Below are 55,311 nucleotides of genomic sequence, written 5' to 3' on the forward strand. Positions count from 1 at the left end.
GCCTTCGTATCCTGTTGCATTCTGTGCATGATCATTGATGTTGGTAAGCCTGTTGCTGACATTGCCGGAAGCATAGATGTATTGCAGGTTATCAATCATGGTCGGCGTTGTATTCCCATATTCCAGAACCGAGGTTCTGTAAAGACTGGTAATATTCCCGTTCAGATCATACGCTAAAGACTCCGTATTCTCTTTACTGTTCGGGTTTTGGGGATTCTGGTAAAACCCTGCCGTTAACCTGTTAATTTTATCATAGGCATAGCCGTATCTTTTTGGTGTTGTTGATGGATTTGCCCCAATAGATTCTACCGCTCGCCAGTCTACCTCTGTAATATTCCCGTTGTATTTCGGGACAACATTCTTTCCTGAAAACTGTGCTGTATCCGGATTTTCGATCCCGTCGCGACTGGTATATTTTATTTTGTAGGAAAACAGTTTTCCGCCAAGATCCGTTGCCGCCATCTGGTTTTTGTTGATCTCCGTCATCCATCCGCGGATGTTGTAATCGTAATCGATGCTTTGCAGGGGAGCAGAACCCGATGTAGAGCCTACTTTCTTGTTCACAAGCTGGGACAGATCGTTGTAGGTGTTTTCGGCAAGCAGTTCTTCAGGATTATTGTCTACCTGATGGTAATGTTTTACCAACCTGTTCTGAGAATCGTACTCAAATCTTTCCTGTACCGTTACCCCGACTTCGCCCTGCTTTCTGAGGTGATAGGTATTGGTTTTTAAAGGAACCCCCGCAAAATCCAGCTCGGTTTCGGTGTTGGTGTACCCTCCGAGATGGTTGGTGCTTTTGGTGGCAATTGCTCTTCCCATCGAATCATAATAGCTGTAGGTTTTCGTCCAGTTGTTGTCTTCGATGTTTTTAACGTAGGCAGCGGTTAAAATTCCCATCGTGGAAGCATCTTCACTGCTTCCCAGGGTTTGTTTCATCGTATGCTGCCCGAGAACCGTTGCCGGAACCGCCGGAGCTTCGGGAGGATAGGTATCGTAATAATTAACCGAAAGCAGGGTCATGCTTCCCGTAGGAAATGCCTGTTTGTCGTAGTACACCTCCAGCCCCTGCAGATTAAAGGAAGTGGAGGATCTTCTTTCCGTATTGTAGGCATTGGCAGTCATGCTGTTCAGGGCATTCTGCATTACCTGTCTCGATGCGGTGTTGGAGAAGAAACCGGTATACGCCACCCTTCCGAACTCATCATATTTGGTAAAAAGCCAGCCTTTGCTTCCGAAGCTGTTGTTTACTGTTCTCAGGATGGCATCCTGCGTGAGCACCACACGGTCCTGTTTGTCGTAGACCATCAGTTCCCATTCTTTTCCGGGCAGTCTTTTTTCAACCAGACGGTCTCTGCCGTCGTACCGGTACTGGTAGCAGAGCTCGTTTAGAATGGCATCCGTAATCAGGTTACTGTTATCTGAAATCTGTTTTACCGCTTTCGGGGAAAGGACGAAAGCCAGCTGGTTGTACTCGTTGTACACATAATATGTGTCCACATTCTGTGCCCCGTCGTTTCTGCGCACCAGAATCGTCTGTCCCTGTCCGTTTTTAAATTCCGTTACAGGATTTCCGTCTTCATCGGTAACGGTATTTTTGTACAGTGTTGCGGCAGAATAATATCCTGAATTATCCGTAGAAACCGAAAGCGTGGAAACCGTGGTGGAAACATTGTTCACGGTACTGGTGGTTGTACTGGTGATAAATTTCTTCACCTCTGTTCCCAGGTTGGTTTCGTACTTCAGCTTCTGGGTGTGTCCCGAGCTCATCTTCCATGGCTCTCCCGGGCTTGCCTGCTGCAATACCCTGTCCAGCGGGGAGTTTTCTATTTCCTTTTCAGAATATGCGTTGGAAACCCCGTAATAGGAGTTGGCAGCGGTTTCATCGGTAATTCCGGTGTGGATGGAGGAGTTCTGGGTGGCGGCAGGAACGGGAAGGATATTTTTCACCTGTCTTCCGAAGCCGTCATAGGTAACGGGGGTTACCAGGTCTTTTCCGCCGGGTGCCGATTTTACACTGATGATCTGCTTAGGTCTTCCCAGACCGTCAAAGTAAGTGATGGTCTCGGATTTCCGGCTGCAGTCGTCATTCAGACAGCTCCGGGACTGTACGTAGTTCTCGTTCTGGGACTGTGCGAAGGACATCGCAGCAATGCTAAGCCCCAACAGGGAGAATGTTTTGGTGGTACTGTATTTTCTCATGTTTGTGTTATGGTTTGTAGTTGTACTTGTTTTCAGACATTTTTTTGTTGATATAGCTTCCTGCGCTGTTTTTCCCTCTTACTCCTGTTTCTTTCAGCCTGTTTGCCGGATCGTAAGTGTAGGTCTGTCTTACCCCGGACGGAGGGGTGATGCTGGTTACCCCGATCAGCGGATCGTAGGTGTAGGTGGAGATCAGCTTTCCTGAAAGCGCCGACTGTTTTCTGAAGCTGTTCAGGGCATCCAGAAGAAGGCTTTCCTGTGCAGGATCTGCAGCATCATTATCGGAAGCCGTTACAATCCCTGAAACCGGAACTGTGGATGTCAGCTGGTCGTAAGTGATTCCCTCCACCTTGGCAATGGGCTGGGTTTTGTTATATCCCCAGACAATGGCTACCGGAATTCCGTCCTTGGTGGTGTACTGTAAAAGGTTTCCTTTTTCATCGTATCTGTCGTAGGTCACTTCCGTAGAAGCAACTGTAGGGTTTTGGAGATCATACGATAATACAGATGTCGGAAATAAATTGGCAGGATCATCATATTTTGTTTCGCTTTTGGAAATGGTTTTATTGTCTTTTTTTACTTCTGTTTCCAAAGGAATTCCAATTATATTAGCATTAATTAATTTTTGGTTACCTTTTTCGTGGGCGTATTGATAGATTGTTTTTTGAGATGAATCAGGTGTATTAATGATTAGAGACGTTGGATTAAGATGCTTATAAGTAGTATCATAAAAATAGTTTGAAGTCGTTGCTATACTTTGATTGTTAAGATAACGAGTATTCTTTTGCGTTTTCAACTTTACCCAACTTGAATTTATCGAGTATCTGTAATATTGAAAACTTGCTTTATAATAAGGAAAAGTAGTTGGAGTATCTAATGTAACGGCAATTATGTTTAGCACATAAGGCTGGATAGTAAGCTCAGGTGAATATAAATAGTCGGCTGATTGTTCATTAAGTTTATAATCAAACTCATAATCAAACTCCTGTTTTTCAACAAGATTATTTGCAGAATTATAAAACTCTTTTTTATTAAGAATTCCTCTTGCATACTGATTATTAGCATATAAAAAGAAAGGCTGACCAGCAAATGTAAAATTAGAAGAAGGATAATTGGTAAAATAATCTATTGTCTTATAATTTTCTGTACCTGAAGTATTTTCTACCTCCGTAATTACTCTTTTATAAGCAACAGGTTTACCATTAATGCTTGTAAGATTAGCATTTCCTGAATTTGTAATTACTAATCTGGAACATGAATTTCCAAATGTACCATAAGGACTTGTTGAAATATAATAGTAATTTATTTTATCTCCTAAATATTCTCCTGATGTTCTGTTATTTTCTAATACATATTTATAGTTTTGAATCAATGCATTAGTATTATCAGAATCTTTTTTTACTATTTTTTTTATCCTAATACCTCCTACATTTTTATCATAATCTTTAAGTGGATTTTGAACATCAAACCACTCTAATTCTAAAGAAGCATATTCTGAAGAAGGAACACTGCCTGATTTTCTGACCCTTACCTTATAAGATTGTGCCGGTAACAGAAAATCATAATCTTTCACTACAAGAAATGTTTTTACAACGGTGTTATTAGCATCTAAAATTTCTCCTACAAAATGAGGGCCTACAGGTAAACTTCCAGAACCATCATCTTGAGGATTTATTGTCGATAAAAACTTTACTTTGAAATTAATCTGAGTTTGTGTAGTTTGACTGCTAATCGTCTGCATTGGATCAGTATTCGATACAATAAGTTTATTTTTGCTTATTTTTTTTTCGTAATCATTAAAATAAAAGCTGTCATTTTCATATTCAATATCCATAGAGCCTCCTGTAGGATATTTTATTCTATTTAAGCTTCCCTGCTTAGCAAAATTAATGTTAGGTTCTTTATTATCACCTAATCCATAGATTTGATTATTATATTCTACATATTCAATTCCTGTATTTGAACTTTGTCCGTTATAATACCCTAAATAATCTGTTGCATTAGAGAAACGATTCGGAAGAGGCATATCTTCGTTATACTGAAACTGATATTTTTTATTTTCGATAGTCTCCACCAATTCATTTAATTTTAATTTTTTCATTAATGAAGATGTCTGATTGGAATAATTAAGCACATCAATCTGTTCTGTAGAAATAAAATAGCTTTGATTAAACTGGTAATTCTGAATAAGTCTTTGATTCTTATCTTTAATTTCTATACTGCTGATTTTTTTTCCATCAACAATATCTTCTCTGGTACTATAATTTATATTAATTTCGCCTTCAGGAAAGGTTATTTTCCTAAGAATAAATTCTTTAAGAACTTCCGAATAAGTTGGATATTCGTCATATTCATCTTGTGCCGATGCATCACTGTTTCCTAGAGTGGTTTGGCAATCTTGTATTGGGTATGAATATTTTTTAGTATAGTTGCTTAGATAACCATATGAAATAGGATCGTACTCAAACATTATTTTTTTACCTGAAGGATAAACAATACTTTCTATTACGTAATCTGTAACCTGTATATCCTGAGGTGTAGGAGTACTGCCACCTAAATTTCTTACAGAGTTCCCACCAATAAAATTATATATAACTCCTTTGTCATCTGTAATCTTGAAAACGTTTTCAATTTTCACTTTTTGATAAGGAATCTGTATTATTTTTCCGGTGTGGTCATAATGAAACTCACCTGAAACACCGTTTACAGAATATGAGAATATATCAGGTTGAGTATCTCTTTTGGTAGCATATAAATCCTGATTTCCAGTATCTTGGTTAAATCCTGTAATAGATGCTGCTAATGCATAGCTAGTTGACTGTAAATCATTCGGAGTAAAATAATTTTCATCCATAGGAATATTAGGCACCCAGCCACGGTCTTCCTCTCCAAATATCTGTTTTGATAAAGAGGTGTTTCCTATGGATAAAGACCATCCTAAACCGACCTTCGAAGCAACTTCTTTAACTTTTACCCCTGATGCATGATAATTAATAGTAATTGGAAAACTCTCATTATCAATTTTAATATTATAAATAGGAATATTGCTGCTTATAACTCCTGTATAAGTTGAAGAAGGCATATCTGTGCTTTTCGAAATTTGTGAAGCATCCGGTGATTTTAAACTGATATCAAACTTTTTATCCTGAGCATATAAGCTGTAGGAAAAAGTAATTGCTATCATTAATAATATTTTATTTTTCATTTTTATTTTTTAATTAATTTAGCATTCGCGGTTTTATTTGTATCTGTTTTAATGGTAATCAAATAAGCCCCCTGAATCAGAGGCTGCGTATTGATTTTGGTGATCTTGTTTTTCGTTTTTACCGTTTCAAGCTTTCTTCCGCCCATGTCATACACCGCGATTTCAGCTTCAAACGCTCCTTCTCTCAAGCCCTCAAACCCAAGCTCCACATACACATAATCCGTTACTGGGTTCGGGTAGATCTTAATATCCTGCTTTTCGATCAGTTGGTCAACCTGTTTATCCCCCAGCTTCACGATCTTCCAGTTTTCTTTTCCCAGTTCCTCTGCGCTGGTTCCTGCGAGTACAATCGATCCGTCACGGTTCAGCTTAATATCAGATAACCGTTCCTCTTTTTTTCTGGATTCTCCTTTTACGTGCTTTCTCCACTGCTCATTTCCGTTCTGGTCCAGATACAGCATCCAGAAAGTCTCATCATCATTCTCAATTCTTCCTTCTGCCTGAGTGTAACCACCTAATAAAATGCCTTTCGTTGAAGGTTGATTGTTGCTCGTTGATGGATTGTGAATCACACTCATTCCCATTAAAACATCTCTGTTTTTAAAATTGTAAGACTTCTGCCAGATCTCTTCACCTTTTTCATTGAGTGAGAGTAACCAAAGATCAGTTCCTTCTTCTATTCCGACAGATTTGTTCCCGGATCTTTCAGATCTCGATTCTCCTCCGATTAAATAGCCTGTTGATGTCAATGCTAAAGTTCTCAGATGATCATCTCCTTTGCCACCATAGTTCTTTTCCCATTCTACCTTTCCGTCTTTTGAAAGTTTAATGATCCAATAATCGCCTTCACCATAGTTCTCTGTCTGCTTGGCTTTACTTCCAGCCTCCGTCTTCCCGCTTCCAACCAAAGCCCCGCTTCTGGAATAGATCCCTAACAAAGCTCCTCCATCTTTGGTCGGAATCATTTTTTCCACTTCTTCCAGACCTTTTCCGCCTAAAATCAATTGGGATAGTTCTTTCCCGTTTTTATCCAGTCGTACCACCAGAACATCTTTGGAGCCGTAGCCTCTCGGTGAGTTCTGTACATTACCGGCTACAAAGAATCCAAAATCCATCGTCTGGATCACGGCTCTTGCTTCTTCATCAGATGTTTCGCCAATGGTTTTCTGCCATAATTTATCGCCGAATTCGTTGATTCTGATAAGCCAGAAATCGCTGCCTCCTTTGGAATCATCTTTCTTATCAAGTCCTTTTCCGCTGTAGGAAGTTCCGGCAAGAAGAAATCCTCCTTCCTGAGTGTTAACCGTTGCCGAAAGAAAATCATGGTTTTTTCCTGAGAAATATTTTTCCCAGACTTCTTCGCCCTGCTGGTTGAGTTTAACCAAATGGAAATCGTAACCGTTGTTCTGCTTTTTGTTGTCAGATGCTGATTGATTGTTGTCAGGACGGATGCTGCTTCCGGTAATTAAATACTGTTGATCGATGGTTGTGGTGACCTGTGAGAGAAAGTCCTGCGTAGAAGACCGGATGTCTTTCTGCCACATCACTTCCTGAGCAGACAGACAAAGGACAGCGCATAATGTAGATGCGCCTGCATAAAGTTTTCTCATGCCTTAGTGTTGTTTATAGGTTATTTTTATATATTTATTAAGATGCAAAGGTATATTTTATACATCACTTTTAAAAGAGTTATTTACGATTAAAACCTTAATTATATCATGTTTCAAAGGTATTTATACATAGCGACAAAACTTGACGTATTAAAATAAAATATATATTTTTTGGAACATCCGATTTTTTCCAGATAAAAAACAGATATTTCGTATCCTGTTTTTTCACATTGGCTGATATTTATTATTTTAGCCAAAAAATAAGGACTTAGCTCACATTTTTTAGTTTGAGCCTTTCAAAAGATTTTCGAATGATTCAGCGCAACAAAACACAGCTTTCAACAAAGGAGTGAATCATCCTGCGCTAAAGTACGGAGCTTTGAACAAAATATTGAATGCTCCAATGCAGTAGTAAGAAACTTTCAACAAAGCATTGAATACCCCGGCGCAAAGGAACGGAACTTTCTTCCATCTATTAAATAATGCAGTCTAATAGTATGAAGTTTTACAATTGCTGTAAACTTTAAAAGTTTACTATAAAATAAATCTCAAGCTGTTGCGTTTATATTAAATTGCATAGCTTATTAAAAGCATGTTCAAGCTAATCCGGAATTAACAGCAAAAGGGACAAAAGACAATGATAATGCGATAATTATATTTAAATAGCTCAAAAGAATAAAAAACCGAAGATTTTTATAGTCACCAACTTTAAATAAGTTTAGCTCATCTTTTGTGACTTTTGATTATGTCGAACCTTCGGTTTATGGTTAAATAAAAGTTTAAACAGGCTTTAATTAAAAAAATAACAATAACTATATTTATAAAAAACATGGAAAAAGTAAAAAAAATTAGCATCGAAAAACTGAACAATAAGGATTTTTATCAGCTCATTGAGAACGTCATCTCAATTTCTGATACGGAGCCTCAGCTCACTACAATTTCAGCTGCCCTAAAAGCAGACATTCCTGAAATGAAACTGTCCTTTAAAAAAGAAAGTCTTACAGAGGAAACGCAGCAGGTAGTGGCTTTAGACAAAAAAAGAGACAGAGCCTTTATGAGACTGAAATCTTTTTTGGAAAGTGAAACGTACAACGACGAAGAGCCTTTAAAAGCGGAAGCCGCCAATTCTTTACTGGCGATTATAGAAAGTTTTGGAGGAAGTAAAATTCCAAAATTTAATCTTAATGGTGAGACTGCGGTTCTCACGAATCTTATTTCTTCGCTGAATGCCAAAACAGACGAAATTAACCTTCTGGATTTGTCTTCAAGAATTTTACATATAAAAAACTGTAACGAAAGTTTTCAGGCTTTCTACAAAGACAGGGGAGATTCCGCCAAAGAACTGGCAGACATAAGCCCTTTCTACAGACTGCGTAAACCTGTAACAGCAAGATACCGAAAATTTATTTCCGCAATAGAAAATATGCCGGAAATTGTACCTTCTTCGTCTTCCGTCATTGCGGGTATCATCACAAGATTAAATATAGAACTGGAAAAGTTTGATGCTTTGATTTCCAAACCGAAAACCGATAACGGAAAGCCGGGTACGGGAATTTAAAATTCAATTATCAAGCAAGTTTTAAATGATGAGTGAGCTGGTTAAATTCAAATTTTACGAAACGGCGCTTCAGGCGAACCGGGATAAACAGATTCTGGCTGAAAGCGGCATCAACAGTTTTATTGCGAACGAACAACTGATTCAGTCGGACTGGCTGCTTTCTCAGGCAGTTGGCGGAATTCAGCTTCAGGTTTTTGAAGAGGATCTTGAAAAAGCAAATCAGGCATTGAAAGATTACAAGGAAAACGAAGAATTTTCTCTGGAAGTGGAACACACCATTGCAGATCCTGAATTTGATTTTGTTTGTCCGAAATGTGGTTCTAATCATATTTACAGGGACGACAGTGCAACCAGTTTTTTCGGAATTTCGATTTTAACGAGCCATAAATTTGTCTGTTATTATTGCGGGAATGAGTTTACGCATTAATGGTTTTAGAAAGTGACGTAATATTTTTTTAACGGAATGGTCGCAATGTCTTTTTGAAAGTATTGTGGATATTTTTCGTTCGCAAGGGCGTTTCACTCAGCTAATGAGCAGTATATTTGTATTCTTTATTTATATAACAAAGAGGATATTGAAAGAAAACAGTACAATTCCCCTCCTCTGGAGGGGTGGCGAAAATTCAAATGAATTTTTGACGGGGTGGTCTTTTAATATGATTGATGAGTGATGAATGATAAAATACGGTTTACGCATTAAATTTAGAAAGTGAAATTGATATTCTTTTTAACGCAATGGTCGCAATGTCTTTTTTGAAGGTATTGTGAATATTTCCGTTCGCAAGGGCGCTTCACTCAGCAAATGAGCTGTATATTTGTATTCCTTATTTATATAACAAAGAGGATATTGAAAGAAAACAGTACAATTCCCCTCCTTCGGAGGGGTGGCGAAAATTCGAATGAATTTTTGACGGGGTGGTCTTTTAAAGTGATGATTGATAAATGATGATTTATAATCGATGAGGAATGAATTTTCTTTTACAAATAAATATTATACATTGGAAAATTCATGATTAACTCGTAGAAATTAACCGTTTTATTCTCATAGCCTCGATTGCAGCGGCATCCTTTTGTGAAGCAAAGCGGAACAAAAGATACAGTGGAAAGCGGGAAAAAGCTCCTAAAAAAGAAAGGAAGTTGGCAGATAGAGGATGGAAGTTGACGATCGTTGAAAATAAAAATTTATTAAATAATGTGAGACTGAGATTGCTTCGCCGCATTCGATTCTCGCAAAGACAAAATAGAAGAGTATGAAAATAATCTGTATAGGAAGAAATTACAGCGAACACGCAAAAGAACTGGGCAACGAAATCCCGGAAAGACCAGTCATTTTTATGAAACCGGATACAGCGGTTTTGAAGGGAAATGATTTTTACATTCCCGAATTTTCAGATGATGTGCATTACGAACTGGAAGTTGTTGTAAAAATATCAAAAGGCGGAAAATACATCCAGAAAGAAACAGCACACAAGCATTATGAGGAAATCGGGCTGGGAATAGATTTTACCGCGAGAGATCTTCAGAGTGAATTAAAATCCAAAGGATTGCCCTGGGAACTGGCGAAAGGTTTTGACGGTTCTGCAGTAGTGGGAAATTTCTTTAAAAAGGAAAATTTTAATCTGGATTCCCTGAATTTTTCTTTACTGAAGAACAAGGAAAAGGTACAGGACGGAAATACGAAGGACATGATGTTCACCATTGATGACATTATTGCTTTTGTGTCGCAGTATTTTACGTTGAGAGTGGGAGATCTTATTTTTACAGGAACTCCGAAAGGCGTAGGAAAAGTGGAAGAGAATGATATTCTGGAAGCTTATCTGGAAGATGAAAAAGTTTTAGACATCCGAATATTATAAGTAATTTAACATAACTTTTGGCATAATTTTCCTATCTTTAGTAGACAAAATTAAAGGTTATGGTAAATATTGTATTACCCGTAGATTTTGGGGACAAGATAGAACAGCTTTTGGAAGGAGCTGTAAAATTCGCTAAGCAGGTAAACGGCAGAATTTATTTAATTCATGTTGCACCTTCGGATATCGGCTTTGCGATCGGAGATATGGGATTTCAGTATTTTCCGGAAGTAGAGGAAAACGAGATTCGGGAAGAACTTGTTCAGCTGAACAAAATTCAGCAGAGAATTCTGGCGCATGAGGTAGAATGCGAACATATTCTGAAACAGGGAATCGCAAAAGATATTATTCTGGAACATGCGGAAGATAAAAAAGCAGATTTCATCGTCATGGGATCCCATGGAAGAAGCGGGATTTATGATGTTTTTGTAGGAAGTCTAACAAAAGGCATCACAAAGGATTCTAAAGTTCCTGTTCTGGTTCTTCCGATACATGACTAAAAAGTAATTTTAATCGTTAATAAAAAAGCCGACCAAATACATTATTTGATCGGCTTTTTACTATATAACCAATTAATTAACCTTCATTTTTGTAGATTTTCGGATCGTAGTAAGGGTTCTTACCTTCCGTTGGAGAATAGTAGTCTTTATCTTTATCACCTCCAAGAGTAACTACTAAAACATAGCACCAGTAAGTGAACAGTACGCAACAAACGATAAACAGAATCCAGTTCAAAACATTACCGAAAGCATCAAAGAAACCGAAAGACCATTTGAAAACTTTGCTTAAGAATAGAAAGAAAGACGTCATTATTTTCCTTTTTTAAATTAACTTTGTACAAATTTATAAAAAATGTTTAAATTACTTTCAAAAGAAAGCAATATTTTTTCAATTCCTGTTTATATTGGTTTTCTTCTTTTAATAGTAATAACTTTTAATTTATTGAATTTCAACACTTATGAGGGGATTATTGCCGGAATTACGTTTCTGGGAATTGCTCTGGGATATTTCTGTTTTCACAGTATTGCGCTCAATTATCAGACGCATCTCCCATTATTCTTATATACTTTTTTTGTTTTCGGGCTGTATCCCGGAAATGTAGACATCGGAATTGCGGTTGCACTGCTTACCAATTCTTTTCTTTTGCTGCTTTTGACAAGTACCAATGAGGACATCCGAAAAAAATCTTATGTTCTGGTAGGCTCCATTGTTGCCCTGAATTTTATTTTTCTTCCGACAACATGGCCAATGGCTGTTTTTGTGATTATTCACGTCATTGCTACTTCTGAGAGAATAAGTCTGAACATTTTCAGGTTTTTGCTGGGAATTATTTTAATTGTTTTCAGTTATTTTTCGGTAATGTTTTTTATTGATTTTAAAAGTTGGAATATCGATTATTTTCCTTTCGGTAAGATGAAACCGGTGACAGATTATACAGAACTTCTGCCTTTGATCCCTGTAATTGGCATGCTGATCTACGCTGTGTACGATCATTTCAGAAATTATAACAAAAAAAGCCCGATAAGCCGCTATAAATATACTTTTCTGCTTGTTTTTTCGATGGCTCAGCTGATTACGATTATTCTTTACATGAATAAAAACTACGAATATTTACTTCTTCTTGCCTTTCCTTCCACTATTATTATCAGCAGAATGCTTCGGTTTCTGCCGAAATACTGGATGCAGGAGGTCGGTTTGTGGCTGCTTATTTTCAGTTTAATCGGTTTTAAAGCCGGAACTTATTTTAATTTATTTTAAAGATTATGATTCAGATAGACGATAAATTGATCTCCGAGGATATTTTTTCTGAAGAGTTTGTGTGTAACCTTTCTAAATGTAAAGGTGCGTGTTGTGTAGAAGGAGATGTAGGTGCTCCTTTGGATAAGGACGAACTGGAAATTTTAGATTCTATTTTTGAGAAAGTGAAGCCTTATCTTACCGAAGAAGGTATTAAATCCATCGAAAAGATCGGAACATGGACGACAGATCCGATGGACGGAATGTACGTTACACCAATGGTGGAAAACCGCGAATGTGCATACGTAACTTTTGATGAAAAAGGAATTACAAAATGCGGTATTGAAAAGGCATATGAAGACGGCGCAGTAGACTGGCAAAAACCGATCTCGTGTCATCTTTATCCGATCCGTATTAAAGAATATTCTACCTTCAAAGCATTGAACTATGATGTCTGGAAGATTTGCAGCGATGCCTGTACTTTAGGCAAAGAATTGCAGGTTCCCGTGTATAAATTCCTGAAAACGCCTTTGATCCGAAAATACGGTGAAGAATTTTACGAAGTTCTGAGCGAAGTAGCGGATGAATGGAAGAAGGAATATGGATCTTAATTTTGGGTTATAGAGTGAGCGGGTTTTTAGGGTTTGAGAGTTTGAGGGTGTTGAGTTGTAAGGTTTTTAGGTTTTAAGATTTTTTTCAACTTTAACTGAATTGCATTCAGCCTTAACAGTAATAAAGCAAAACCGTTCTGTAAAATCTACAGAACGGTTTTTAATTGAACTTTATTATATCGAAAATTATTTTGCTGCTCCGGCTTTTATGACTGCTGTTTCAGCTTTAGCTTCTTCTTTTTTGGCTTTTTCCCAACCGTCTTCCGGCATCAGGGTAGCCACGATTCTGCCTTTTGTAAGATACTTCTTCGCTACATCGTGAAGGTCTTTTACCGTTAAAGCTTTTACTTTTTCCTGATAGTTAAGGATTTCATATTTATCGCTTCCATCAACCTGATTTTTGGTAAGCGCATTCATCCAATACATATTGTCTTTCATATTGGTTTTATCATCATTGTACTCTCCTTCCTTATATTTATCAAGATCTTTTTGCTCAGGCCCTTTATCTATTAACTTCTGAAGTTCTGCAATCGCACTTTTCGTTAATTTATCAGCATTTTCCGGTCCGCAAGGGAAATTGATGCTGAAACTGTAATTACTGAACGGAACTTTGTACATTCCTCCTCTTGCTCCGCCTCCGTAAATTCCGCTTTCCTCTTCTCTCAGTTTTTCAATTACTTTAATGGTTGCCACTTCTCCCAAAGCTTCTAAAGCTAATGCTTCTTTTTCATTGTAAGGTGTTTCTCCGATGTAGGAAATGGTTACCATACTTTTAGGATCTTTACCTTTTTTGTAGACCTTTGAATAATCTCCGGTGATCTGTCTGTAACCCGTATCTTTAAAAGTAGACGTTTTTCCGCTTGAAGGAAGACTTGCAATGTACTGTAACACTTCATTTTTAAAGGTTGCCTCATCAATATTTCCTACAAAATAGAACTGGAAGTTTCCGGCATTGGAGAATTTCTCTTTATAAATATCGTACGCTTTTTTATAATCTGTATTTGCCCAGTCTTTCTCCATCGGGATAATTCCTACGAATCTTGGGTTTTTCTGATTCATGAATTTCGCATGCTCACTGGAGAAATAAAACTGAGGATTAGACAACAGGTTATCCATCATCGCAGACTGTTTTGTTTTGTACGCATTAAATGCATCAGGATTATAATTCAGACCTGTAAAATAAGCATACATTAATTCCATTGCTGTTCCAAGATCTTTTCTGGTTGTTCTTCCGGAAACTCCTTCCGTTACATTTCCGATTGACGGATTTACGTTTACCTGCTTTCCTGCAAGATAATTGGTAAGATCAGCTTTAGAAAAACCATTTACACCTGCTTCAGAAAGCGCAGGAAAAGCAAACTGGGTTTTAATAAAATCGGCATCGTTAATTACAGAACTTCCTCCTAAACTTCTCGCTGCAAAAACAATTTCATCGTCTTTAAAGTCTGTTTTCTTGAAAGTAACTTTTGCGCCATTGCTCAGCGTCCATGTTGTGGTTCCTAATTTGGCATCGGTTTCTGTTTTAGCAATCGTACCTTCAGATTTGAAAGGTTTTACTAAATTTTTAATCGTAGCTTTTTCTTCATAAGGCTTAAGATCTGCCATTTTCACTCCTTCAAAAGTATTCAGCACCATCGCTTCCGTCGGCATCTGAATGTTGTCTTTTTTAGGACCGGTGATTACCACTACCCTACTGTCGTCTTTTACCAGTTTTTTAATCACATCATTGGTCTGAGCCAGCGTTACAGAAGGTAAGAATTTCTTAGTATCTTCATATTCCCATGCAATTCCCGGCATTGGTTCCTGCTCAAGGAAATTTCTTACATATTCGTCTACAAGAACATCACTTTCCGTTTTATCTCTGTTGTTGTAGGTTCTTTCAATATTAGACATTATCTGAGATTTTGCCCTGTCTAATTCTGTTTGTGTAAACCCAAATCTTTTAGCTCTTTCCGTTTCTTCCAGAAGAACTTTTAAAGCATTAAGCTGGTTTCCGTCTTTCACCATTGCCATTCCCTGAAAAGCTTCTTTGCTTCTCGCGTATGTTCCACCGTGATAAACGTAACCGTATGTGAAAGGAGGATTGTTGGAATTTACCAATTCTCCAAGTCTGTTATTCAACATAGTGGAAGCAAGCTGTTCTACAAGACTTTGGTTGTACTGCTCTACCGTAACATCCGGCTGATAAGCCTCAGAATCTTTCATGATGAACTGAACCATAGATCTTGTAGCATCCGGATCTGTTTCGATAGCCACCAAAGTTTCCTTATGGTTCGGAAGATCGAAATTCTTTCTATCTCTAGGTTTTGAAGGATTTTTATATTTGCTGAAATTATCTTTAATTTTCTTTTCAACTTCGTCCACATTAATGTCTCCTACTACTACAATTGCCATCAGATCAGGTCTGTACCAGTCTTTATGAAACTGTCTGATGACATCCGGTTTGAAGTTTTCCAGAACATCTTTTTTTCCGATCGGAAGTCTGTTGGCGTACTGAGAGTTATACAGTAATTTCGGAAGATATTTATCCGACATTCTTTTATCTGCTCCCAAACCTAGTCTTAATTCTTCCAAAACAACTCCTCTTTCTTTATTGATCTGCTCATCAGAAAGGGTAGCGTTGAATGCCCAGTCTTCCATTACTTTAAGACCTGCATCCAGATTTCCCGGCTTATCTAAAGGAACAGGAAGCATATAAACCGTTTCGTCAAAGCTGGTGTAAGCGTTTAAGTGCTGTCCGAATTTTACTCCGATTGACTGTAGAAAATCGACAAGTTTATTATCCGGAAAGTTTTTAGTTCCGTTGAAGTTCATGTGCTCCATGAAGTGAGCCAGACCTCTCTGGTTTTCATCCTCAAGGATAGATCCTGCATTAATTGCCAGTCTGAAATCTACTTTCTTTTCTGGTAATGTATTTTTTCTGATGTAGTACTTCATCCCGTTTGGAAGTGTACCGGTCTTTACAGAAGGATCCATAGGAATATTCTGTGCAAATGCATTGGCAGACATCAGAAAGACAACTGCAAGCGACGAAAACATTTTTTTCATAGTTGTTTCGATTATTAATTTTTATGGTTCAAAAATATGATTTATTCACTTAACGAGGAAATGTTCAAATTATTATTTAAAGTTAAATTCGAGTTAATTATCGTTAAAATTTTAAGCTAAAAAAATTGAATTTCAGAAGATAGAAAACTGCTTTAAAAGGGAAAATCCCAAGCCAAAGTAATGTAATCTTTTCTCATCAGTATGTTTTTGTGTTATAATGTGGCAAAATTAAAAATTCAACTGTTAAAGAATATTCTTTTTTAGTTAAACTTTAGTTAAAAATGTGGTATCATCAAAAAAGCCGAGCATTGCCCGGCTTTATTATGTTAAATAGCGAATTTTTTATTTAAAATCCGCATCCGTAACTCCTGAATTGATCGTTACTTTTGTCGTTTTAATAGTCATGGTCTGTCCGCCACCCTGCGCTTCAATTAAGGAAGGGAATTTAATTCCGTCTACCGTTAAATAATCTTTTGTAAACGCTGTTCCTTCTTTTGCATCTGCTTTATACAAAAGACCTGTAGAAGCATCAAAATAGAATTTTCCTTTATCGGAAGTTAACACATTATAATCTTTTCCGTCGATTTTTTCTGTGGTAACATCTTTGAATTTGGTGTAATCATATCCTAAAGCATCAATAATTTTCCCATTCTTTAAATCTCCCAGTTTATCTGCCGGAATTTCGCTTTTGTTGCCCATCTGCTCCATATATCCTTTTTCGCCGTCAAAATACTGAGAAGCGGCTTTCTGACCCATAAAAAACTGTTCAGATTTGAATTTATTGCCCATTTTTTTGGTCGTCATCGTGATTTCTCCCGGAAGCGCAGCCCCCGAAATTGTATTTTCCATCACAATGGATTTCACCGATTCAAGTTTATCTTTTCCTCCAAGTGCCGTAAGATATTTATCGATAACTTCTTTTGGAGTAAGTTTAGATTTTACCGCTTCCGTTTTAGCGGGAGCAGCAGTAGTTTTTTGTGCAGCTACCGAAGTGGAAAAAAGCACAACGCAAAAAAACGGAATGATGATCTTTTTCATAAATAAAGTTTAGTGTCGTAAATATAGGAATATTAAACAAATAAATGCAGATGTTTACTCAATAAAAAAACCACTGCAAAAACAGTGGTTTTCAAATATTTATAGTAAAATAAATTACTTTTTAAGCTCTTCCAAAAACTCGTCGTGAGAAATTACAGTTTCTTTTTTGGTTGCTTTTTCAAGGATTACATCCTTAAGCTTCGTCATCGCAACTTCAGAAGAAATCTGTCTTACCTGCTCCTGGTCTTTCAACATTTCAACCGCATATTTCTGGATCTCCTCATCTCCTAAGTGGTGGATTCCGTAGATAGCTAATTGATTTCTTACCAACTGTTCAGCCTGTCCCAAAACATCAGCATAGTCTAATTTAATGTCGTTATCCGTCATTAATTTACCTTCGATGATCTGATATTTCAACTGGTTTTTCTCAGATTCAAGGATTTCTTTTGCCTGCTCTTCAGACTGGATGTTCTGGTTAGAGAACATTAACCATTTTACAAGGAACGTTTCAGGAAGTTTTACTTCTTCTTTTTCAGAAACCTGCTCCAATACTTTATTCACAAAGTGAACATCAGCATTTTGCTGGAAGTATTCGTCTAATTCAGATTTTACTTTTTCCTTAAGCTCTTCTTCAGACTTAATGTTCCCTTCTCCGTATACTTTATCGAATAATTCCTGATTAAGTTCAGCCAAGTTAAGACCGTAGAAATCTTTTACTTTTACTTCCACTTCGTTATGGTGTAAATGCTCAACTTCTTCTTTAGAGAATCCTAATTCTTTAGCTAATTCTTCGTTTTCAGCAAGAGTTTCTTTAGAAACTTTTACAGAACCGTCCATTTTCAAAGATTTTACCAGTTTGAAAGCTTCTTTGTTTTCAGCAGTAATGGTAACGTTCTTTGGATGGTGGTGGTGCTCTCCTTCTGCATCTTCTTCCACAACCTGAGAAATTTCTAAAGCAATGTAAGAATCTTTATTGATTTTTTCTTGAGGAGCCTGCTCTGCGAAACGCTTCTGCATGTTCTCAATACTCTTGTTGATTTCTTTTTCAGAAGCCTCTACTTTGTAGTGAGGAGCTTCATATTTAGCCAGGTCAATAGTGAATTCAGGCTCAAATCCTACTTCAAAAGCAACTTCAAGCTGATCCGCATTGTAATCGAATTCGTTTACTGGCTGTGGAACCGGCTGACCAACTAATCTTAGTTTGTTTTCGTTTACGTAGTTGTTTAAAGCATCAGAAACCTGCTTGTTGATTTCTTCAAAAGCAATACCTGCTTCATATTGTTTTCTAACCATACTCAAAGGCACTTTCCCTTTTCTGAAACCAGGAACTTGCGCATTTTTAGCATAATTAATCAATTGCTTATCAACTTTTTCTTTATAGTCAGATTTTTCCAATGTCACTGTAAGCAATGCACTTACATCATCATGGTTTTTTGCAGTAACCTTCATTATTGATTAAAATTTTAGGTTGCAAAAATATAAAATTTTTATGAAAAAATATCAATTAAAATGAACTTAAAACGCCAAATCTTATTAAATAGAAAAACCACCGGAAAAATTACGGTGGTTTTTGCTAACAAGATTAAAGATATTAAAAGGTTATTTTAATTCGTGATGGTATAGTTTGCCTGCGCATCTGTTTCTCCTCCTACCTGCGTTCCGTAGATCACTCCGTTTGTGGTTGTCTGGGAATCCTCCGTTACACTTGCCGGTTCATGGTATAAAGTAAAGATAAGCTGGCTTGTAGCAGAAGGGTTTTTAACGGCTTTGTTTACTACCCATTCTGTTTTTAATCCTACACGTTTTCCGTCTGCTCTTGTAGAAGAAGCATCGTCTGTACGCGTTAAGGTAATATCAGAATTCGGGAAATTGAAGATTAAAAAGTGTTCGTCTTTTGCATCCTTAATTTCCTGAGTGGCATCTTCGTTTCCGTTTTTAAACTGTGCAGTTACCTGATAGGTTTTTCCGTCGGTTAATTTAATCGCCTGAGCTCCTCCCGCTCCCATACTGTAATTGTACGTTTGGGTAGTTCCCGCCGCAACATCTTTCACATTCAAAATAATGTTGGTAAGGTCTTCCTGCGGAAGATCGTCTTCTGCCGCAGATCCGTCTCTCTGACAAGATACTACGGTGATGGCGATGAATAAAACTGCTAATAATTTGATGATATTTTTAGTATTGAATAATTTCATTTTTTTTAAATTTTAAAGTTGATATTTTGTCTGATGGTTTTAAAAATCTTTAGAATCTGTATCTAAAGTTGAGAATAAAGTTTCTTCCTGCCTCATCCGAGAAAAATCGCATTCTGTTCAGATAATCTCTGTACGTAACATTGAAAAGATTGTTCACGATAAGTCCCGCAGAAAGATTTTTGCTGATGTTGATTCCTGTCTGGATGTTCCAGAGAGAATAACCGTTTGGCGGAGTACTGAGATCCACCGTTTTTTCCACTTCATCTCCGTCTATATATATTGGTATGGTTGCATTGTACACCGGAAATCTGTTCTGCTTAAGAAAAGTCTGGTTTTCTACGGTAAGATAGAACTGATTCCAGTTTTCCTTTTTAAACTGTAATGCATTGGAAAAATTCGGAGGCATCATTAAAATCAACGGAACATTGTTTGTGTCGTCCTGTCCGTAAACATAACTTCCCTTTCCTACATAAGTAAGATGATCCGTAAGTTTAAGATTAACATCCAGATCTACCCCATACATTTTGGCATCAATCTGCTGATAAGACCACACCGGAAATACTCCTCTGATCGTATTCTGAACTCCTGTAGGAACTTCGTTGATGAAATTCTTGGTGATAAAAAAGTAAGGATTTACAGAAACATTCAATCCTTTTAAAACGTTGAATCTCGAATCCACCGTAAGATTAAACTGATGTCCCTGTTCATTTTTCAGTCCCATATCTCCGATTTCGATCACAGAAGCAGAATGATGCAGTCCGTCTGAAAACAGTTCCGCAATATTCGGTGTTCTGCCCACTTTAGCATAATTGAATTTCAGATCAAAAGATGAATTCGGACGATATTCAAGACCAGCATTCAACGAGACATTGTTATAATTCAGTTGAGGACGCGTAAGAATCCTGTTCTGGTCTGTTTTTACATAAAACTGAGGATAAGAATCTGCATATCTCCTCTCCCAATCGCTTTTATCATACCATTTCGTAACATCGTAACGCGTAAAATCGTATCGCGCTCCTGCCTCCACATTGAAATTGCCGGAGATTTTATATTTAAAAATGGAATAAAAACCTGCTGCATATTTATCATAGTTCGGAATCAGACGTCTTGCTTTTGTCGCCGGATCCGAATAATTGTTCTGAAAACTTGCATCAATCCCAGTTTCCAGAGAAAACTTTCCTCTTTCCAGCAAATCATTAAGATTAAACTGATGCGTCATCAGTTCCAGATCCAGAGAAGGCGTATCTTTCAAATCCCCTCTTCTGATGTCATATTCCTGTCTGTGGTTGTACTGATAACTGTACGTTGCAGAAACTTTTCCGATGTTTTCAAATCTTTTGAAAGCAGAAACTTTCGCAATATGATGCTCGATCACCTGTCTCGGATTATCGATATCATAACTGAAAGTTCCTGTATAAATCGGAATTTTTGTGGTGGTTGCGTTGTAAAAATCTTCATTGTTTCCCACATGAGAACCTCTGTAAATTCCTATATTCTGGTTGGTTAAATAATAATCGAAAGAAATTCCCCTTTCATACGTATTATTCTGAACAGTAAAATTAAACGAAGAAAAATCCATTCCTGTATTCATAAGGTTATAATCCGGAGCATTCTGATCTCCGAGTTTTTTGATGCTTCCTCCGGTTTTTACCGCCCATCCGTTTTTCCAGATTTTCGCCACATCCGCATCCAGAGCCATTCCTCTTCCGTTGGAAATTCCGGTAAGACCTACTGATCCTTTTAAAGTATCTTTTTTAGGGAAAACTTCCGGCTCCATAATGACCACTCCGCCAATCGCATCACTTCCGTACTTCAATGCAGAAGCACCTTTGATAACGTCGATATGCTGGAAATTATTAATATCCACATTCGGAGCGTGTTCCACTCCCCACTCCTGTTCAGCAAGTCTCACTCCATTGTTTAAGATAGAGATTCTGCTTCCGTAAAGCCCGTGAATAATGGGTTTTGAGATATTGTTTCCTGTTTTCAAAGCACTGACTCCCGAAATCTTCGTCAATAAATTTCCCAGATTTTCAGAAGAATATTTTTCGATTTCGGCTTTATCAAGTGTTTTAATAACAAGAGATCCGTTGTTTTTATGGTTTCCGTGTATGGTAACCGTTTCGATGTCCTGAATATGATGTTCAAGCGTAATTGTTAAATGCAAATCCTGTGTAACTCCTACATTTTCAGTATAATCATTACAATCAGGATGTTTAGCAATGAGCATATATTTTCCCGCAGGAATTTTATTGATTGAAAACTTACCGTTTTTGTCGGTTTTTGCAGAAAAATCTCCAATTTTCACGGATGCATTTTCCAGCATCGTTTTATCATGAAAATCCTGAACTGTTCCTTCTACCGTGTAAGTCTGCTGTGCGTTTGTCAATGCAAATCCGCAAAGGATCAGCATAAAACTATAGATCAATTTCATTGTTAAATAGATTGATTGTGTACTTTTCAGGGTACTTTTTCGTTAAAATTTGAATTGGATTTTTTAGCTTCAGACGACGAATCTCAATGTTCTATTTTGAACCGTTAAGATTTGTTTTAAAAATTTTATAGCAATTAAGTTTAACCTTTCTTTTAAGGGATACAAAAAATCTATATGATTTTTTTAATAAAACTTACTTCCTAAATTCATCTTAATGGTTAAAAAAAAATTAGATTAGTTTAATTAAATACATTACGTATCTAAAAATTATTTAGATAAAATCCGAAAAGAATCTATGAATTATGAAATTGCGGGCGGACCGCGAAGCTGAAAGGTAAATTTGGTCTGAGACCATATTTTTTCCTGAACGGTAATGATCTGCTTTACTTCGTGCGTATAATGCGCAAAAGAAAAACTGAATTCTTCAGGAACTAAAGTATTTCCGGTAGCTAAGAAATGACAGGCAAGACAGTCTGCTGCTTTTTCCTTCGCTATATTTTTAGTAACTGTATTCTCCGATTTTTTGAAGCTGAAGTTTTTAAAAACATCTTCGGAACTGTGACTGTGGAAATTCTGGGAAAACAGCGCAAGAAAATAGATCCCAAACAATAATTTGGAAATAAAATTCTTTAGATTTCTGTTTTCTTTAAAGATCATTCGTCAAAATTATAAAAATAATTTAAAAATTGAGATTAAAGTTTTCTTAAAATATTTTGATAGATGAGTAAGTAGAAATGAGATTTTGTTACAAACTGTAATCAAACCTTATAGGTTTTAAAAACCTATAAGGTTTATTTTATGTATTTCTTAGAAATTAATTCAACTGAGTTCCCAAATATTCCCACTCCTGCAAAGCAAGATCCAGTTCTTCTTTGGTATTGTTGTATTTTTCCAGTGTTTCTTCAGAAGGGTTTTCTTTGGTGAAAGAAGCTTCAAATTCCTCAACTTTTGTTTCCAGTTCAGTAATTTTTTCTTCTACTTTTTTCAGTTTATTCTGAATATTTTTCTGCTCTTTGCTTACAATGGTTGATTGTTGAGTTTCTGTTGCAGGCTTTTCCTCTTTTTTTGCCTTTATCTCAACCTTGGTATCTTCTCCATGAAGTTTTGCTTTTTCTGCAGAGATTTCGCGAATTGATTCTTTTTGTCTGAATTCAAGATATTCGTTGATGTCTCCTAAGAATTCTTTCATTTTACCATCACGGAATTCGTAGATCTTGTCACAAAGTCCCTGTAAGAATTCCCTGTCGTGCGAAATCACAATTAATGTTCCTTCAAATTTCTGAAGAGCCAGTTTGATGATTTCCTTAGACTGGATATCCAGGTGATTGGTAGGTTCGTCCATGATCAGCGTATTGAAAGGACGAAGCAACAATTTACAAAGCGCCAAACGGTTTCTTTCCCCTCCGGAAAGTACTTTCGTTTTTTTATTCACCGCTTCACCCTGAAAAAGGAAAGATCCTAACAAATCGCGGACTCTTGGTCTCGTTTCTTCGGTTGCAGCGTCTTCCGCTTCTTCCTGAACGGTTTTATTCGGGGTTAAAACTTCCTCCTGATTCTGAGCAAAATACCCGATGTTTACGTTATGTCCAAGATTCCAAGTTCCTGAATAATCTTTGATGTCTCCTGCAAGAATTTTCGCCAACGTTGTTTTTCCCTGTCCGTTTTGTCCAAGAAGCGCAATTCTGTCTCCTCGCTGAACGATGAAATCCACATCATCAAAAATCTGTTTTTCGCCGTAAGCTTTTCCAAGATTTTCAGCTTCGAAGATAATTTTTCCTGGAACCTGCGACTGTACGAAACGGATATTGAATTTAGAAACGTCTTCATTATCTACTTCAATACGTTCGATTTTGTCTAATTTTTTAATCAAAGATTGTGCGAATGATGCTTTTGTAGCACTTGCACGGAACTTATTGATGTTATCTTCCATCTGCTTGATCTCCGCATCCTGATTCTTTTTAGCCTGAATCAGTTTTTCGCGGCGGTCTTCGCGCATCACAAGATATTTGGAATAATTCGCTTTATAATCGTCAACTTTTTTGTTGTTGATATCGAAAGTACGGTTACAAACCGCAGTCATGAACTGCTTATCGTGACTTACCAGAACAATTGCTCCGGGATAATCTTTCAAAAAGTTTTCCAGCCACATGATGGATTCCATATCCAGGTGGTTCGTAGGCTCATCGAGAAGCATGATGTCGTTCTTTTGCAGCAACAGTTTTGCCAGTTCGATTCTCATTCTCCAGCCTCCGGAAAATTCATCGGTAATTTTCTGGAAATCATCCGCTTTGAAACCAAGTCCGAACAATACTTTTTCCATATCGCCTTCCAGATTGTAAGCGTCGTGGTTCATCAAAAGGTCGTTCAGTTCCGTCATTTTATTAATCAGATCCGTGTAAGAATCGCTTTCATAGTCGGTTCTTGTCGCCATCTGATGATTCACTTCTTCAAGCTCATTTTTCCATGCGTTGATCTGTTCGAAAGCCTGCATGGTTTCTGCCCAGACTGTTCTTCCTTTTACGAAATCGAGATCCTGTTTTAAGAAACCAATGGTGATGTTTCCTTCCGGAACCACGTTTCCTTCGTAGAAATTAATTTCTCCGGAAAGCATTTTCAATAAAGTGGATTTCCCCGCTCCATTTTTACCGACCAAACCAATTTTATCATCCTTTTTAATCGTGAAATTCACGTTTTGAAACAGATATGTTCCTGAATGATGTAATCCTAAACCTTGAACCGAAAGCATGTGTTAAATAATGATTAATAGTGAATAATGAATTTTCGGGTGCAAAAATACGGAAAAGAAATGAATGCTGCATTATATGCAGAAAACCACCCTTAAAAGAGTGGTTTTCTGATGTAAAATTTAATATTAAGTTGTTTTTTAAAATGTTTTCGGAGTAACTTTGATATGGTCTGCTGCATTTCCTCCTCTCAGGAAAGATGCCAACTCTACAATATTATTGCTTATCGCTCCATAGATCGCGGTATCGCTTCCATTGTACATTCCCTGTTTGCCTCCAAACCACCAGTTATTGCTTAGTCCGCTATGTCCCTGTGCCAAAGCAACATTGTAGAAGGTACAGGTTTTTCCGCCTTTGAATTCGAGAACCAGGGTTCCGATCATAGCAAAATTAAGTTCTCCCGGATCGTGGTTAAAAGTTGTTCTGTTTGCGGGAACTCTTGCAGAAAACCATTTGGCTACTGCTGAAGATCCTTTTCTTCCGATAGAAAAAATAAACTTTCCATCGCTTCCGCAGCTTGCTGTAAATCCTACATAAATATGTCCTTTAGGATCCTGTCCTTCAGTAATTGAAAACTCGTTTACGGTAAAAGATCCTTTTACCAAATTGTTGGAAGCCGTATCGAAATAGATTTCGTTATCTCTGTATTCCATGATTATGTTCTGTTTTTTAGTCTTTGTAAATGACTTTAGGTTTAACTATAAGTGAATTTCATTCCTATTGAAGCTTCCTGTAAGAACAACCCAAAGTAACAAAGAATAAGAAGCAAAAACTACAGTATAAATAACCAAATTAAAAATAGGTAGTTTCACGTAAAAAAACTGAGCTGCCTAACCAAGACAGCTCAACACCTAAATTTAAAACTGAAAATGTACTAACATTTATTATAAAAATTTTCTTTGATTAAAATGGTACGGCTCCAATTATCGTTATTGGGAATATTGGTTCCGTAGGCGTAATCCACGACAGAATCTTCAATATGATGAATCTCCGACTGTAATCTGGATTGGTTTTTATTGAACTGATCATCCGAATGGCTCGGAACATTCAGACCGTTATTGATGATTTCTGTAGGAATTCCCGATTTGGATTCCATCATTAAAGCAGGATGATATAACCCGAAATTTGCCGAAATATGGGTATAATCTGCCAGTTTTTCATAACTGTAATCCGGCTTAATGTCAGGTGAAAGGTTTTTAATATAATTTTCAAGAGCCTCCGATAATTCTACAAGGTAAGGATGTGTTTCGGGATGAATTTCAAAAGTAAATTCATCAAAATCCTCCTCAAAAACAGACTGCTCAGAATTGGTTTCCATCAGCATAAGTTTTCCGTAGACTTTTGAAAGATCACTGTACACCAAATCTCTTGTAACGTAAGCCTGAGAAAAAATATCGCCTTTATCTATTTTATAATCTTGTAAAACGGAATTCCAAATTTTCTTTTTTTCTGAATCTAAAGCCGTTCCTCTAATGTTTTCCACATAGTAATAGAGTTCTCTATTTTTAATGAAATTCGGAGAAATATAAACCGATTGGGAACCTTCTAAATATCCTCCTCCTACATCTGCATGGGCTCCCGGAACGAAAATTTCTTTCCATACCGAGTTTCCGCTTTCCCATTTTGCGTCTGTTCTGTCTTTTGATTCTTCGAAAATACCTGTAAGAGGAAAAAAATAACGGCATTCGTTTACGCCACAAATGTGAAGAACTCTTTCTGTTTCGGGTAAAACCGCCACATCGTAATCGTTGAAAGCAGCAGATTCTACCGTATCAAAAATTCCCAAAAATTTAATTTTAACTTTTTTTCCTGAAAATTCTGAGGTATGCTGTATTATTTTATTACAAAAAGTTCTTGCCAACATGGCTCCACGACTGAAGCCATAGATGTATAACTGGTATTCTCTTGTATCTTCCTCAATTGTATTTTTAATGAAGGAAAAAGCTTCTTCCAGTTTATCATCTGAAGAATATCCGTGATACCCCGCAGGATTTTTGCACGTAGCCATTGCAAAATCGCTGTCTTCATTTCCTGCAACCGTTCCGATTCCTCCTACATATTTTTTCTCATCACTTTTAAACAGCTTAAATAATTTATAGATATTGGTAATATTACCGTAATAGCTTTCGTTATTCCTAAGTGGTTTATTATGAGAAGTGGCATTCATCCCGTTGTTTCCTGTTCCATCGAAGAAAATTCCGACAGAGATGATGTTGTTTTCCATTACACTTTGTGGTTTTTATCTTTTCTTCATTCCTAAAAATGAAGCACTTATTATATGAACACTCCAAAGTAACGATGAAAAAAACCGGGATAATAGAGTAGAAAGTACCAAATAAAAAATTCCGTATTTCTACGGAATCAGATTCTTTCTAAGGGATGAATATTGTTGATAATGGCATAAATTACAATTCCCACTGTATTTTTAGCGCCTATTTTTTCGACGATTCGCTGTCTGTGGCTTTCTACGGTTCTGGGACTGATGAATAATTTTTCTGCGATTTCGTTGTTGGTGCATTCCTGACAGATGAGTCTTACAACATCTTTTTCGCGGTCGGAGAGTTCATCGTCCATTTCAAAGAGTGTTCTTTTTTTGGTAGGGCTGTTCATGTAGGAAAAAATCATCTGATGATCTTCCGGAGTAAAGAAAATTCCGTTTTTGTAGACCATGGTAATGGCTTCGATAAAAGCATTTCGGTTAGAGTTCTTTGGCAGAAATGCTGAAACACCCAGCTTCACCATATATCCCAGAATGGTTGTTTTGTAATGGGAAGAAAGGATAATAATTTTAAGATTGGGATATTTTTCCTTTAAGATTTCTACCAGCTCAAAGCCGTTCATGGGCTGCATCTGTACGTCTACCAAGGCAATATCGGGAAAATCTTCTTCAGAGGTTTCTTCTAAAGTTTCTAAAAAATCCGGTCCGTTGGTAGAGGTAGATCCTACCGTGATATTGGGTTCCGAAGACAATAACATTTTTACGCCTTCGAGAATGAGTTGTTCGTCATCAATTAATGCTATTTTGATCTGGGAGTTCATTGTATGGAATTTTTATAATTAGTCGGCTGCCTTTACCTAGGGTATTTTTCCATTTGTGCGCCGCGTTCATAGATTTTATTCTGGATTCTATATTTTTAATACCCATTCCCTTTTTTACCTCATCATACTCAAAGCTTTGCCCGTTATCGGAAATGATAACTGCAAGATTTGTTTTATTATCTTTAATATAGATCCAGACTCTGGATGCTTCCGAATGTTTAAGGACATTGGTTGTAAATTCCTGAATAATTCTGTACAACTGAACTTCCACGAAGATTTCTTTTTTCTGAAATTTCGGACTTACGTTCAGTGAAATATTTATTCTTCCTGATAAATTGGCAATCAGCTCTTCAATATAAAGAACAAGACCTACGGATTCCAGATTCACGGGATATAATGAATGAGAAATGCTTCTGGCAGAATCTATGAGAGAAGACATTTGTGTGGTTATATTTTTTTTGATGAGTTCATCGCCTTTGGTATCTAAATTATTCAGCCATAAAGAAAGAATATTCAGACGGTTTCCGATGTCGTCGTGGATCATAACGGCAATTCTTTTCCGCTCGGATTCCTGCGCTTTAATATTTTCCAGAGCAAGATTTTTCTGATGCTGAACTTCTGCTTCGTACTGTGCATTTTTCTCTTTAATGATTCTCTGGATGAAACTTCTGTAAGCCAACAAAATAAATGTCATGATAATTACCAGAACGGCAATCAACGCAACAAAAAAAGTGATATTTAAGGTTATTTCTTTAATCTTAAAAAGGTATAGATGATTGATATATATAAAAAGCTGCAGAGCACATTATTGATGCTCCATATCATTCCTGCCTGTTTTACTCCAAAATCTGCAAGCTGACGAAGAAGGAAGAATAAAAAGACCGACAATCCATAATACAGAAAAATAAGACTGTCTACCGCCATGAAACGGTCATTTACCTTGGTGTTTTTAATTTCCATAAGCAGTGCATAACCGGCAAAGCAGATCACAATAATATTTGAAATTACTTTCTTTACTTCATTGGTTACCATTCCTGTATCCAGCAAAAAGAAGAGCGCCAGTACTACTACCGGAAGGTAGCAATACCATGGTAATGCTAATTTTTTCACGAAAAGAATTCCCAAGATGAGAAATTCTCCTGCTACGTAATAAGGAAACAGAAAATCCAGTCCTTTTACATGAAAAAGACTGATAGAAACTCTTCCTGCCGCTTCTATCAAAAAAAGAAAAATGATATAATATACATACCATTTTTCTGTGTTTCTAAGTGTTTTGTACTTTAAAATTCCGATTAAAGCACAAATAACAAGTAAACTGTTATTAAGATAAAGTATTACCTGGTAAATATCCACAATATATTTTAGTTAAAAATTACATAAACTGGCAGATAGGCGGACATGCATTTGACCAATCGTATGTATTGGAGATTTTTTCAACGCTTACTCCGTTTTCACTGCCCTCCAGATCTGTATAAAAAGAAATGAAAATAAGCGTAGGCAAAACTCTCTGATACACCTGAGAAAATTTCAGTCCGAAGGAACAAACCATATGGGAAAGCCCTGCTTTCGGCGGATTAAGATTTTCTGCAGGTACGTAAAACTGTCTGAAAATTCTTGCTCCCTGAAATTCTGTGCATTCTCTGTAGAACCACGTCATTGCTTCGTTTCTCCAGGATTCTATGGCTTCGATTGCTTTATCCTGCTCCATCATGGGCTTATTGGCAATCGGCCAGAACATATCCGAACTGTTATCGACTGTTTTAAGCTCTTTGGAAAGAACCGCATTTTTCACAAGCGTATATTCTTCCGTTTCCACCAGATTAAGGTCTTCCTTCAGTTCAGCTAAAAAGCTGTAAGGATAATCCTGTACTTCTTTTTTATGTCCTCCTTCGTCCATCGGGCAAAGAACAGCAACCATCTTATTCTCGTAAATACCGATCTGAGCACAAAACTCACTTCCTGTATTTTCGTTCTTCACCCAGTTGATCTGTTCTGCATCAAAATCAAAAACATAATTGGTAGGAATCAGATCTTTAATGGCATTGTAATTTCCACGGCAATTGTCCCACGCTGCAAATGCTAATTCGCATTGTTCTCTGTTGAATGTATTCATATTTTCACGGTTTTTCTAAGGCATAAAATTATAGAAACTAAATTATCTATGCAAGTATCTCACGTATAATTGAAAATTAGTTAATAATTCTTTACTGTAATGTGATAACAGCTCTGTTGTTTCTCTTTGATGTAATAAATTCTTCCCAGATCATAATAATACTTCAGAACCTTCTCCAAAGCAGCTTCCAACTTAGGATTATGCTTTAAAACACCATTAAACCGTACATACGAAATGTCAAAAGAATTTCCGTAGTTATGAGAACTGATTCCCAATGCCGCATTAGAATTCACTCTTCTCAGTCGGCACTGGTCTTCCAGTGTTCTGGTAATGGAAGAAACCGTAAAGACATTCCCTTTTGTTTCTTTACTGAAACGCACTCCTATTTTCTCGAGCATCGATTTCCCTTTAGAAACCATGTAAGCTCTGCTGTAATCCAGTTTCTGAACCCGATATCCGGTTCCTGATTTTTTTATTTTATGAAATTTTCCTTTGCTGATATAATCCTGAATGGTCTTTGAATCCTTTAGAAGCTTTACCCCAAAACTTTTTGAGGCATCCAGATGCGGCTTATAAAGAAAAGTGGGTTCTACTCTTAAAACTTCTGTAAGATCATAGCATGGTAATGTTTTTTGAGCCGCCTGTGAAGAAAATATGCCATGAAGAAAGGAAGCAAAGATCACACACAAAAACTTTTTCATGAAAGAAATTTTAAAAATTATAAACTAAAATAATCATTTATGAAATAAATATAAACTCTAATAAACATATATATGAAAATAATTAACTATTATTTTTATTTTAAATTATTAAATCAATAATAAAATCAAAATTTAATTTGCAATAAGTTTAAAATTATACTTTTTAATTCAATATATTAATGATAAATTTGAAATACTTTTTAAAAATAAACAATATGATAAAAAAACTTTTTGCTGAATTTTTCGGCACATTCTGGCTTGTTTTCGGAGGTTGCGGAAGTGCAATCTTCGCCTCGCAGATTGCAGCGGCATCTAATGGACAATTAGGGATTCTTCTTCTGGGTGTTTCGCTGGCTTTCGGGCTTACCGTTCTTACCATGGCATATGCAGTAGGACATATTTCAGGAGGTCATTTCAACCCGGCTGTTTCTGTAGGACTTCTTGCAGGAGGGAGATTTTCTGCTAAAGATCTTGTTCCTTACGTAGCCGCACAGTGTGTTGGAGCGATTGCAGCCGCAGGAGCATTGTATACAATTCTGAGCGGTTCCGGAGCTCCGGATTTTTCTGGACCGGGAGCTTTTGCCACCAATTTCTACGGTGAAGCGGTCTATTTCGGAAAAAGCTACTCGATGAGTGCTGCATTTTTAACGGAATTTTTATTGACGGCATTTTTCCTGATCATCATTCTTGGTGCGACAGATAAATTTGCCAACGGAAAATTTGCAGGTATTGCAATTGGTTTGGGATTAACGTTAATCCATTTAATTTCCATCCCGATTACGAATACTTCCGTGAATCCGGCAAGATCACTTTCTCAGGCAGTGTTTGTAGGCGGAAACTCAATGTCTCAGCTTTGGCTGTTCTGGGTTGCTCCGATTTTGGGAGGAATTGCGGGAGGATTGATTTACAGATTCCTGCTGCAGCGAAACGGCATGGAAGAATTAGATAGTTAACCACAAAATCCTGTCAGCCGACAGGATTTTTTTATGTTTGACATTTTGAAAGACTACTTTAATTTTTTAAGATCAAACGGATTTTTGAAGATAAGTTCTTCATGCTTTCCTTTGATCTCCATTTTCTTATATAATAGATTTAAAGCCATTTTCCGGATGAAAAGATCTTTATCATTCAGTTTCCAGTAAGAATCTTCGTGTACTTTTCTGGGTTTTCTTACAATATAAAATTCCGTTTCCCAAGAGTCTACGTTGTGGTAAAATTCGATAATTCCGCAATGTTCGGGAATCATTTCATGATCTACCATTCCCATCGGAAGCAGAAAACTGAACGCATTGCAAATATAATCTCCACAGGAAATTTTATCATGTTTCAAAAATTTTTCGCCGGTATTGGAATTGGTATAGGATTTTTTAAAATCGTTTTTGAAATCGCTCTTCGAAAGCTTGATTTCAATTTCATGACTGTATCCTTCTGAATCAACAATCAGAATATCGGCTTCCCAATCTGCCTGAAAATGATTGGTCAAAACAATTTCCTTCTCAAAATTGCATTGAGAATGAATAAATGCGTGAACCAATTCTTCTATTTTTAACACTTTTTGTTTTTTTATTTTTTGTTTTCAACGCGAAGATCGCATCGCAAAGATTTTATTTAGTATTTGTTCTGCATAGTTCGTTCGCAAAGGCGTTTCACTAAGCTAATGATAATTGATGTTTAAATAATAATACTGCTTTGATGAAACTCTTTATTTTTAACGCGGAGATCGCAAAGATTTTATTTATTATTTGTTCTGTATATTTTCGCTCGCAAAGGCGTTTTCACTAAGCAAATGATAGCAGAATTTTAAATTTTGAGCCTGAAAATTCTGCAATTCTAAAATACTTCAACTACAAACTCAATCAACTTACAAGCAAACTGCATCCACGAATATCTGAATGATCGATTCTGCCTAAAACCTGAAATTTATCTCCGACAATTTTTCCTAAATCTTGTGTTGCGATGAATGCACAGGAATGTACATTTGCCAAGTCGATGATATTAATCGCTCCCGTTCTTTCCTCTTTTTCATAATTAAAGGGATCTTCTGCATTTCTGATCATGATGCGCATCCAGTTCGGACATTGATATTCGTTATTTCCTAAAGAATATGCCTGTGAAAGAAGCTCCGTCATGGAATATTCTGAATAAATTTTATCAGTTTTAAAACCTTCCTGCAAAATGTTCAGCAGCTCATCTTTGGTCATTTCTTCTTTTCGGCCTTTCATTCCTCCGGTTTCGATTACGGTTAAAGAATCGGAGAACTGAAGCGTTTTTGAACTGCTGTCACAGAAGTCTAAGAAATCCAGCAAAGCAAAAGAAACACCGAAGAGAATAACTTTTTTATTTTGTAATTCATTTAAAAGTGTAAATAAATCTTCATGATTGTAAAGGAAATATCCGTTTTCAGGTTTTCCGGATTTTTTCATCAGGTAATCTACCATATAAATCAGCGAAGAGTTTTGTCTTTCCAGATAACTTGGCAAAAGTCCGAGAAAAATGAAATCTTCAGGTTTTCCGATAAACTGTTCAAAGCTTTTATAAATGCTTTCTTCATACAGTTGAGGATTGGCAATGAAATGTTTCGATAAATTCATCTGTGTGGTTCCGGAACTCTGAAAAAAAAGATCCGCAGTTACATTTTTATCTAAAACCTGATGATTTTTAAACATTTCAATGGGCAGAAAAGGAATTTTTGTCAGTTCATCAACATTTTCAGGTTTTATGTTGAGATAATCTACAAAACGTCTGTAAACTTCAATATTTTCATACTGATAACGGAAGGTTTCCAGTGATGCAGCTAAAAAATCCTGCTCTGTCTGTATGCCGAATATATTTTTCACTTCTAAAAATATTTTTATTCTTTCAATCTCATTTACAATTAATTATCATAAAAAAGATTTCTTTTTAATCATTTTTAATCTTAAAATTAAAAAATGGTCAGATTATTGCAATGAGTCATACGGAATATGGATTAAAAACATGAATGAATTTCGGTTCATTCGGAAATTACCTCAGCTTTTGGGGTAATTTTTTTTGTGCTGTCTCCAAAGGTTTTCAGTTCAAAATCATGCTCAAAAACACCATAGGTAAAATAAGAGATCCAGTCTCCCAGATTGATGTATTTTGCTTTTCCTTCAAGATCCAGAATCATCGGAAGATGACGGTGTCCGTAAATAAAATAATCGATTGGCTGAGTTTTAAGTTTTTCTTTTGAATAAATGATCAGAAATTCCTTATCCTCTCCCAAAAATTCTTTATCCTCATCTCCCGAAATCATTTTATTTTTCTGAGACATGTACAATGCTATTTTCATCGCAATATCGGGATGCAGCCATTTAAAAAACCATTGCGCAACAGGATTGGTAAAGACTTTTTTCATTCTTTTATATCCTTTGTCTCCCGGTCCCAAACCATCGCCATGAGCCAGCAAAAACTGTTTTCCGCCCATCTCAAAATACTGCTTTTTATAGAAAACCGTACATCCGATTTCTTCTTCAAGATAATCTTTCATCCAAAGGTCATGGTTTCCCACAAAGAAGTAAATATGGATTCCGCGGTCTTTCAGTTCGGCGATTTTTCCCAAAACCCGAACATATCCCTTCGGAATTACGTGTTTCCACTCATGCCAGAAATCAAACAGATCTCCCATTAAAAAAAGAACCTGCGCATCCTCCTTTATTTCGTCCATCCAACGGATAAAACGCTCTTCGCGCAGTTTACTTTCCTTTGGATTCGGTGCGCCAAAATGCTGGTCTGAAGCGAAATATACTTTTTTACCGGGTTCTAAATTAATGGTTGTTTTTAACACCGTTCTGAGTTTTTCTGAATAAAAAATTACTGATTATCTTCCGCAAACCACTCTCCGTAAGAGTTTTCGGTTTCATGAAGTTTAAGATAAGCCAAAGAAATTCCTTCAGGAAGCTTCGATTTTATTTTTGCTGCGATGGCATATAACATATTCTCGCAGGTCGGCTGAAATGTACAGTAGATCACTTTATGCCCTTTTTCCTCAAGATCTTCCCCGAGTTCTCTGTGCGGCGAAAGTCCGTTGATGAGAACAGCATGATCCCAAACATCTACAATTTCAGACTTTACGATACTTTTAATATCACCAAAATCCACCACCATCCCATTCTTAGGGTTTTCCAAATCATTAACAGGCTTTCCTTTCACCGTTACAAACAGCTTATAGGAATGTCCGTGCATATTTTTACATTTCCCGTCATAATTGTATAAAACGTGAGCGGTTTCGAATGTAAAAATTTTTGTAATACGTATCATCCTGCAAAGATAAGGAATTTGGTTTGTTCCGTTCATGTTCTTTGAGTACAAGAAAATAATCTTCATGAAATAATATTGAAGATGAACCGTTACTTCATCATGAAAACAATAACCTTATTATTAATCTTTTACAGCGTAATCTTTAATGCTCAAAAGAGACAGTTTTGGACTTACCCCGATCTGGAAAATAAAATAGGAACCCATTTTCCGATTGAAAACTATAAAAATTCTGAAGGAAAAAATTTCAATTCCAATGATTTAAAGGGGAAAATCTCTTTTATCAATTTTTGGTCAACTCACTGCGAACCCTGTCTTGAAGAGCTTCCCTATCTTAATAAACTGAAAGAACTTTCAGGAGAAACAATCAATTTTATAGCTATTACCTATGACAGTAAAGAAAAAGTTAATCAATTTTTAACCAAAAGACCTTTCAATTTTCAGCAAATTACAGATTCCGGACAGGAGCTGAAATCCTACTTTACACTGCTGAGAAATCCAATGACTTTTATGGTTGACAAAAACGGAAATATTCAGGAAATCACTGGAACCATCGAAGAAACAAAGTTTGAAATCCTGCAAAAAATTGTAAAGGAATCATTTTAGCTTTTCCAACCAGTCACTTTCCAGTCTTTTAATTTTCTGCGTTTCAACGTCTACCAAAACCCACAATGTAGTAGAATCCACAACCAACTGATCGTTACAGTAAAACTCCACTTTTCTCGGCTGACGAATTCCTTCAGGAGCTTTCGGATAGGTTTTTACGGTAATGATGTCATTAAGATACACCTGCTTTTTGTATTGAATATGATGATCCAGAAGCATCCAGATATCTTTCGGATATTCGGTTTTATGTTTTACAAAATCCCAGTGCGCTGCTGCAATTTCTTCCACCCAATGCACATACTGAACGTTATTTACATGATTATTTCCATCAATATGCTGCTCTGTAACCTGTATCTGTTTTTCAAAAATCAAACTCATCTCCTTCAAATATAAATTCAAAATTAGCACATAAAAATTAAAACCTTCCCAAAATCGAGAAGGTTCTAACAATTAAATTTAATTAAAAACGGAACTTTTTAGTGAAATTGTGCGGTCTCGGTAGAATCTTTCATGGCAACCGTTGCAGAAGAGCCGTTGGTAACAATATTCTGTACCTCATCAAAATAGCCTGTTCCTACAAACGACTGATGTTTTACTGCTCTGAAACCTTTTTGCTGCAACGCAAACTCACGCTCCTGCAATTCAGAATATCCTGCCATTCCTTTTTCTTTATAAGCTAAAGCCAGCTCGAACATTGCCGTATTTAGTGCATGGAAACCTGCCAAAGTAATAAACTGGAATTTGTACCCTAATTTTGCCAGTTCTTCACGGAAATTCTGCATTTCTTCCACAGAAAGTCTTGCTGCCCAGTTGAAGGATGGAGAACAGTTGTACGCCAACATTTTATCCGGAAATTTCGCATGAATGCCTTCTGCAAATTTTCTTGCCTGTTCCAGATCAGGATTAGAGGTTTCCATCCAGATAAGATCAGCGTATGGCGCATAAGATAAACCTCTGTCGATTCCCTGCTCTACTCCGTTTTTTACGACATAGAAACCTTCTGAAGTTCTTTCGCCTGTTACAAATTTTTTATCTCTGTCGTCAATATCAGAAGTCAGCAAATCTGCTGCATCTGCATCTGTTCTTGCAATAATTAAACTTGGAACTCCCAAAACATCTGCTGCCAAACGGGCAGAAATTAATTTATTGATGGCTTCCTGTGTAGGAACCAAAACTTTTCCGCCCAAATGACCGCATTTTTTTGCAGAAGAAAGCTGGTCTTCAAAATGCACTGCCGCAGCTCCGGCTTCAATCATTTGCTTCATCAGTTCATAGGCATTTAAATTTCCTCCGAAACCTGCTTCTGCATCGGCAATAATCGGAACCAGATATTCCTTTTCTCCGCCACCGTTCACAGACTGGATCTGATCTGCTCTCAATAAAGCATTGTTAATTTTCTTTACTACAGAAGGAACTGAATTGGCAGGGTATAATGACTGATCCGGATACATTTCTCCCGATAAATTGGCATCTGCTGCAACCTGCCATCCGGAAAGATAAATTGCCTGCAAACCTGCGTCCACTTCCTGAACCGCCTGATTTCCGGTTAACGCGCCAAGTCCTGCAACGAAATCCTGAGTGTTGAGTAAATTCCAGAATTTTTTAGACATTTCAGTGGCAATGGTGTAATCCAGTTTGTAAGAACCGCGAAGCTTTAAAACATCTTCCGCTGTATAAGGACGTTTAACTCCTTTCCAGCGTGGGTTTTCAAGCCAGTCTTTTTCGATCTCCTGAATTTGTTCTTGTTTTGTTTTCATACTATTTTTTTGTTTAGTTAATTGTTGTTTGTTGCTTGTTGACGGTTGATAGATAATTGATGATTGATAGTTGATGATTTATAATTGCAATCACATTAAAAGCTCAATCACTAAAACTCTCCCACTCTCCTACTCTCATTACTCTCCCACTCAAATAAAAGGATATGCTTTCAGAGTTAAAAATTCATCAAATTTCTCACTGAAAATCAATTCATTGAAAAGCTCTTTGGCAAGATTGAATTTCCCTTTACGGAAACGTTCTTCACCAACATACTTTTCAATTCTTTCCAGTTCTTCAAATTCCCACTGAAGAATCATTTCTCTGGTTAAAGTGCGGTCATCACTTAAAACGGCATCATTTTTCAGCCATTGCCAGATCTGGGTTCTGGAGATTTCTGCGGTTGCCGCATCTTCCATTAAATCATAAATGGCTGCTGCTCCCGTTCCCATTAACCACGATTCGATGTAAAGAATTCCGACATTGATGTTTTTTCGGATCCCTTTTTCGGTGATTTCACCTTTCGGAACTTCAAGCAGATCTTTTTCGGTGATATGGTATTGAAATTTTTTATCGATCTGATTTTTGGAAGGCATATATTTATCAAAAATATCTTTAGCCACAGAAACCAACGCAGGATGCGCTACCCAGGTTCCGTCGTGCCCGTTTTTTACTTCCCGTTCTTTATCGCTTCTTACTTTTCCGAAAGCAATGCTGTTCGCTTCATAATCGTTTTTAACCGGAATCTGTGCCGCCATTCCTCCTATCGCGTGACCATTTCTTTTGTGACAGATTTCAATGACACGTTTAGAATAAGCACTCATAAAAGGGGAAGTCATGGTTACCTGATCTCTGTCGGGAACAATAAATTGCGGAAGGTTTCTGAATTTTTTAATGAAAGAAAAAATATAATCCCATCTTCCGCAGTTGAGTCCGGAACTGTGGTCTTTTAATTCAAATAAAATTTCATCAATCTGAAAAGAAGCCGTAATTGTTTCTATTAAAACTGTTGCTTTAATGGTTCCCTGCGGAATTTCTAAGTAATTCTGTGCAAAAACAAACACTTCGTTCCACCATCTTGCTTCCTGATAATGTTCTAATTTCGGGAGATAAAAATACGGCCCGCTTCCATTTTCAAGTAATTGTTTAGCATTTCTGAAAAAATAAATTCCGAAATCGATTAATGACGCCGAAGCCTGTTCCCCATTAATTTCAATATGTTTTTCATTTAAATGTAAACCTCGCGGACGAACCAATAAAACAGCCGTTTTTTCATTTAGCTGATAAGATTTTCCCTGTTCAGTCGTAAAATCTATTCTCCGGTTCACCGCATCAGAAAGGTTTAACTGACCTTCTATGCAGTTTTTCCAGGTCGGAGAATTGCTGTCCTCAAAATCTGCCATAAAAGTGAAAGCTCCGGAATTTAACGCGTTGATGATCATTTTCCGGTCTACCGGTCCTGTAATTTCCACTCTCCGATCCTGTAAATCTTTCGGAAGCGGAGCGCAGATCCAGTTTCCGTTTCTTATTTCCTTGGTTTCTTCTAAAAATTCCGGAAGAATTCCTTTATCAAATTCATTTTGCCTGATTTCTCTTTCTTCTAAAAGTTTTATTCTTTTCGGATTAAAATTCTGATGAAGCTCAACCAAAAAATCGATTAAATCATTGGTGAAAATATCATCAAAATTTTGCTGAGCGTTGATTTTCAATTGAGTCTTGGTTTTCATATCATTTTGATTTTGTAATTCAACACTACAAACATAAATAAAAATTTTCACAAATAGCGAACGTTCGCTAAATTTATTTAAAAATTATTATGCGAATAATCGCTTCTAAATATTATCTTTGAATTATGAATTCGGACAGTGACTTTATTAAAACGGTTTTCGGGCTGAAACTGAAACAGCAGAGACAGAAGAAAAACTGGTCTTTACAGGATCTTGCGGTAAAGACCGGTTTATCGAAATCCTACCTTAACGAAATTGAAAACGGAAAAAAATATCCGAAGCATGATAAGATCATTCAGCTTTCAGAAGCGCTGAACTGTACTTTTGACGATCTGGTTTCCACAAAACTGGATAAGAGCCTCACTCCTTTTAATGAAATTCTTCAGTCAGATTTTTTTAAAGAAATTCCTCTGGATCTTTTCGGGATCAATAAAAACAATCTGATAAGCATTATAAGTGATGCGCCTAAAAAAGTAACCGCTTTTATCAATGCCCTGATCGAAATTTCACAAAATTATAATTTAGGTAAGGAAAGATTTTACTTTGCCGTTTTACGTTCTTTTCAGGAGCTTTATGATAATTATTTTCCAGAAATTGAGGAAAAAGTTCAGCTTTTTGCTCAGGAAAACGGATTGCAGATCGACAAAAATTTACAGTCTGATGTTCTGGAGACTATTCTGAATGAAAAATTTAATTACCAGATTCAGTCGGAAGATTTTGAGAAGTACGGGACTTTGGATAATTTACGCTCATTGTTTGTCCATGAAAAAAAGCTGTTGCTTTTAAACCGGAAATTGGAAAAAGACCAGAAAACCTTTATTCTCGCGAAAGAGATCGGATTTAATGTTCTGGAGCTGAAAAACCGACCGAATACGTATTCGTGGCTGGATTTCGGAAGTTTTGAAGAAATTTTAAATAATTTTTATGCTTCGTATTTTGCGGGAGCTTTGTTAATTTCAAAACAGAAAACAATTGAAAAAACTTCAGATTTTTTTCTGCAAAACGAATGGAATCCCCAGAATTTTGAAAGTTTAATCGATAATTTCACCAATTCTCCCGAAACATTTTACTATCGCCTGACGAATCTTCTTTCTTCCGAACTGGGAATAAAAGATTTGTTTTATTTATGTTTAGTCAAAAAGAAAAATTCAGATAAAATACAGATCTTAAAAGAGTTACACCTCAATCATCAACAGGCTCCTCATGCGAATGCAACGAACGAGCATTACTGCAGAAGATGGATTGCCGTGAAAAATCTTCATCATTTAAAAGAAAACGAAACCTTAACGGACGCCCAGATTTCGCATTACAAAGATCAGGGAATCAGTTATCTGGTGATTTCTACATCGCAAAAAAATCCTTTTTCCGACGGAAGCAACAGAAGTTATTGTTTGGGAATTTTATTGAATTCTCAGACGATTAAGAAAATCAATTTTATTAAATCTCCCACCCTGAAAACGATTAATGTAGGCGTAACCTGCGAATCTTGCAGCATTGCGGATTGTGAAGTAAGACAATCGCCGCCAATCCGTCTGGAGAAGGAATATTTTAATTCGGGGATGAAAAACGCAATTGAAAAAATCAGGAAAGACATTTTGTAATTTTTTATGATTATCCGTTATTGATCATAATGCTTAATTTTCACGCAAAGAATCGCTAAGATTCTTTTATATACCAACTGTTTTTAAGTTCGCAAAGGTGCTTCGACAAGCTCAGCATAAAGCGAAGAACTCAAAGGTTTTCTAATTATGACAAGTTACGTACAATCATATTTTTTTCCTTTTTTTTAATTATTCACTTCATTTTCGGGTGAAATGATTATTTTTACACCAATTAGGGATATAAAAAACAATTTAATTATTCGAGGTTATTTAATCGAAAGAATTAATAATCTTTTATTCCTGTAAAAAATTAATAATCATTTTAGTTATTCAATCCGCAAATGATGCTCGATATTTTATTTCCGAATCGCTGTATTCGGTGCAGCCGCATTATTGATGCCAATTTCCCGGTCTGTAATCTTTGTTTTGAACAGATCCACTTTACCCACAACGATTATTCTGAAGATAATTTTGTTAAAGAAAAATGCAGTCTTCTTTTTCCTATCGAAAATGCTTTTGCACTCATGCAGTTTGAAAAAGAGAATGTGAGCCGGAAATTAATTCATGAACTGAAGTACAGGAGTCGGGAGAAAATCGGGAAAACTTTAGCTGAATGGACGACGGAAAGACTTGATTTTAAAAATCATAAGCCAGATCTTTTGGTGACGGTTCCGCTTCATCCGAGAAAATTAAAAGAAAGAGGATATAATCAACTGCATTGGTTCGCTGAAACGCTTTCAGAATTTTATGCTATTCCGTTTGATCATGATGTGATGAAAAGAAATCATTATTCCAAAGCTCAGGCTTTGAAGGATAAACAGAACCGGTTGAAAACTGAAAATGTATTTTCAATGACTAAAAATATTTCAGGTAAGCATATTTTGTTAATTGATGATGTTTTTACAACGGGAAATACGCTGGCTTCGATTGCATGGGAGATTCTGAAATCGGGCGATAACAAAGTGAGTGTTTTGGTTATGGCGATTGATGAATAAAAAAAGCTGCTCTATAAAGAACAGCTTTAAGAAATTGTAATTATTTAAAAGGATTGCTCCATTTTTTATTGGTATATACGTCGGTTCCGGAAAGCGTTTTCAGAAATGCGATCACCGCATTTACTTCCGTGGCTGTAAGGTTTAGCTTTTGCCCGTTTCCGTTAGGTGCCAAACGCTGATCCAGATTGGTATTTCCCGGTGCAATATTGATATTTCCGTAATGACCAATCACCTGCTGAAGCGTTGTCAGGTTTCCGGTGTGCATAAACTGTCCGTTTTCTATTCCGCTGCTGTTGGTAATGTTTCTTAAACTTGGAGCTTTGGTATTAAAAACATCGATTCCTGTTCCGCTGATTTTGCCAATAATTCCATTGTTTTTGGAATTCGGATCAATATCAAATTCCGGAGCGGCGTGACAGGCTGCACAACCCAATCCGCCACCGGTACGGTTTCCTGTGGCATCAAAAACAGGAGGAGCCAGAAATAGATTTTTACCCTGATTTTCCTGTGCCGTAAAATTTGCAAACGGCTGCTGATCATTTGCGCTTGCGGCTCTTCCTGCATCATATTTGGAATCAAAAGACTGAATACTTCGGATAAACTGCGCCAATGCATTCTGAATTCTTGTTTGATTAACGGTAGCATCTCCGTAAACAAATTTGAACATTTCCTGATAATATTTAATGTTCTGCAGTTTTGCAATCAGATCCTGAAGTGTTCCGTCTCCATTTGTTCCGCTGAAGCCCATTTCGTTATGATCCTGAATCGGGAACGTAGTCTGTGCTTCCAGACTAGCTGCTCTTTCGTCCCAGAAAAATTTCATTTCATTTCCGAATCTTGCATTCACCAGTCTCATGGAATGTCTGCCTGTTGTTCCGTTCACTCCGGTACTTGCAACTGCATTGTCTCCAAAAGCAAATTCCTGTTTGTGACAGCTTGAACATGAAATGGTGTTGTTTTTGGAAAGATTTTTGTCGTAAAAAAGCATTCTTCCTAAAGTAGCACCTTTATCTGTAATCGGATTTCCGGCTGTGTTATCTCTTGTAATATAAGCTGGTTTAGGCTGATTGGCATAATTTTCAAGACTGCTGAGATTGATATTGGAACCAAAAGCAGCCAGAATTCCGGGATATTCTTCCTGTGTAACCGGAGTTGCTTCATAGGTATCGCTGCCCGAACAGGAATATAAGGCTACTGCTGTGAAGAATGCAGGAACAAGCCATGATGTAAGTTTTTTCATAAGAGGTTTTTAGAATGTTTAGTTTAAAAGTTTTTAGAGGCTATTTTCGGAATAAAAAAATTGATTCTTCATGATTAATCGTAGTTCTTAAGATTTGTGCTAACCTTTTAATTTTATTACACATTGTTTTTTAAGCTGACAAAGGCTGTTTTACTTTTTAAGCTCTCCGATTTCATTTTATTTATTCTTTACGCCATCATTATTTTCTTAGACGACAATACATTTATTTTCCTTCGGCTGATAAAACTTTTTGGGGAAATTGTTTATCTACAGTTATGATCTTCTTTCCGAATTATTTTTAACTGACTTATTTTCCGGTAAATATTGTCTGCGAAAGAAAAAACCAAACCCACGAAAACTAAATAAAAACGAAATAATTTTTTTCATCGCTCGTGTGAAGGTTTCGGTCCGGGAGCAAAAAGAGATTCAAATTCATCAATAAGATGATCGAAATCCTGCAACTGGTCGGGACGGCAAATTTTTCTGATGTCCTGAAAATGTTTAAAGTTAATTTTCTCGGTTTCCATACTTATCTTTCCGATTTGCTGTACCAAAGAATCTCCGTTTTTCTGATCTTTATTTTTTAATAATGAATAATACTGCGTTTTCGCATCCATCATTTCGTGTTCTTTTTCTCTGATCTGCATTCTGTGCTGCTGAATCAGCCCATCATACTGCTGTATTTGTTTTTCATCAAAATGCAGCCTTTCTATAATAAGATTTCTCGGACCTGAATGATGCGGAGGTTTTCGCATGAGCATGAAGATAACCAACAGTAGATTAGAAATCAACAGACCGATGATGATAAAAATGTAAAACCTGTTTTTAGTCATACGAAAAAGTATTTTGTGATTTCATCATAAATAAGGTATCAAAATCTGATTTTGAATTATCTTTTGTGTTTTGAATAACTTTTACGTTCAAACTGATTAGAATAGCAATCACGGCTGCAGCGGCGAAAATCCATTTTGGGGAAACAATATCTTTCTTCTGATTCTCAATTTTACTGAGAATCTTTACGTACAATTCTGAAGGAGCTTCCACGCTCTGAATTTTTTCTAATATCTGCAACTGATCTTCCATTACATACTTAGACGATTTATTTTTCATATTCCTTCTGTTGATTTAGTTTTTGGACAAGATTTTTTTTGGCGCGCTGAAAAAGTGATTCCACCGCTTTCTGACTGATATTCATGATTTCAGCGGTTTCCTGTTGAGAATTGCCTTCAATTTTCATTAAAATAACGACTGTTTTCTGATCATTCGGAAGCATATTGATGAAGCTGAAAATTTTCATCACTTCTTCTTTCTGCTCAAGAACTACACCGGGATGATTGAAATCTACCAGTTCATTCTGCCTGTTTTCAGCATCCGAATCTCTGAAAAGACCGAAAAAGAATCGTTTTTTAGTGTTTTTATGTTTAAGAAAATCTAAAGAGGTATTAATCGCAATGCGGTAAATCCATGTTTTTAAGGATGACTCATTTTTAAAGCCATCCATTTTTTGTGATATTTTTACAAAAACATCCTGAGTTATTTCTTCCGCATCTTCGGTATTCTGGGTATACTGCAAGGCAAGATTATACACCATCTTCTGATGCTGATAGAAAATAAACTCGAAATTCATATTCCGGTTTTCATTACGGTCACTTTTTGTATTAGACGAGAAAAAATATTTTTTCCTTCGGCTTTTTCAGTTTCCGTAAAAATAAAAGAAATTAAGATGTAAAAATGATCCTGAGAAAGATTGATCAGATTTATATTATCGCTGTAGTTTTTCTCCGTAGCTTAAGTCTCCTGCATCTCCTAATCCGGGAGTGATGTATCCTTTTGAGGTAAGGTTTTCATCAATAGCTCCTACCCAGATTTTGGCATCGGGATACGCTTTTTCTATGGTTTCAACTCCCTGCCTTGAAGCAATTGCAGCAACAATGTGAAGCTCAGTCGGCTTTCCATGGGTTAACAGATCTTTGATGGCTTCGATAAGAGAAGCTCCGGTTGCCAACATCGGATCGGCAACAATTAAAGGTCTGCCTTCGATATTGGGACACGTTAAATAGTCCTGTTTAATAGAAAAATAATCGTTGGCGTCGTGTTTTCTGTAAGCGGCAACAAATCCGCAGTCTGCTTTATCAAGATAATTCAAAATTCCTTCAAACAAAGGAACTCCGGCTCTCAAAATGGTTGTAATAACCGGCTGAACAGCAATTTCTTTCACTTTAATCGTATCCAGAGGAGTCTGAATTTCAATTTCTTTCTGCTCCAGTGTTTTGCTGATCTCGAAAGCAGCAATTTCGCCGATTCTTTCCATATTTCTGCGGAATCTCATACGGTCGTGTTGGATTTCAACATTTCGAAGCTCATTGATCCATGAATTAACTAAAGAAAATTGTTCTGATAAAACGATTGTGTTCATTATTTTGAAAAGCTTTTATCTAAAATATATATTTAATGAAGAATAAAATCCCTCTCAGAAAAATCTGAAAGGGATTACAATTTATTTTTGTCTGAAATACACTTCGATAGGAACTCCGGTAAACCCGAATTCTTTTCTCAACTGGTTTTCAGTAAATCTTTTATATGGTTCTTTTACGTATTGCGGTAAGTTACAGAAGAATACAAATTGTGGTGACGGCGTCGGAAGCTGTACACAGTATTTAATTTTAATGTATTTACCTTTGTTTGCAGGCGGCGGAGTCTGTTCAAAAATTGGAAGCATTACTTCATTAAGTTTAGAAGTCTTGATCTTTTTCTTACGGTCTTCATACACCTGCATTGCCATGTCTACCGCTTTCAGTATTCTCTGTTTCGTTAATGCAGAAACGAATAAAATAGGAATATCCTGAAACTGCCCGATCTTATCTTTAATCTGTTTTTCGAAATCACGCATGGTATTAGTCTCCTTACCTTCAATCAAATCCCATTTATTAACAAGAATCACAATTCCTTTTCTGTTTTTCTGAGCCAGACCAAAGATGTTCATATCCTGAGATTCCCATCCCTGAGTAGCATCCACCATGATAATCACAACATCAGAGTATTCGATGGAACGGATAGAACGCATGACAGAGTAGAATTCCAAGTCTTCGCTTACTTTGGATTTTCTTCTCATTCCGGCAGTATCTACCAATACAAACTCGTGTCCGAATTTGTTATAAAGGGTCTGGATACTATCTCTTGTAGTTCCTGCAACATCTGTTACGATATTTCTGTCGGCATCAAGCAAAGCATTCGTCATGGTAGATTTCCCTACGTTCGGACGACCTGCAATGGTAATTTTCGGTAAACCTTCAAAAGGATCTTTGTATTCGGTGGTCGGGAAATCCTTTACCACATCGTCCAGCAAATCTCCTGTTCCGGAACCTGTTGCAGAGGACAAAGTGTAATATTTTTCAATTCCCAACTGATAAAATTCTGTAGCTGCCAATTCTTCTTTGGAAGAATCTACTTTATTGATTACGATATAAACCGGCTTATTGGATCTTCTCAACATTTCGTGGATTTCGTAATCCGTATCTGTAAGCCCTTCTTCTACATTCAACATAAAGATGATAGAAGTTGCCTCATCAATCGCCAACTGAACCTGCTTTGAAATTTCTCCCTGGAAAACATCGTCATTGTTTACATCATAACCACCAGTATCAATTACCGTGAAATCTACTCCGTTCCAGTCGGATTTTCCGTAATGACGGTCTCTGGTAACACCGGCGGTAGAATCTACGATAGCCTCTCTTCTTTCCAGTAAACGATTAAAAAGCGTTGATTTTCCTACGTTGGGACGCCCAACGATTGCGACAATATTCGACATAAAAAATGTTTAATAATCCTTCGACAAAGCTCAGGACACGTTATTAATGGGTTTCTCCAACTTTTGGAGCCCAATTTTTTGCAAAGATACGCTTTTTATTTAATTTGATATTTGTAGCAGAAAAGCTCTGATTTCAAATCATACTTTCTCATAATTAATATGCAAAGAAACTTTCATTCCGAATAAAAAAGTTAAAAAAATAAATCTTTGTAAATCAATTAATAATCGATTGCCACGCACTTTTCTTTTAATATCATTTTTATTTTTAAAATAATTTATATAATTTCGCGTCATAGAAATACAGACCCATGGTGTAGCGGTAACACTACTGATTTTGGTTCAGTCATCTGGGGTTCGAATCCCTGTGGGTCTACATTAAAAGCAAAGCAATCAATTGAAAATCAACTGATTGCTTTTTTATTTTAGTTATTTTTTGTCAACAAGTCAAGGTTGGGGTCAAGGTCAAGTTGAAAAAACATTTAAGATCGAAAATAATATCCTCCGCTTTCAAAATAATCATACATTAGATTTCTTGCCGTAGTTTCCCAATCAATATAAATGTAGTTGGGTAAACTTTCAGGAATACTTTCTTCTAGCATATATTGAGCAAATGTTTCATCGTCTGAATATTCACCTATATAATAGTTTATTACACCATCATAAACACTTTGAAAATCCATTTTTCCAACACAATCGACATAGGATTCAAAAACCTCAATATCAAAGCCAGAATCATCTATTTGTGATGCTATTTCGTAAATCTCAGGCGATATATGACACTCGCTAATCAATCCGAGTTTTTCAAACAGTTCGCAGTTTTCGTAATCGGAAAGCATGAACTCTGGGTCTGATTCGTCTTTGTGTAATTCTTCCATTTCGGCTAAAAGTTCTTCATAATTTGAATAATCTGAAAGATTAAGCCATTTTCCGTAAAGGCTTCCGTTGTTGTACTTTGCATACGTTCCTACATAAATACTGCAAGAATCAAGACAATTTTGTAAATTTGTCATGTTGATAAGTTTTAGATGAGTTAAAATTTATTGATGTTGCCTATCGTGTTCGTAGCACTTTAGGCATTTTTTATATTATTGTGAGAATCTATGTAGAAAAAAAGAACTTGAAACAGTTCTTTGACATATTAATAAAGTCAATATTCATGCCAATTGACAGAGATTTTAACTTTAAAATTAAAGTTTTTAAAATATTTTTAAACATAAACAGCCACCAACAAAAACTGTCAGAAAAATATTAATAAATACATAGTTTGAAGAGTATAACCAGAAAAAATGTAAGTGGAAATAAAAACAGATCCACAAAACCAAATAAAACAGAACTTACTTTTGAGAAAAGGTTTGACAGTTGTTAGGGGGCTACCCAAAAAAGTAACTTTGGAGGGGTACTGATTAGAGGTAGTAGGGGGTATCAATACACTCAAAATATTTTTTTAGTATTAAATTGTCGTAAATTCTACTATAAGGATTGTCTGAGTTTTTGAAAGAGATTAGGTGGGGTATTTTTGTAGGCAGGGATTCACCATTATATTTTTTCATCCAAATAAAAATAGAATATAATTTTAACTGATCAATTCATCTTAAAAAATCTATTTAAAATAATTGTTTAAGCAATATTTTAGCAAACCGCAAGAAGATTAGGTTGCATCATATATTTGTTTCCAATAAAAAAAATATAATAATATGTCAATAAAAAGAAACAAAGCTAGAAAATCTAAGTTAGATTTAGTTGCATCCATGATTGAGGGAAGAAACATTAAGTGGTCACAAAGAAATACTGGTAATTATTTAATATTTGAGATACCCGATGTAGAAATCCATGTTTCACATGATGAAATCAAAATGATTAAAGATGGGAAAGTAATTTCATATTTTGATGATCGTTTTGATAATGTTTTAGACAAATTAGAAAAGCCTCTTAATTGAGGCTCTACTATTTGATTTAATTGATTCAGAATAAAACTTTATTAAACGAGATTATTTATTATTTCCATTCCAGTATACTCGAAGAATTCTACATTATCTTCAGTAGAAATTTGAAAGGTCAATGCTAGATTTTCACTAATAAATTCCTCTTTTAGCTCAATCTCTCCAATTCTTCTATAAGTTTTTGGTAGTATGGGTATTCTTTCAGTATTAACTGTAAAGGTTTCTGCTCCAAGTGATATTTCTCTTTCTATAACATTAGAAAAAGGTATTTGAAAATCCTTATCATTTGGCGTTTTGGGTTTTATAATAAATTTTGATGATTCCTTTTTACCACTCACGTAACAATCAAGATATTGTATTATTTTGTTCCCTGTATTTTCAACATAAATTCCTACTACAATTTTTTGCGTTAACATTTTTAACAAGAGTTTCTTTGGAGTATTAGCTTTAAATACTAAATTAACCTGCGTTCTAGATGTTCGGTTAATAATATCTTTTATCTCCCAATCATCCATTGCAATAGATTGAAAATTGTATCTTCTGTAATATCTTTTATCACTCATTTGATGTGCTGTATTACCTTTGGGAATTTCAACTACATAAACGAGTTTATTTTTATCTTTTTCTTCTACTTGAATAGGGGTTATAACAACATTGTGAATCTTAGGTGAAATAGTACTATTAATAATTTGCTCTAACCATTCTTTTGTATATTCATTGCCATCAATTGGATCGATTCTTTCAGGGAGGTGTTTTTTATTAAGATCATCAAATTCTTTTATACCATAAATTATTACTCCTCCATCGGAATTTGCAAAAGCACTTACATCTTTAGAGATTTCATTTTTTTTATCATTCTTTTTTGAAATTGAGCCAGAAGCTTTGTAGTCAAGATGTAAATTTTCTTCAACTCCTTCTTTTATAAAAGTATTCAGCTTATCTAATGTCCACATAATTTTACAATAATAATATTAAATTTTATAAATAACAACTATTATAAATTCCTCAAAATATTTAATAATATGAATTACATTTTTGTGAGTAATAAACCTATTTTTTCAGTTCCTTCGTTAATATCTAACAGTAATGTAAATTGACCTTTGTTCCAGAATCTACCATTCCATTCCGATCTTTTAAGTTCTTTTCTTTCAATATCCCAGTTAAATTTTCCATTTCCATTATCATCTACACCGAAAATTTTATAGCAATTATTTACAATTATCTCAGTTTCCCTATAAAAATTAAAAAAAGAGTAATTTGACCTTTGTTTGTATAAATATATATAAGTAATATTATCTTCAAGCATTTGGTCTATTTTATTAAAATACCCCAGATAAATATGATTGGGTTTTATTTCTATGGTAACACGATTATATTTAAGTGATTTTTTTGTATTGGTTATAATTGCATTTTCTAAATCATTAGTCAAGAGAGAAATAAAATTAAAATAACTTTTTTCTGAACTGTCAATTACAAATGAGAATGAACTAATAAATTCATCAATATGCAATACAACGGTATCGATTCCTAATAATTTATAAAGAGCTTTGGTTTTCTTTAAAAAGCCACTATCGTCTGAAACAACATAATCACAGTATGCGCCATAAAAACTATGTAAGCCATCGTTGAGGACATTTCTATATTTTACTGATTTGGAGGGCTCTTTGCTAATACCAAGTATATCTAGAGAAAAGTATGCATTATTAAAAAAATCATATCTGGAAACTTCTTTATCTCCATTCGGATTTAAATTATTATTTACAAATTCAACAAAACTCTTCTTCAAAACGGAATTTTTCATATCATCATTAAAATCTAAGTTATTATAATCTAATGTGAATTTTCCATTATTGATATATTTATCAGTTATATTTCTTAATCCCTTGTATACACTTTTATCTTCTTCCATTAATTTATGTGTTTCTAAAAATTTTTGAGCCATTTCAAAAACATTCATCGGCTCTGAATTAAAAGGGACTATTTTTTTTAAGGGTTCTGATAATTCCTCAGATACTTCATCAAGTTTCATAAAATTGAAATCAAATTTGAAATTTTGCAAAAAATTCTTTGCTGTTTCAAACTGCTCAATTTGATCCTTACTTAAAAGACTGTAATCAATATCATCAAAAATAGTTGTAAAATCTATAATTTCTTCTTTAGTATTTTCAATCTCCGTAAATGCAGTTATTGGTTTAGCAAGATAACAGAATGCATCTTTACTAGAAGAATCATACTGAAGATAGTTATCATCAACAATCTTTTCCATGAACTCAAGTTCTTCATATTTTATGTCAGTTTTGTCATTTTTTAAATCCTGTAAATGAGCATGAGAATAACAATAAATATGATTGCTTTTTGAGCTTATTATTTTTTGTAACAAATTAATATATGGTACTTTTTCTCCTTTGAATAAATGACTGAAAATTTGTTTATCTAGATAAATTCTCATTTTTGTATTACATTTCTGTTATTTAGATATATGTGTTTATTGACAGGGCTTAAAAATATTATTTAGACAATCTTGTATCTTCATATTTTGATCGTTCAGTTTTCAAAGATACCAACCAATCTAAATACATTTCTTCGGGCATACTGCGATACCCTATTTTATGAATATGAGTGTATTCCTTATTCATCGTATCAAATAATTCTTTAGCCTTTGGATTTGATAATGTAGCCTGAATATCTTTTATATTCTCCTCTTTCATAAGTTTTTTAAACTGCTTTGTATGGGTTTCTGCCTGTAATAGCAAAGCATTAGGTAAATAAGGATAAACCTGTATCGCCCTGTCAGCACATTTCAATGCAAAACTACCGTCATTATCTGGATAACTTCTATTGTAAGCATTGGCTAAATCTACTAATAGCAAAGCCAGACTTTCTTTATTGTTCAAAGCTTTCATAAACACACCATTTTTAATGGCATCCAGATGAATGAACCCAGAAGCCGACAGCCACGCATCAATAGGAAAAATACCACTCGTAAGCTCTGTATTGTACCAACCGATGGATTTAATATTATGCTTGATATAAACATGGTTTGGAGCAAGTGCTAAATTGGCATCAATTCCTAACTCTTCTGCTAAAATCTTATAAAGATACGGCATAGAGTTACAATTGCCTTTTTGTGTATCTAATAATTTTGATACAAATAAATTTGACAGTTCTTTATGCCCAAATACATCCTCAAAATCGTAGGTGAATGGTTTATAATTTATTGTGTCATTCCCGAAAATAACAGGAGTGGATTGGCACATAACCGTATAGATTGCTGCATATTTGTTTACTTTTTCTGCATCTTTTTCAGAATAACTAAGTTTTCTGTTTTTAACTAATCGGTTACAAAAATTCGTTAAAAATTCAATTTTACGATTAAGACCTTCCGTATCTAATTTGCCTTGATAATAAGCATTTTCAACACCAAATACTGCTTCTTTGAAGCTGTACTGCTGTTTATCATTTAGCATATTATCAATAGTTTGGTAGGCATCAGTATAAAAATGGTTTTCCTGCTTTTGAGCGTTGATAGTATTAACTAAAAAAGTTAGAATAAAAATTATAATAGTATGTTTCTTAATCATATAGGCTTGAAAAATTATTCATATTCAAAAGGAGTTGTAAGCTGTCGAAGCTCAAATTTATCTTCATTTTTATTTAGTCCTATATACTTTCCTTTATTAAGATTAATTTTTAAAATTTCTTTTTTATTATTTAATTTTAAATGAAAGTTAATTTCTTTCTTTAAATTAATATTACATTTTTTTTCAAAGATTGTATTTCCATTTTCCGAAAGTACAATCTTGTTTGGTTCAAAAAATGTTATTATTATTCCCGCAAAACCAATCTCCCGAGAAGTAAGAACTCTATTTTTAAACATTTCACATTTTCCTATTCTTAAAGAAACCAAATCTCCTTTGAAATGATCCTGAAAAGATATTTCAAATTTATTATCACGCTTTTGAGCATTATAGCTCAAGCCAATAAAGATACAAAGTATGAAAAGAGATTTTTTCATTATATTAGAAATTATCATTGTCTTACAGGTATTGATTGATGTCCGTTATTAAGTTTGCCATTATTGTATGAATCTTGCATTTGAGTAATTTGTTCAGGAGTTACAGTTTTTCCTGCACTTGAAGATTGTGTTTGAAGCATAATGTTTCCTGATGCTGCTTTGGGATCAGGGTGTCCTTGCAAATTGCCAGAATGTCCTATCTCATGAGCAGATGTGCGTTCTAACGTTGCAAAACCACTTTCAGTCTTCCCAGTTCCTGCATATTGTCCCGTTTTGGCTTCTGTTCCACTTAACGTTTGCGTTCCAAGATAAACAACATTTTCTCCATAAGTCGCTTTTCCTAAAGTACCTTCAGGTTCATAACCACCTAATCCGTTTGGTATCTTTCCATTATCTACAATTCTAAATGCATGATCTGTAGCAGTCAAAGGATTATCTTCCGATACAGCTGTAATATTTGTAACTACATTAACTTCAAACTTATCACCTTTGATACCATATACATCTTTTAATGAACCACTTATTCGATCAGCATAAGCATTCATTTGTTCATTTGTAAATGATTTTCCAGAATCATTGATTACTTTTCCCGTAACTGTCATAGTAACTACTGTTGTTCCATCTTCTCTGACTGTTTGAGAAAATCGTATATCTTTTGCTTCTCTTCCATCAGGATCAATAAATCTCATAGGATTATTCATTCCATAATTGTAAGGTGTCCATCTTCTAAACTCCTCACTTAAAGGATCGGGGGACATCCAACGTCCATGAGTATCGCCAATTGGCTGTGCATCAGGATCAGATAAATCAACTTCCCTTATTTCAATGATATTTCCTCTTTTGGTATTATATCTTACAGAACCAATAACTACAATACTGTCCGTATCGTGAAATTCCAGATACTTTCCTTTACTGAGTGTTGCAATCTTTGGATAAACCCCATATTTAGCAAAAGGGTTTCCGATAGCAATATTCTTTCTTCGTCTTTCCGCCTCCTGTGGTGTCAATGAGTCCTTAGTTTTTAATACTTCATTCATATAGGGACGGTGTCTTTCTTCCTTTGTCAGCTTGACAGGATTTACCCACTTCTTTTCAGTTTTGGGCTTCTTCTTGATTTGCGCCTGTGTAAAGCCTGTTATTACTGCAAAAGCAATCAATAATATTCTTTTCATAGTCATTTGTTTTTTTGTTAAAGTTATCTATTAATTTTTTATGTTCAATCACTTGTTTATAATTTATTCGGGTCAATAGGGATATATCTCGGTTTTTGTTCTTGCTTTTTCTTTTCTTGTGCTTTTTTTACAGCTTCTTGTTCCTGTTTTTCCTTTTCCTTTTGCTTTTGCAGTTGGTTCAGTCGCATTTTTTCTGCCAATGCTTCACTTTCCTGCTTGTTTTTTTCTGTTTTCAGACTTCCGAGCCATGATTCGTAAGCCGATGCAGGCATTTCTGCATATCCTAAGTTGTCAATGTGATTAAACTGTTCGTTGATTTGATTTAACTGTTCAATTGCCTTTGGAAAATAGCGGATTCTTTGTAAATCTCTTTTGTCTTCGGGATTAATACCTAATTGTTTCATTACATTGGCAAACCTTACCTGACTAACATTTGCCTTTTCCATGTTCGGTGCGATTCCGTTTGGATAAAGTTCCAATGCTTTATCGATAACTTTGTTTACAAATTCATCATACCCAAACTTGCTTACATATCCTCTCGCCAAATCAAAATAAGCCATTGCTAACAGTTCTTTTTTAGTAAGGCTTTCTAAATAGATTTTATTCTGTAAGGCTTCTGATTTGATATATCCTGATTCTAAAAACGCATTATCAGTAGGAAACATTCCGTTAGTAAGTTCTATATTTCGTAAAACTCCCTCATCATCTACAAAACGAATATAAGAGTGATTAGGAGCTAATGATAAATACGCCTCTGTATTCATAGCTTCTGCCAACATTAAATAATATAAAGGCATTGAATGGCATTGTCCTGAGCCTGTTTTAAGAAGTTTGGAAACAAACATTTTGGAATAGTCTTTTTGTCCCATATAGTCTTTAAAATCGTATTGAAAGGCTTTATGTGTTTTACCTCCCAGATTCATATCTTTAGAAAAATACTCAAAGATCATTAGGTTTTTGGAAACATTGCTTTCGGTGTTCTGTTTCCTTTCTTTCATTTTCTGCAAAAGTTGTTTTGCCGTTTTCTGTATTCCTGATTTGAACTGTCCCAAATTTTGTTTGTTGTCATAAAACGCATTTTCTACGGTAAAATTAACATCCGTCAATAAATAGTTTTCTGCATCCATTCCAGAAAGTTTGCTAAAAGCATCATAGTAGGCTTTTGTTCCTGTTTTTCCTGATAATGAGGGTAATTGATACGATATATTTCTGCCATTGTCGATCCATTCACGGAATTGTATTTCCCTAACTTCTTCAATGTCTTGCCCTATACCTCGCATTACAGCATCATTTTGTGATCTTGCTTGTACTTTGTTGTTATTGTGGGGCTGAACTGTATTTGTTGAGTTTTGATAAGTACTTGACAAAGACGGCTCATAACTTCTTTGGGAGCTTTTGCCGTTTGTAGGACTGCCATAATTATTACTGGAATAATTTCCTAATCCACTTGCTTGTGGAGTAGGAAAGTTCGGAATTTGACCGAAACTTATTGTGCCTATAATTGTTAAGGGAAATATATATTTTTTTCTCATCATAAATATTAATATTGTATGTGTTTTGCGTTTCCTGCAATTTACAATTTTTCTTTAAGTGGTGAAAATAACAATCTGTATAAGTTTTCAACAAATATATTTCGGGATAACGTCAAAACTTGACGTAATTTATTCTAATAATTGTTTTTTCAATATTTCCTCTAAAGGATTTTGAGGTTTGCTTGTAATGACAGTTTTTAAATTCCTTTCGGATAATTCGGCAAACTCAACTGTCTTTAATATAGAAAAAACAACATCTTTCAATCCTAGCTTTCTTAAAGCTATTCTAATTTCCTTATCAGAAGGAAACTGACTGTCATTTTGCTTTAAATAAATTTTGTGATTTTTCATATTGTGGAATGTATTTTGAATTTATTATTAATAGGTAGGACGATGTCCGTTTGCTGAATTATCCCTACCGTAAGTCATAGCAAATATTTCTGCTTTGATATAGTTAGTATCTCGATTAGGAATATAAGTTTGAAGTTGTGGATGTACTAATTTAGCGTCCAGTTAAAGTTAAGCATAAAACCTTAATTTTAACCTATGAAACGAGAGAGAAA

50 protein-coding genes and 1 tRNA gene are annotated in these 55,311 nt (G+C 35.6%); 12 read left to right on the forward strand and 39 right to left on the reverse strand.

The window, feature by feature from the left end; translation table 11 throughout:
* The 3 genes from H6W52_RS15525 to H6W52_RS15535 all read right to left on the reverse strand — a co-directional run.
* Nucleotides 1-2,199 (reverse strand): DUF6443 domain-containing protein (locus H6W52_RS15525; RefSeq protein ID WP_228459452.1); only part of this gene is annotated, 2,199 nt, incomplete at its 3' end.
* A gap of 7 nt (nucleotides 2,200-2,206) precedes the next feature.
* On the reverse strand, nucleotides 2,207-5,404 hold the full coding sequence (locus H6W52_RS15530) for a hypothetical protein (RefSeq protein WP_116097584.1): 3,198 nt from the start codon (nucleotides 5,402-5,404) through the stop codon (nucleotides 2,207-2,209).
* 2 nt (nucleotides 5,405-5,406) lie between these two features.
* A complete protein-coding gene (locus H6W52_RS15535; protein ID WP_116097582.1) occupies nucleotides 5,407-7,014 on the reverse strand; it encodes a T9SS type A sorting domain-containing protein in 1,608 nt (535 codons plus the stop codon).
* Between the two features lie 829 nt (nucleotides 7,015-7,843).
* Between H6W52_RS15535 and H6W52_RS15540 the strand changes: the two genes are divergently transcribed.
* From H6W52_RS15540 to H6W52_RS15555, 4 genes are all read left to right on the forward strand, one after another.
* A complete protein-coding gene (locus H6W52_RS15540; protein ID WP_116097580.1) occupies nucleotides 7,844-8,572 on the forward strand; it encodes a DUF6261 family protein in 729 nt (242 codons plus the stop codon).
* Between the two features lie 28 nt (nucleotides 8,573-8,600).
* The gene (locus H6W52_RS15545; RefSeq protein ID WP_076390985.1) at nucleotides 8,601-8,999 is read left to right on the forward strand and encodes a DUF2007 domain-containing protein; all 399 of its coding nucleotides are present in this window, start codon (nucleotides 8,601-8,603) and stop codon (nucleotides 8,997-8,999) included.
* 823 nt (nucleotides 9,000-9,822) lie between these two features.
* Nucleotides 9,823-10,428 carry a fumarylacetoacetate hydrolase family protein gene (locus tag H6W52_RS15550; RefSeq protein ID WP_116097578.1) on the forward strand — a complete coding sequence of 202 codons (606 nt, stop codon included), beginning with the start codon at nucleotides 9,823-9,825 and terminating at the stop codon, nucleotides 10,426-10,428.
* 59 nt (nucleotides 10,429-10,487) lie between these two features.
* Nucleotides 10,488-10,925, forward strand: coding sequence for a universal stress protein (locus tag H6W52_RS15555; protein ID WP_116097576.1), 438 nt, complete (start codon nucleotides 10,488-10,490; stop codon nucleotides 10,923-10,925).
* A 76-nt stretch (nucleotides 10,926-11,001) separates the two neighbouring features.
* Here the strand turns inward: H6W52_RS15555 and H6W52_RS15560 are convergent, their stop codons facing one another.
* The gene (locus tag H6W52_RS15560; protein ID WP_087705988.1) at nucleotides 11,002-11,235 is read right to left on the reverse strand and encodes a DUF6341 family protein; all 234 of its coding nucleotides are present in this window, start codon (nucleotides 11,233-11,235) and stop codon (nucleotides 11,002-11,004) included.
* A gap of 42 nt (nucleotides 11,236-11,277) precedes the next feature.
* Between H6W52_RS15560 and H6W52_RS15565 the strand changes: the two genes are divergently transcribed.
* The gene (locus H6W52_RS15565; RefSeq protein ID WP_116097574.1) at nucleotides 11,278-12,183 is read left to right on the forward strand and encodes a DUF6427 family protein; all 906 of its coding nucleotides are present in this window, start codon (nucleotides 11,278-11,280) and stop codon (nucleotides 12,181-12,183) included.
* Between the two features lie 5 nt (nucleotides 12,184-12,188).
* Complete coding sequence (locus tag H6W52_RS15570) at nucleotides 12,189-12,773, forward strand: DUF3109 family protein (protein WP_116097572.1); 585 nt, start codon at nucleotides 12,189-12,191, stop codon at nucleotides 12,771-12,773.
* A gap of 186 nt (nucleotides 12,774-12,959) precedes the next feature.
* Here H6W52_RS15570 and H6W52_RS15575 read toward each other — a convergent pair whose 3' ends face one another.
* From H6W52_RS15575 to H6W52_RS15640, 14 genes are all read right to left on the reverse strand, one after another.
* Nucleotides 12,960-15,821 (reverse strand): M16 family metallopeptidase, encoded by a 2,862-nt coding sequence (locus tag H6W52_RS15575; protein ID WP_116097570.1) that lies wholly within the window; start codon nucleotides 15,819-15,821, stop codon nucleotides 12,960-12,962.
* Between the two features lie 342 nt (nucleotides 15,822-16,163).
* Nucleotides 16,164-16,859 carry a hypothetical protein gene (locus H6W52_RS15580; RefSeq protein WP_116097568.1) on the reverse strand — a complete coding sequence of 232 codons (696 nt, stop codon included), beginning with the start codon at nucleotides 16,857-16,859 and terminating at the stop codon, nucleotides 16,164-16,166.
* Between the two features lie 114 nt (nucleotides 16,860-16,973).
* Nucleotides 16,974-18,308: a trigger factor gene (locus tag H6W52_RS15585; protein WP_108410455.1), complete on the reverse strand. Its 1,335-nt coding sequence runs from the start codon at nucleotides 18,306-18,308 to the stop codon at nucleotides 16,974-16,976.
* 155 nt (nucleotides 18,309-18,463) lie between these two features.
* Nucleotides 18,464-19,051, reverse strand: coding sequence for a hypothetical protein (locus tag H6W52_RS15590; RefSeq protein WP_116097566.1), 588 nt, complete (start codon nucleotides 19,049-19,051; stop codon nucleotides 18,464-18,466).
* A gap of 49 nt (nucleotides 19,052-19,100) precedes the next feature.
* Nucleotides 19,101-21,485, reverse strand: a complete 2,385-nt coding sequence (locus H6W52_RS15595) for a TonB-dependent receptor (protein ID WP_116097564.1) — start codon at nucleotides 21,483-21,485, stop codon at nucleotides 19,101-19,103.
* 300 nt (nucleotides 21,486-21,785) lie between these two features.
* Nucleotides 21,786-22,142 (reverse strand): hypothetical protein, encoded by a 357-nt coding sequence (locus H6W52_RS15600; protein WP_116097562.1) that lies wholly within the window; start codon nucleotides 22,140-22,142, stop codon nucleotides 21,786-21,788.
* A gap of 157 nt (nucleotides 22,143-22,299) precedes the next feature.
* Complete coding sequence (locus tag H6W52_RS15605) at nucleotides 22,300-24,231, reverse strand: ABC-F family ATP-binding cassette domain-containing protein (RefSeq protein ID WP_116097560.1); 1,932 nt, start codon at nucleotides 24,229-24,231, stop codon at nucleotides 22,300-22,302.
* Nucleotides 24,232-24,369: 138 nt separating this feature from the next.
* Nucleotides 24,370-24,882 carry a hypothetical protein gene (locus H6W52_RS15610; protein WP_116097558.1) on the reverse strand — a complete coding sequence of 171 codons (513 nt, stop codon included), beginning with the start codon at nucleotides 24,880-24,882 and terminating at the stop codon, nucleotides 24,370-24,372.
* A gap of 221 nt (nucleotides 24,883-25,103) precedes the next feature.
* Nucleotides 25,104-26,453 carry a T6SS phospholipase effector Tle1-like catalytic domain-containing protein gene (locus tag H6W52_RS15615; protein ID WP_116097556.1) on the reverse strand — a complete coding sequence of 450 codons (1,350 nt, stop codon included), beginning with the start codon at nucleotides 26,451-26,453 and terminating at the stop codon, nucleotides 25,104-25,106.
* Between the two features lie 137 nt (nucleotides 26,454-26,590).
* On the reverse strand, nucleotides 26,591-27,268 hold the full coding sequence (locus H6W52_RS15620) for a response regulator transcription factor (RefSeq protein ID WP_116097554.1): 678 nt from the start codon (nucleotides 27,266-27,268) through the stop codon (nucleotides 26,591-26,593).
* Nucleotides 27,237-27,962 (reverse strand): sensor histidine kinase, encoded by a 726-nt coding sequence (locus H6W52_RS15625; RefSeq protein ID WP_165762926.1) that lies wholly within the window; start codon nucleotides 27,960-27,962, stop codon nucleotides 27,237-27,239. The genes H6W52_RS15620 and H6W52_RS15625 overlap by 32 nt, the downstream gene beginning before the upstream one ends.
* A 50-nt stretch (nucleotides 27,963-28,012) precedes the next feature.
* Nucleotides 28,013-28,621 carry a hypothetical protein gene (locus tag H6W52_RS15630; protein ID WP_116097552.1) on the reverse strand — a complete coding sequence of 203 codons (609 nt, stop codon included), beginning with the start codon at nucleotides 28,619-28,621 and terminating at the stop codon, nucleotides 28,013-28,015.
* A gap of 19 nt (nucleotides 28,622-28,640) precedes the next feature.
* On the reverse strand, nucleotides 28,641-29,381 hold the full coding sequence (locus H6W52_RS15635) for a hypothetical protein (protein WP_116097550.1): 741 nt from the start codon (nucleotides 29,379-29,381) through the stop codon (nucleotides 28,641-28,643).
* An 80-nt stretch (nucleotides 29,382-29,461) separates the two neighbouring features.
* The gene (locus H6W52_RS15640; protein ID WP_116097548.1) at nucleotides 29,462-30,082 is read right to left on the reverse strand and encodes a DUF5715 family protein; all 621 of its coding nucleotides are present in this window, start codon (nucleotides 30,080-30,082) and stop codon (nucleotides 29,462-29,464) included.
* 218 nt (nucleotides 30,083-30,300) lie between these two features.
* Between H6W52_RS15640 and aqpZ the strand changes: the two genes are divergently transcribed.
* A complete protein-coding gene (aqpZ, locus tag H6W52_RS15645) occupies nucleotides 30,301-31,035 on the forward strand; it encodes an aquaporin Z (protein WP_116097592.1) in 735 nt (244 codons plus the stop codon).
* A gap of 53 nt (nucleotides 31,036-31,088) precedes the next feature.
* On the opposite strand, the gene H6W52_RS15650 is transcribed toward aqpZ, so the two are convergent.
* The 4 genes from H6W52_RS15650 to H6W52_RS15665 form a co-directional block, all read right to left on the reverse strand.
* Nucleotides 31,089-31,634 carry a hypothetical protein gene (locus H6W52_RS15650; RefSeq protein ID WP_116097546.1) on the reverse strand — a complete coding sequence of 182 codons (546 nt, stop codon included), beginning with the start codon at nucleotides 31,632-31,634 and terminating at the stop codon, nucleotides 31,089-31,091.
* A 304-nt stretch (nucleotides 31,635-31,938) separates the two neighbouring features.
* Complete coding sequence (locus tag H6W52_RS15655) at nucleotides 31,939-32,919, reverse strand: acyl transferase (RefSeq protein WP_116097544.1); 981 nt, start codon at nucleotides 32,917-32,919, stop codon at nucleotides 31,939-31,941.
* Nucleotides 32,920-33,074: 155 nt separating this feature from the next.
* On the reverse strand, nucleotides 33,075-33,887 hold the full coding sequence (locus H6W52_RS15660; RefSeq protein ID WP_116097542.1) for a UDP-2,3-diacylglucosamine diphosphatase: 813 nt from the start codon (nucleotides 33,885-33,887) through the stop codon (nucleotides 33,075-33,077).
* Nucleotides 33,888-33,913: 26 nt separating this feature from the next.
* Complete coding sequence (locus H6W52_RS15665) at nucleotides 33,914-34,360, reverse strand: 6-pyruvoyl trahydropterin synthase family protein (protein ID WP_087706037.1); 447 nt, start codon at nucleotides 34,358-34,360, stop codon at nucleotides 33,914-33,916.
* A 99-nt stretch (nucleotides 34,361-34,459) separates the two neighbouring features.
* Here H6W52_RS15665 and H6W52_RS15670 point away from each other — a divergent pair, with 99 nt between their 5' ends.
* Entirely contained in the window at nucleotides 34,460-34,963 is a 504-nt protein-coding gene (locus H6W52_RS15670) for a TlpA family protein disulfide reductase (protein WP_157967239.1), read from the forward strand.
* Here H6W52_RS15670 and H6W52_RS15675 read toward each other — a convergent pair.
* The 3 genes from H6W52_RS15675 to aceB all read right to left on the reverse strand — a co-directional run bounded on the left by H6W52_RS15675 (nucleotide 34,955) and on the right by aceB (nucleotide 38,445).
* Nucleotides 34,955-35,341: an acyl-CoA thioesterase gene (locus tag H6W52_RS15675; RefSeq protein WP_116097538.1), complete on the reverse strand. Its 387-nt coding sequence runs from the start codon at nucleotides 35,339-35,341 to the stop codon at nucleotides 34,955-34,957. The genes H6W52_RS15670 and H6W52_RS15675 overlap by 9 nt on opposite strands.
* Before the next feature lie 98 nt (nucleotides 35,342-35,439).
* Nucleotides 35,440-36,720 (reverse strand): isocitrate lyase, encoded by a 1,281-nt coding sequence (gene aceA, locus H6W52_RS15680; RefSeq protein WP_116097536.1) that lies wholly within the window; start codon nucleotides 36,718-36,720, stop codon nucleotides 35,440-35,442.
* A 150-nt stretch (nucleotides 36,721-36,870) separates the two neighbouring features.
* On the reverse strand, nucleotides 36,871-38,445 hold the full coding sequence (aceB, locus tag H6W52_RS15685; RefSeq protein WP_185216794.1) for a malate synthase A: 1,575 nt from the start codon (nucleotides 38,443-38,445) through the stop codon (nucleotides 36,871-36,873).
* A 125-nt stretch (nucleotides 38,446-38,570) separates the two neighbouring features.
* Between aceB and H6W52_RS15690 the strand changes: the two genes are divergently transcribed.
* Both H6W52_RS15690 and H6W52_RS15695 read left to right on the forward strand, forming a co-directional pair.
* Nucleotides 38,571-40,046, forward strand: a complete 1,476-nt coding sequence (locus H6W52_RS15690; protein ID WP_116097532.1) for a helix-turn-helix domain-containing protein — start codon at nucleotides 38,571-38,573, stop codon at nucleotides 40,044-40,046.
* A 344-nt stretch (nucleotides 40,047-40,390) separates the two neighbouring features.
* On the forward strand, nucleotides 40,391-41,041 hold the full coding sequence (locus tag H6W52_RS15695; RefSeq protein WP_308196690.1) for a ComF family protein: 651 nt from the start codon (nucleotides 40,391-40,393) through the stop codon (nucleotides 41,039-41,041).
* A 40-nt stretch (nucleotides 41,042-41,081) separates the two neighbouring features.
* Here H6W52_RS15695 and H6W52_RS15700 read toward each other — a convergent pair whose 3' ends face one another.
* From H6W52_RS15700 to der, 6 genes are all read right to left on the reverse strand, one after another.
* Complete coding sequence (locus H6W52_RS15700; protein WP_116097528.1) at nucleotides 41,082-42,281, reverse strand: cytochrome-c peroxidase; 1,200 nt, start codon at nucleotides 42,279-42,281, stop codon at nucleotides 41,082-41,084.
* Nucleotides 42,282-42,664: 383 nt separating this feature from the next.
* A complete protein-coding gene (locus H6W52_RS15705) occupies nucleotides 42,665-43,114 on the reverse strand; it encodes a Spy/CpxP family protein refolding chaperone (protein WP_116097526.1) in 450 nt (149 codons plus the stop codon).
* Nucleotides 43,107-43,391 (reverse strand): hypothetical protein, encoded by a 285-nt coding sequence (locus H6W52_RS15710; protein WP_116097524.1) that lies wholly within the window; start codon nucleotides 43,389-43,391, stop codon nucleotides 43,107-43,109. The genes H6W52_RS15705 and H6W52_RS15710 overlap by 8 nt, the downstream gene beginning before the upstream one ends.
* Entirely contained in the window at nucleotides 43,381-43,908 is a 528-nt protein-coding gene (locus H6W52_RS15715) for an RNA polymerase sigma factor (RefSeq protein WP_116097522.1), read from the reverse strand. The genes H6W52_RS15710 and H6W52_RS15715 overlap by 11 nt, the downstream gene beginning before the upstream one ends.
* 135 nt (nucleotides 43,909-44,043) lie before the next feature.
* Entirely contained in the window at nucleotides 44,044-44,697 is a 654-nt protein-coding gene (gene upp / locus H6W52_RS15720) for a uracil phosphoribosyltransferase (RefSeq protein ID WP_116097520.1), read from the reverse strand.
* A gap of 81 nt (nucleotides 44,698-44,778) precedes the next feature.
* Nucleotides 44,779-46,089, reverse strand: coding sequence for a ribosome biogenesis GTPase Der (der, locus tag H6W52_RS15725; RefSeq protein ID WP_116097518.1), 1,311 nt, complete (start codon nucleotides 46,087-46,089; stop codon nucleotides 44,779-44,781).
* 302 nt (nucleotides 46,090-46,391) lie between these two features.
* Here der and H6W52_RS15730 point away from each other — a divergent pair.
* A tRNA-Gln gene (locus tag H6W52_RS15730) sits at nucleotides 46,392-46,462 on the forward strand.
* Nucleotides 46,463-46,568: 106 nt separating this feature from the next.
* On the opposite strand, the gene H6W52_RS15735 is transcribed toward H6W52_RS15730, so the two are convergent.
* Nucleotides 46,569-47,099, reverse strand: a complete 531-nt coding sequence (locus H6W52_RS15735) for an antirestriction protein ArdA (RefSeq protein ID WP_185216797.1) — start codon at nucleotides 47,097-47,099, stop codon at nucleotides 46,569-46,571.
* A gap of 684 nt (nucleotides 47,100-47,783) precedes the next feature.
* On the opposite strand from H6W52_RS15735, the gene H6W52_RS15740 reads away from it, so the two are divergent.
* The gene (locus H6W52_RS15740) at nucleotides 47,784-48,026 is read left to right on the forward strand and encodes a hypothetical protein (protein ID WP_185216798.1); all 243 of its coding nucleotides are present in this window, start codon (nucleotides 47,784-47,786) and stop codon (nucleotides 48,024-48,026) included.
* 41 nt (nucleotides 48,027-48,067) lie between these two features.
* Here H6W52_RS15740 and H6W52_RS15745 read toward each other — a convergent pair whose 3' ends face one another.
* The 7 genes from H6W52_RS15745 to H6W52_RS15775 form a co-directional block, all read right to left on the reverse strand.
* On the reverse strand, nucleotides 48,068-48,982 hold the full coding sequence (locus tag H6W52_RS15745) for a helix-turn-helix domain-containing protein (RefSeq protein WP_185216799.1): 915 nt from the start codon (nucleotides 48,980-48,982) through the stop codon (nucleotides 48,068-48,070).
* Between the two features lie 74 nt (nucleotides 48,983-49,056).
* Nucleotides 49,057-50,478 (reverse strand): hypothetical protein, encoded by a 1,422-nt coding sequence (locus H6W52_RS15750; RefSeq protein ID WP_185216801.1) that lies wholly within the window; start codon nucleotides 50,476-50,478, stop codon nucleotides 49,057-49,059.
* A gap of 58 nt (nucleotides 50,479-50,536) precedes the next feature.
* Nucleotides 50,537-51,610 (reverse strand): hypothetical protein, encoded by a 1,074-nt coding sequence (locus tag H6W52_RS15755; protein ID WP_194304401.1) that lies wholly within the window; start codon nucleotides 51,608-51,610, stop codon nucleotides 50,537-50,539.
* A gap of 14 nt (nucleotides 51,611-51,624) precedes the next feature.
* Nucleotides 51,625-52,044 (reverse strand): hypothetical protein, encoded by a 420-nt coding sequence (locus tag H6W52_RS15760; RefSeq protein ID WP_185216803.1) that lies wholly within the window; start codon nucleotides 52,042-52,044, stop codon nucleotides 51,625-51,627.
* Nucleotides 52,045-52,058: 14 nt separating this feature from the next.
* A complete protein-coding gene (locus tag H6W52_RS15765; protein ID WP_185216805.1) occupies nucleotides 52,059-53,216 on the reverse strand; it encodes a hypothetical protein in 1,158 nt (385 codons plus the stop codon).
* A gap of 56 nt (nucleotides 53,217-53,272) precedes the next feature.
* Nucleotides 53,273-54,751 carry a hypothetical protein gene (locus H6W52_RS15770; protein ID WP_185216807.1) on the reverse strand — a complete coding sequence of 493 codons (1,479 nt, stop codon included), beginning with the start codon at nucleotides 54,749-54,751 and terminating at the stop codon, nucleotides 53,273-53,275.
* Between the two features lie 126 nt (nucleotides 54,752-54,877).
* Nucleotides 54,878-55,099 (reverse strand): hypothetical protein, encoded by a 222-nt coding sequence (locus H6W52_RS15775; protein ID WP_185216809.1) that lies wholly within the window; start codon nucleotides 55,097-55,099, stop codon nucleotides 54,878-54,880.
* Nucleotides 55,100-55,311: the final 212 nt, after the last annotated feature.

The organism is Chryseobacterium sp. C2(2020), from assembly GCF_014218915.1.
In the GTDB taxonomy this organism is placed as follows: Bacteria; Bacteroidota; Bacteroidia; order Flavobacteriales; family Weeksellaceae; genus Chryseobacterium; species Chryseobacterium mucoviscidosis.

What these genes read in the sequence shown, in the direction of transcription:
- H6W52_RS15530 (WP_116097584.1), bottom strand. Translation starts at nt 5,404, where the DNA reads ATGAAAAATAAAATATTATTAATGATAGCAATTACTTTTTCCTACAGC.
- H6W52_RS15535 (WP_116097582.1), bottom strand. Translation starts at nt 7,014, where the DNA reads ATGAGAAAACTTTATGCAGGCGCATCTACATTATGCGCTGTCCTTTGT.
- H6W52_RS15540 (WP_116097580.1), top strand. Translation starts at nt 7,844, where the DNA reads ATGGAAAAAGTAAAAAAAATTAGCATCGAAAAACTGAACAATAAGGAT.
- H6W52_RS15545 (WP_076390985.1), top strand. Translation starts at nt 8,601, where the DNA reads ATGAGTGAGCTGGTTAAATTCAAATTTTACGAAACGGCGCTTCAGGCG.
- H6W52_RS15550 (WP_116097578.1), top strand. Translation starts at nt 9,823, where the DNA reads ATGAAAATAATCTGTATAGGAAGAAATTACAGCGAACACGCAAAAGAA.
- H6W52_RS15555 (WP_116097576.1), top strand. Translation starts at nt 10,488, where the DNA reads ATGGTAAATATTGTATTACCCGTAGATTTTGGGGACAAGATAGAACAG.
- H6W52_RS15560 (WP_087705988.1), bottom strand. Translation starts at nt 11,235, where the DNA reads ATGACGTCTTTCTTTCTATTCTTAAGCAAAGTTTTCAAATGGTCTTTC.
- H6W52_RS15565 (WP_116097574.1), top strand. Translation starts at nt 11,278, where the DNA reads ATGTTTAAATTACTTTCAAAAGAAAGCAATATTTTTTCAATTCCTGTT.
- H6W52_RS15570 (WP_116097572.1), top strand. Translation starts at nt 12,189, where the DNA reads ATGATTCAGATAGACGATAAATTGATCTCCGAGGATATTTTTTCTGAA.
- H6W52_RS15575 (WP_116097570.1), bottom strand. Translation starts at nt 15,821, where the DNA reads ATGAAAAAAATGTTTTCGTCGCTTGCAGTTGTCTTTCTGATGTCTGCC.
- H6W52_RS15580 (WP_116097568.1), bottom strand. Translation starts at nt 16,859, where the DNA reads ATGAAAAAGATCATCATTCCGTTTTTTTGCGTTGTGCTTTTTTCCACT.
- H6W52_RS15585 (WP_108410455.1), bottom strand. Translation starts at nt 18,308, where the DNA reads ATGAAGGTTACTGCAAAAAACCATGATGATGTAAGTGCATTGCTTACA.
- H6W52_RS15590 (WP_116097566.1), bottom strand. Translation starts at nt 19,051, where the DNA reads ATGAAATTATTCAATACTAAAAATATCATCAAATTATTAGCAGTTTTA.
- H6W52_RS15595 (WP_116097564.1), bottom strand. Translation starts at nt 21,485, where the DNA reads ATGAAATTGATCTATAGTTTTATGCTGATCCTTTGCGGATTTGCATTG.
- H6W52_RS15600 (WP_116097562.1), bottom strand. Translation starts at nt 22,142, where the DNA reads ATGATCTTTAAAGAAAACAGAAATCTAAAGAATTTTATTTCCAAATTA.
- H6W52_RS15605 (WP_116097560.1), bottom strand. Translation starts at nt 24,231, where the DNA reads ATGCTTTCGGTTCAAGGTTTAGGATTACATCATTCAGGAACATATCTG.
- H6W52_RS15610 (WP_116097558.1), bottom strand. Translation starts at nt 24,882, where the DNA reads ATGGAATACAGAGATAACGAAATCTATTTCGATACGGCTTCCAACAAT.
- H6W52_RS15615 (WP_116097556.1), bottom strand. Translation starts at nt 26,453, where the DNA reads ATGGAAAACAACATCATCTCTGTCGGAATTTTCTTCGATGGAACAGGA.
- H6W52_RS15620 (WP_116097554.1), bottom strand. Translation starts at nt 27,268, where the DNA reads ATGAACTCCCAGATCAAAATAGCATTAATTGATGACGAACAACTCATT.
- H6W52_RS15625 (WP_165762926.1), bottom strand. Translation starts at nt 27,962, where the DNA reads ATGACATTTATTTTGTTGGCTTACAGAAGTTTCATCCAGAGAATCATT.
- H6W52_RS15635 (WP_116097550.1), bottom strand. Translation starts at nt 29,381, where the DNA reads ATGAATACATTCAACAGAGAACAATGCGAATTAGCATTTGCAGCGTGG.
- H6W52_RS15640 (WP_116097548.1), bottom strand. Translation starts at nt 30,082, where the DNA reads ATGAAAAAGTTTTTGTGTGTGATCTTTGCTTCCTTTCTTCATGGCATA.
- H6W52_RS15665 (WP_087706037.1), bottom strand. Translation starts at nt 34,360, where the DNA reads ATGATACGTATTACAAAAATTTTTACATTCGAAACCGCTCACGTTTTA.
- H6W52_RS15670 (WP_157967239.1), top strand. Translation starts at nt 34,460, where the DNA reads ATGAAAACAATAACCTTATTATTAATCTTTTACAGCGTAATCTTTAAT.
- H6W52_RS15675 (WP_116097538.1), bottom strand. Translation starts at nt 35,341, where the DNA reads ATGAGTTTGATTTTTGAAAAACAGATACAGGTTACAGAGCAGCATATT.
- aceA (WP_116097536.1), bottom strand. Translation starts at nt 36,720, where the DNA reads ATGAAAACAAAACAAGAACAAATTCAGGAGATCGAAAAAGACTGGCTT.
- aceB (WP_185216794.1), bottom strand. Translation starts at nt 38,445, where the DNA reads ATGAAAACCAAGACTCAATTGAAAATCAACGCTCAGCAAAATTTTGAT.
- H6W52_RS15690 (WP_116097532.1), top strand. Translation starts at nt 38,571, where the DNA reads ATGAATTCGGACAGTGACTTTATTAAAACGGTTTTCGGGCTGAAACTG.
- H6W52_RS15695 (WP_308196690.1), top strand. Translation starts at nt 40,391, where the DNA reads ATGCTCGATATTTTATTTCCGAATCGCTGTATTCGGTGCAGCCGCATT.
- H6W52_RS15700 (WP_116097528.1), bottom strand. Translation starts at nt 42,281, where the DNA reads ATGAAAAAACTTACATCATGGCTTGTTCCTGCATTCTTCACAGCAGTA.
- H6W52_RS15705 (WP_116097526.1), bottom strand. Translation starts at nt 43,114, where the DNA reads ATGACTAAAAACAGGTTTTACATTTTTATCATCATCGGTCTGTTGATT.
- H6W52_RS15710 (WP_116097524.1), bottom strand. Translation starts at nt 43,391, where the DNA reads ATGAAAAATAAATCGTCTAAGTATGTAATGGAAGATCAGTTGCAGATA.
- H6W52_RS15715 (WP_116097522.1), bottom strand. Translation starts at nt 43,908, where the DNA reads ATGAATTTCGAGTTTATTTTCTATCAGCATCAGAAGATGGTGTATAAT.
- upp (WP_116097520.1), bottom strand. Translation starts at nt 44,697, where the DNA reads ATGAACACAATCGTTTTATCAGAACAATTTTCTTTAGTTAATTCATGG.
- der (WP_116097518.1), bottom strand. Translation starts at nt 46,089, where the DNA reads ATGTCGAATATTGTCGCAATCGTTGGGCGTCCCAACGTAGGAAAATCA.
- H6W52_RS15735 (WP_185216797.1), bottom strand. Translation starts at nt 47,099, where the DNA reads ATGACAAATTTACAAAATTGTCTTGATTCTTGCAGTATTTATGTAGGA.
- H6W52_RS15740 (WP_185216798.1), top strand. Translation starts at nt 47,784, where the DNA reads ATGTCAATAAAAAGAAACAAAGCTAGAAAATCTAAGTTAGATTTAGTT.
- H6W52_RS15745 (WP_185216799.1), bottom strand. Translation starts at nt 48,982, where the DNA reads ATGTGGACATTAGATAAGCTGAATACTTTTATAAAAGAAGGAGTTGAA.
- H6W52_RS15750 (WP_185216801.1), bottom strand. Translation starts at nt 50,478, where the DNA reads ATGAGAATTTATCTAGATAAACAAATTTTCAGTCATTTATTCAAAGGA.
- H6W52_RS15755 (WP_194304401.1), bottom strand. Translation starts at nt 51,610, where the DNA reads ATGATTAAGAAACATACTATTATAATTTTTATTCTAACTTTTTTAGTT.
- H6W52_RS15760 (WP_185216803.1), bottom strand. Translation starts at nt 52,044, where the DNA reads ATGAAAAAATCTCTTTTCATACTTTGTATCTTTATTGGCTTGAGCTAT.
- H6W52_RS15765 (WP_185216805.1), bottom strand. Translation starts at nt 53,216, where the DNA reads ATGAAAAGAATATTATTGATTGCTTTTGCAGTAATAACAGGCTTTACA.
- H6W52_RS15770 (WP_185216807.1), bottom strand. Translation starts at nt 54,751, where the DNA reads ATGATGAGAAAAAAATATATATTTCCCTTAACAATTATAGGCACAATA.
- H6W52_RS15775 (WP_185216809.1), bottom strand. Translation starts at nt 55,099, where the DNA reads ATGAAAAATCACAAAATTTATTTAAAGCAAAATGACAGTCAGTTTCCT.